A 57671-nucleotide genomic window follows, 5' to 3' on the forward strand; every position below is an offset into this window, starting at 1 on the left:
CGGAACTACTTCTTGTATTAAATGCTCTAATAGATTTTTACCAGTTGCATCTCCTCCCGCATGTAAAATACGCCGTTTTCGATGCGCTCCTTCTTTACCAAGGTGGAGCCCTTTTTCATCCCCATCAAATTTCATTCCATTTGTAATAAGCTTACTTATTTCTTTCGGCCCCTCTTCAACTAAATAACGAACTGCTTCTTCGTTGTTATAATGGCAACCTGCCACTAATGTATCTTCAAAATGCCCACTCGGATCGTCATATGTAGCAACAGCTGCTGCAATTCCTCCTTGAGCTAAATGTGTATTGTTATTACGTCCTGTTTTTTTTGTGATAATTATCACATTCTTTTCGTGACAAAGCTCTTTCGCAACACGAAGCGCTGCAACACCGCTTCCAATAATCAAGACATCTGCACTTGGCATAATTGTTGCCTCCTACTTTACACTTTTCAACTGTCTTGACACCTATATTTACATAGTTTTAAAATAATGACAAGAGTTTTTTTACAATTCTTATTTTCACTACCATTCTAAAAACGAAAACAAATGTCACTCTTACTGAAGAGAGGAAATTACATGATGATATATCTAGATTATGCAGCGACAACACCTATGAGCGAAGAAGCTTTAGAAACATATATAGCAGCGGCAAAAACATATTTCGGAAATGAACAAAGTTTACACGATATCGGCGGAAGTGCATCATCTTTATTACAAGTTTGTAGAGAAACATTTGCAGAAATGATTGGGGGTAAGGAACAAGGTGTATTCTTTACAAGCGGCGGTTCAGAATCTAACTACCTTGCGATTCAATCCCTTCTAAATGCTAGAAATGGAAAGCACATTATTACGACACCTATGGAACACGCATCGATTCGAAGTTATTTTCAATCCTTACAATCGCAAGGTTATACTATTACTGAGATTCCTGTTGATAAAAGTGGGATAATTCATTTAGTAGATTTAGAAGCAGCTATTACAGAAGATACTGCTCTAGCAAGTATACAGCACGGAAACTCTGAAATTGGGACCATTCAAAACATTGCAGAGATCGGAGCACTTTTAAAAAAATTTAATGTTTTATTTCATTCGGATTGTGTTCAAACGTTTGGTAAACTTCCAATAGACGTTACAGCGATGGAGATTGATAGTCTCTCTGTTTCAGCCCATAAAATATACGGACCAAAAGGAGTTGGAGCTTGCTATATAAATCCGCAAGTTCGCTGGGAACAAATATTCCCTGGAACTTCTCATGAAAAAGGCTTTCGCCCTGGTACAGTGAACGTTCCTGGAGTCGCTTCTTTTTTAACAGCCGCAGAGCATATATTAAAGAATCAAAAGGAAGAGAGCTTTCGTTTTAAACAATTACGATCTTATTTTTTAGAGCAATTGCAAACACTTTCTCTAGAAATTGAAGTGCAAGGACATTCTACAGCTTGTTTACCACATATTATTGGGGTTACAATAAAAGGAATAGAAGGTCAGTATACAATGTTAGAATGTAACCGGCATGGTATTGCCATTTCAACTGGAAGTGCTTGCCAAGTCGGTAAACAAGAACCTTCAAAAACAATGCTCGCAATTGGAAAAACGTATGAAGAGGCAAAACAATATGTCCGCTTTTCTTTCGGACATCACACAACGAAAGAACAAATTGATACAGCTATTCATGCACTACACACAATTGGAAATCAATTTTATAGAGGTGTTAAATCATTATGAAACAAAATGATCAAAAAAAGATTTTAGGCGAAGAAAGACGACAACTCATCCTCGAGTGGCTTCTTGCTGCAAATGAACCGTTATCGGGGAATGAGCTATCTAAAAAGACAAACGTAAGTAGGCAAGTTATCGTTCAAGACATTTCCTTACTAAAAGCACGAAATGAACCAATTATTGCAACTGCACAAGGGTATTTATATTTAAAACCACAAACAAGACAACAAGCTTTTGAACGCGTAATCGTATGCCAACATAAACCGGCAGAAGTACGTCAAGAACTTACCATGTTAGTTGACCACGGCGTTACGATTAAAGACGTAAAAGTTGAGCACCCTGTATACGGCGACTTAACAGCATCGATTATGGTAAGTAATCGCTTTGATGTAGAGCAATATTTACAAAAAATCGAAAACACAAACGCTTCCTATCTTTCGCAACTAACAGACGGTATTCACTTACATACAATTGAAGCAGATTCTAAGGAGAAATTAGATGCAGCTTGTGAGGCACTAGATAAAGCTGGATTTCTCGTTTATTAATGTAAAGCACAGAGGTTTTCATCATTCTCTGTGCTTTTATTTTGTAGATGATATAATATTGTAAACAATTGTAAAGGAGTATTAAATATGGGAATTGAACTCGTTCACTTTAGCACCGGTAAACCAAAACAAATGAAATATAACGAAGATAAAGAAATGATCACTGGTATATGTAAAGAGCCTACAGAAGAAGCTTTCCTCTCAAAAGATGGATTCCTTGGTGATGATGTAGCTGATTTAAAACATCACGGTGGACCTGACCGCGCTGTTTGTGTGTATTCATACGAACATTACGCACTATGGGAAGAAGAATTTCAAACAACACTTCCAGCTTCCACATTTGGAGAAAACATTACCGTAACAAATATGTTAGAACGTGATGTTTGCATCGGAGATACATATCAATTAGGTGAGGCAATTATTCAAGTTACACAAGCTCGCGTACCTTGTAGTACAATTTCAAAACGTCTTGGCATTCCTGGCATTTTACCACGCATTGTAGCAACCGGATATACTGGATACTTATGCCGAGTTCTACAAGAAGGTACTGTGCGTAAAGATTCTAAAATCATATTACTAGAGCGTCATCTAAGCAATGTATCTGTTCTCTTCTCTAACGAAATCTATTTTCATAATAGAAAAGATAAAGATGGCCTTGAAAAGATTCTTGCTGTTCCAGAACTAGCTGATATTTGGCGTGGTCAGTTAGAGGATCGTCTTGCGGAGTTGAAATAAAAAAACCCACCTTCTGCAGGTGGGTTTTTATTAATCTATCATTATACTAGTAAATGAAATTATATCGACCGCTTCTTTAATTATATCAGCGATTCGACATGAAATATCGACTTATCAACAAATACCGACACCCTCACTTCTTACAGCCAATAAGAAGAATAACTCCCCAGAACAGTAACAGAAAAGCCAAGTGCTTCAAGTTCCATCATTACGCCTGGCAATAATACGTCATCATATGCTTTATCTACGTCAATTAAGAAAAAGTAATTTCCAAGACCTGTTTTCATCGGGCGAGATTCGATTTTTGATAAGTTTAATTTTCTCCATGCGAAAGCTGATAACACTTGATACAGCGCTCCTGCATAATCCGCAGGTAACGTTATCATAAGCGTCGTTTTCTCACCGCGATTTTCTCCGTTGTTTGGGAGTACTGCTTTCTTTTTCTTATGCAAAACAAGGAAACGCGTATGGTTGTTTTTATGCGTATGAATGTCACGCCTTACAATTGTTAATCCGTATTTTTCTGCCGCTGCTTCATTTGCAATGGCGGCAACTTTTTCTTCAGAATGTTCTTTCACATATTGCGCAGCAGCGCTTGTTGATGTCATATCTCGAACGGTTACGCCTTTTAATTCCTCATTTAAAAATTTATGACACTGTGCAATGGCATGCGGATGAGAATGTACAGCGTATACTTCTTTCCACACTTCTTCGTACTGCGGGTGTACGAGTAAATGTTGCTGAATTGGCACTGTAATTTCTCCTACAATGGAAAGCGGCTGCTCATGTACGAGATAATCAACCGTTATATTAACTGAACCTTCTATGGCGTTCTCTAACGGTACGACCGCATAATCTACATTTTCATTTGCGGCTGCATCAATACAATCTGGAATCGTTCGATACGGTACATGCTCTGCTTCCGGAAAAAAACGACTCACCGCCATATTTGTAAATGTCGCTTCTGGTCCTAAATATCCTACTCGAATCATCGTCTTTTCCCTCTTTTTCGTTTTCTTACTGTTATACCATACTTTTTTATATTCTTCTATGAGAATTTCGAATATTTAAAAAAGACTAGCATTCGCTAGTCTAAATGTTTCTTGTATTCTCTTTGAGCGAAGAAGAAATAGATGATACATGCAGCAATGTAAAACAGAATAAACAAGCCCACTTTTCTTAATGATCCGTCCATAAAAAGAGTATTATGAAACGTATATAACGCAACTGCACTATGCATACTCCCTACTATAATTGGCGCAAAAAATAGCATACACAATTGCCAACGAGAAATCTTCCACACTTCTTCCTTCGTCATTCCAAGTTTAGAGAGCGCCCCGTACTGCTTTCGATCGGATGCAATATTATGAAACCATTTAAAATATACGATGCTACATGACGTAAGGAAGAATAATATGCTAATGAATGAGCCTATAAATAGAGTAATATCACCACCTTCTTTCATATTCACATATAATTCCATATTACTTCGAAACGCATCATTTGTATCATGTTTCATATGTTTCCGTAAATCTTCATTTAACCCCTTCGTACTTTCAATATTTGGTAATGTGTAGCCTCTATATATCATTTTTTCAGAATCCGGAATTGTATTTGCTATACTGTCAAAATCTTCATCATTCATGACGAAGAACAGACCATTAATGTGCGCGGGGTGATAATTAAATTCCACCCCTTCTTTCTGACCGTTATATACAAATTGATATGTTTGATTCATAACTTGCAATTGAATCTCTTTTTGATTATATAGATTTGGATAATTACGTTTATTATAATAAACAAGTGTAACTGTTCCTTTTTTAGGATGATACATTTTCTGTTTTTGTTTTCTTGCCTCTTGATTGTATTCACTTTCCCTTATAAGCGGTGCTATTGTTGTTTCTCCCTTATTGGACTGAAAGGATGCATACACTCCAACAAAACTCATAGATTGAAAATCATCATATCCATATTGATGTAATAAGTTTTCAACCTTGTCTTTCTCGAAAACTTCATGAGCAGAAGTGCCTTTTTCTATGTATGAAAATGAGTGTACTCCTCCGCCACGCCACATATCTTGCATGCTAGAAAAATATAAGAACACCGTACCTGTCGCCGTAACGACAAACGTTGTTGCCATAGACAACAGAAAGAAAAAGCGACTATTTTCCTTCATTCGATGTGACAATTGATTCACTATAAATAAATACGGATATGTATACATAATCCTTTTATTTCTTTTTATCACTTCTAATATTTGTGTAGCGCCATGTGTAAATGAGAAATACGTCCCAAAAGAAATGAGTATAACAACCGGAAAAAAGTATAATGCTATCGTTGTCATCGTCACTTGTAGTGCTAACGCATATCCGCCCACTAAACAAGCAAAACCGAATAAACAAAGCCACTTTGATGTTTTCCTCTCCCGTTTATCTGTTCGAAATTCTTTTAATAACCGAATGATTTTTATATTCCATATACGTACAGCACTTATAAAAGATAAGAAAATAAATACGACCATATATGTAACAAACGTTACACCAATCGCTCTCATGTCAAATATAACAGGAAGTTCTTTCGGAAGGCGAAGTAACATGCTAAACACCATAAAAAAGAGTTTTAAAAAGATCATGCCAAGCCCGATACCGAAAATATTAGCGAAAATCCCGATCAATATTTGCTCGGCCATAATCACTCCTATTAAGTTAGACTTCGTCGCCCCCATTAACATATATAGTCCTAATTCTTTCTTGCGTGCCTCTATGAAAATAGAAGTAGAATACAAAATAAATATAACGAAAAAAGAAATAATTATAACATTACATACGATAAGTCCCCAGCGTACATTTTGATACCACATTGTCTCTTGCATATACGGATGTACAATGACAGACATATATGCATAAGAAGCAAATATTGCAAAACAACTACTTAAGAAAAACACTTTATAATTACGCCAATTCCCCTTTATATTTTGCAGCGCTAGTTGCCTAATGTTCATCTACCGTCCTCCTGTAACTTACTACACACGTAAAAAGCTAGAGGTTTCCCTAGCTTTTTACGTGTTTTAAATATCCTCTTTGTGCGATCATAAAGTAAATAGCAGAAGCTAAAATATATGCTCCAATTACAATCGCACCTGATTTCCATAAATCGATATAAAGCATTTTCCCTAACGTATGAAGGGCAAATCCACTATGAATTGTACCGATTAAAATTGGGATAAAGAAGATAACACCCATTTGTCGAATTGCAATTTTACGAATTTCTTTATCTGTCATACCAATTCTTTTTAATGACTTAAATTGAATACGATCTTGTTCTTTATCATTAAACCATTTAAAGTATGTCATGCTACAAGCAAAGAAGAAGAACAGTACTGCTACGAAGAAGCCGATGAACATTGTAATTGCTCCTTGCTCCTTTATCGCTTTATACGTAAGGATAGAATTGTGGAAATTCTGTTGTTGTTCTTGTGCAATTTCTTTCTTTAAGTCTAGTACAAGATTTTCTGTTCCTTTCCAATCTTCAATATAATATCCATAATATTTTGTCTTTTCTTCATCTGCTACGAGCTGTGAATATTTTACAAAATCCTCCTCATTCACAATCAAATAGCCATCATCATTAAAAACAGACTTTGATACTGGATCATTTAGCTTAATAGACTGTTTTTGTCCGTTCAATTTAAATTCAAATGACTTCGTAAGATCCGGCTTGACAATATCATTCATCATATCAACTACAACCATCGTTGCACTTCCCGGCTTATTTTGCACTTCTGGCACGTTCTGTTTACGCGCTTCTTTATTATATTCCTTTTCAGAGATAATCCCTAACGGCATCTCATGTTCACCGTTAAACATCGTTACCTTTTGAGTTGCAGGAAGTTTTACATACGTTACTTTTCGCGCTTCTTCAAATCCGTGTTTTTTTATTAGTTCTTGTGCTTTCCCTTCACTGATGATGTTATGCGTATTTACCCCCTTTTCTTCATACGAAATAGCATGCGGAGCACTAGCTACTGTTTTATAACTCATATCCTCAAAGAACACGTACAGTGTACCAACTGCTGAAGAAACAACCGCCGTAATGATAGAAATGACAAATAGAAAACGAGCATTATCTTTCATTTTGTAAATAAGATTGCTAAGTACGAACATATTTGGATACGTATAAAAAGATTGTTTTCTTTTTTGCAGTGCTTTTAATACGACTGTACTACCTTGCGTAAACAGTAAATACGTTCCGCCTATTGTCAGCCCTACAATCGGTAAAAACAGCATTATAAAATTCATAAATGTCACTTGGAAGCTAAGCACATATGCGGCAATAATACATCCTATACCAGCTACACCTAACCATGTAAATGCAAAAGGCTCTACTTTTTGTTTTCTTGCCTCTCTTAATAAATCAATAATTTGCAAGCGTCCTACTGTCCAAACACTAAACAATGATAGTATTAAAAAGAGGATAAAGTATATGCCAGCTGTAATAAGAACTGCTTTTCCATTCCACACAAGCGGCAGTGTTTTATCAATTTTCAGTAAGACACTGAGTGCTTGGAAGAAAAGTTTTGAACAAAGCATTCCAATCCCAATACCTACTACAATTGCAATACTACCTAACATCAGTTGCTCTAATATAATCATTCGGCCGAGCTGAGACTTCGTTCCACCTATTAATGTTAATAAACCGAATTCTTTTTTTCTTGCTCGTAAAAACGTTGAATTCGCATATAAAATAAAGAGCGCTGAGAAGATGACTACAATATAATTCATCGATTCTAATCCTTTTGTAATCATCGTCTTCATACTAATATTACCGCTTACGACATCTGGATGATAAATGAAGGAAGCATACATGAAAAATACGACAATCGATAAACAACTACTAATAAGGAACGCTTTATAATTACGCCAATTTCCTTTTACATTGTTAAGCGCGAGCTGGCGAAAGTTCATGATATTCCCCCCCTAGCATCGCAAGTACGTCCAAAATTTCTTGGAAAAAGGCTTGTTTCGTTCTTCCTTTATGTATTTCTGAGAAGATCTCTCCATCACGTATGAAGAGGATACGTTCACAATAACTAGCCGCTACCGGATCATGCGTTACCATTGCAATGGTTACTTTCTTTTGCTCATGTAAATCTTGAAGTGCTCCCATTAATGATTTCGCTGACTTAGAATCTAAGTTTCCCGTTGGCTCATCCGCTAAAATTAATGTTGGTTCATGAATAATCGCCCTTGCAGCAGCTGCACGTTGTTGCTGTCCTCCTGATACTTCGTATACTTTTTTATTTAAAATTTCTTCGATGTTTAAAAACCTCGCAATTTCAAGTACTTTCGCATCAATTTCTTTTACAGATTTCTTCGCCATTACAAGCGGCAAAATAATATTTTCTTTAATGGATAACGTATCAAGTAAGTTGAAATCTTGGAAAATGAATCCTAGATGTGTACGGCGAAATTCCGCCAATTTTGCAGCACGCATTTGATTAATTTCTTCACCATTTACAAGCACATGACCTGAAGTTTGCTTATCAATTGTCGCTAATAAATTTAAAAGCGTTGTTTTTCCGCTTCCTGAAGGCCCCATAATTCCTACAAATTCGCCTTCTTCAATTTTAAAATTTATATCATTTAAAGCAGTCGTCGCTACTGAACCTTTTGATTGATACACCTTTGTTAACCCTTTTACTTCAAGAACACTCATTTCTAATCCCCCTACGTGTTTTCTTCTTACATTTACTATAAGAAAAATAAGAAAAAGAAACGAGTGATTTCCCTTACAAAACGTTTTGTTATCTTACAGTTTTGTCATTTTTCTCATTAATGTATGATATTCTTCATCTTTTGCAAATTGGAACGTAACTGTTGTTCCTTCCCCTTCAGTTGATTGTACATACACTCCATGATGTAAATTACCGCAAATTTCCTTCGCAATATATAAACCCATCCCTGTCGCTTCCCTTGTTTTACGGCCGTTTATTCCCGTAAAGAACGGATCAAATATACGCTTTACATCTTGCTCTGGAATACCAATTCCATTATCCCTAATATGCAGTAATACCTTTTGATCCTTCTCTTCAATTTGAAATTGAATTTCTTTTTTCTCTGCTTCTGAAATTTTTGTATACTTAATTGCATTCACAACAATTTGGCTCATAGCGATACTAAGCCACTTTCTATCAGACGCAATCATACAAGTCTCTTCTTCAAACATCATTTTCGGAAATACAGAAGATTGAATGAACGACTTTCGATTTTCATTAATAATATCTCGAATGACCTCTATAACATTTACTACTTCTACTTTATAATCTTTCGAAAACTGATCTAACCTTGCCATATGTAACGCTAAATCTAACCCATTTAAAATACGGTTATTTTCTTCACGAATACTTTCAATCGTTCCCCTTGCTTCACGGTGTTCCTTACCATATTTCTGTAACAATAATTCAATAACGGATACTGGTGTTTTCATTTGATGGATCCATTGATTCATGAAAATCATTTGCTGTTGCTCTTTTGCATGCTGTTTATGAACTTCATTCATATATTGCTGCCTTAATAGCGTAAACGCTTCAACAACCAGTTCTTGCTCTGACGTATAAGAAGTATCGATAAGTAAAGAGTCATGTAATGTATGTCCACCGACAATATACTGTTCTATTCTCTTTAAAAACACACTTCGTTTTCGGTAATCGTAAATAAGGTATACACTAAACACAACTGTCCCTAATAACAGTCCGTATAGCCATGTACTCCAGTCCAGCGAACGCTTTTCTAAAAGACTTTGCAACTGCAATACGAGCCCAAATAAACAAAGGCTTATAATGTAAGAAAGGATTAAGGAAAAACGGTCTATGAGGTAGCTTTTAACCTTCATGCCCTTCGCCCCACTCAGTAAGAAGAGCATAACCGTACCCACGCTTTGTGACAATTGCATTTTTAATGCCTAACTCCTCAAGTTTCTTCCTTACACGCTTTACATTCACAGTTAATGTATTATCATCAACAAAAGCTACTTCATCCCATAAAGCCTCTAACAGCTCTTCACGTGTTACATATTGGTTCGCTTGTTTCATTAAACATTCTAATAAATAAAATTCATTTTTTGTAAGTTCAGTTTGTTGCCCTTTCCACTCTACTGTGTGCTGTGATGGAAATAATAACAATCCATTAACACCTAAACAATCACTTTCCGCGGCCAAAGCATACTCACCATACCCGCGGCGAAGTGCACTCTTCACCTTTGCCATTACGATATCTAAATGGAACGGCTTTGTAATATAATCATCCCCGCCATTCTCAATCGCCATCACTTGATCCATTTCCCCTGTCCTTGCAGAAACGAAAATAATTGGTGCATTCGATACAATGCGGATTTGGCGGCACCAGTAGAAGCCATCAAAGTATGGTAAATTAATATCAAGTAACACAAGATGAGGACTTACTTTTACAAACTCATCTTTTATATTCCGTAAATCGCTCGCTCTGAAAGATTGATATCCATACCTTTCTAAATGCTCCTCTAATATCTCTGCAATTTTTTCATCATCTTCTACAATTAATATTTTATACATGTTCCTTTTCTCCCCATAAAATATTCTTCTAAAATCACTCCTTTTTCTATTATAAATTGAAACTTTAATCAATGGGGATTTTTTCCTATATCGACTTATGGTTCACCTATACGAATCAGATCTTTACTGGACTCAAATAGTAAAAAAAAAAGACCGCCATATTTCGGCAGTCTTAATCGATAAATTCAAATTGATATTCAAGAATTTTTACAATATCTCCGTCTGTTGCACCACGTGCACGAAGGGCTTCATCAATACCCATTCCACGCATTTGACGAGCAAATCGGCGTACAGATTCATCACGTGAGAAGTCTGTCATCTTGAATGTTTTCTCAATGTCATAACCAGAAATAACAAATGTACCATCACTTTCGCGTGTAATTTCAAAATTAGATTCAGATTCAAATTTGTACATTACACTTGCTTCAGATTCTTCTACATCATCGTACATTGGGAATTCTGGTGTTGTTTCTAATAAGTTCGCTACTTCAAATAGTAAGTCACGAACACCTTGTTTCGTTACAGCTGAGATTGGGAAAATTTTCACTTCGTCTCCCAATTTCTCTTTAAATGCTTGTAAGTTTTCTTCTGCATCTGGCATATCCATTTTGTTTGCAACAACAACTTGTGGACGCTCAGTTAAACGCATATTGTATTCTTTTAGTTCATTATTGATTGTGACATAATCTTCATATGGCTCACGTCCTTCTAAACCAGACATATCGATAACGTGCACAATTACACGTGTACGTTCGATATGACGTAAGAATTGGTGTCCAAGTCCAACGCCGGAGTGTGCGCCTTCAATTAGTCCAGGAAGGTCAGCCATAACGAAGCTGCGGTTATCACCAGTTTCAACAACACCAAGATTCGGAACGATTGTTGTAAAGTGATATTCTGCAATTTTCGGACGCGCTGATGATACAACAGATAATAATGTAGATTTACCTACACTTGGGAATCCAACAAGTCCAACATCTGCTAGCACTTTAAGTTCTAGCGTGACATCACGTTCTTGACCTGGTTCCCCGTTCTCAGCGATTTCTGGCGCTGGGTTCGTCGCTGTTGCGAAACGTGAGTTACCACGGCCACCACGGCCACCTCTTGCGATTACAGCTGTTTGTTCATGCGTTACTAAATCGGCAAGAATTTCACCTGTTTTTTCATCTTTCACTATTGTTCCTGGTGGAACCTTTACGATTAAATCTTCAGATTTACGACCGTGCTGACCTTTACTCATTCCGTGCTGACCGCGATCAGCTTTGAAATGACGTTGGTAGCGGAAGTCCATTAATGTACGTAAGCCTTCCTCAACAACAAAAACAACATCTGCACCTTTACCACCGTCGCCACCTGCTGGGCCACCTTTAGGTACATACTTCTCACGACGATACGCAACCATTCCGTTACCACCGTCGCCGCCTTTTACATATATCTTGACCTGATCTACAAACATTATTTCACCACACTTTTTTCGATTAGTTGTAATATAACTGAGACTTCTTCGTCTCGTACTGTATAAGAAATGGAATACCATTTATTGTTTTGGTTCGCAAGCCACGTTTGTAGTTCTTCTACATTCGTTAGCTTTCCACGAAAATCAAAAAAGAAACGAGCATTCTCCGCGTCACATTCAATTGTGATACAAACATAATTTTCAACATATACGTCTAAACTATGCTGAAGCATTAAGAAAAACTGATTCGTCCATGTACATACAGTCTCATCTAGATGAGATAAGTTATGTAATTTCCCTAATACTTCGTACTCCAATAAGCACGGTTGCTGTTTCCAATTATATGTTAAAATCCACTCTGAAAATAAAGGCATTGATAGCCCCATCAGATTGGATTCTTGTCTCGCTTCTTGGACAAAACGATCGATGAGCATATGAATCTCTTCCACTTTTCCAAGGGAAAGATTTCCTTTAACCATCTGCAAACGATTAAGCCAATCATGTCTTGAGTGGCTCAACGCATCTATAATTGTCCATTTTTCATTCATTTAGATACCCCTTAATATAGAAAAACTCTAACCTGCACTCAGGTTAGAGTTTTCCGTGAGTTCTTATGCTTCTTGAGCAACAGGATATACGCTCACTTGTTTGCGGTCACGACCAAGACGCTCAAAGCGTACTACGCCGTCAACTTTCGCGTATAAAGTGTCATCGCCACCACGACCAACGTTAACACCTGGATAAATTTTTGTACCGCGTTGACGGTAAAGAATTGAACCACCTGAAACCGTTTGACCATCTGCGCGTTTAGCACCAAGACGTTTTGACTGAGAGTCACGACCGTTCTTTGTACTACCTACACCTTTCTTAGATGCGAAAAACTGAAGATCTAATCTTAACATACGTTACACCTCCTGCACTTTTTCTATTAAACGGATATATTTTCCGTAATCAAGTTCAATCGTCTTAAGTGAAACAACCAATCCTTCTAAAAGTATTTGTGCTTTTTCTGCTGTATGAGCGTCTAAATCATTAGGCAATTCATACGTCAAGAATCCGCCATCACTTCCGAGTTCAATAGTTGCCTGCACATTACAAAGTTCTTCCACTGCATTTATAGAACCAAACACAACCGCTGTAGTTCCAGCACAGACAAGATCTTGTCCATGTGGCGCATAATTGGCATGTCCAGTCATTTTAAATGATTGGATACTTCCTAGTTTCGTGCGACTTATCGTAATCTTAATCATCTTAACCAGAATTAAGCGTTGATAGCTTCAACTACTAGCTTAGTGTAAGGTTGACGATGACCTTGTTTCTTACGATTGTTCTTTTTCGCTTTGTATTTGAAAACAATGATTTTCTTAGCGCGACCTTGTTTTTCAACTTTCGCAGTAACTGTTGCACCTTCTACAACTGGGCTACCAACTTTCACGTTTTCGCCACCAACGAAAAGAACTTTGTCAAAAGTAACAGTTTCACCAGCTTCAACATCTAATTTTTCAATGTAGATTGCTTGACCAGCTTCAACTTTAATTTGTTTTCCACCTGTTTCGATAATTGCGTACATACTTGCACCTCCTCTTAATTACTAAGACTCGCCAAAAACGAGGTAGACATAAAATGTCTTTAGGGAACCTGTCTTGTGCGGTTGTAGCATATAGCAGTTTAGGTGCTATAAACTATAACATAAAAATATTACCATGACTCATTGACTATTGTCAATGAATGTTCTACTAACTATTTTTTCCGTTCTACAATTTCTTTCTTACTTCCAAAACGGATAATAGCGTACTTTTCGATAATATCATCTTTGAAATAAATTTCAAATGGAATATTTTTTTGTAATTCTTTTTGTGAAAAATGTTTTTGCAAAATTTTTGGTGCAGCGATTAATACTGCTTCATCTTCTATATTGCCATATGTAATTAACTCTCTCTCTAGCTCATATGCAATTGTTTCATAAGACATAACATACCCCGTCGCTTTACAAGGTACACATTCTTCTAATAATACGTCACGTAACGAATGTTTCTTACGTTTTCGCGTCATCTCTAAAATACCTAACTCTGTAAACCCAAGCACTCTTGTATATGTGCGATCATCTTGCATAGCAGCTATGAGGCGTTCTCTTACCTTCTCTTTATCTTCCCGTCTTTTCATATTAATAAAATCAATTAATATCATCCCGCCAATATCACGAAGTCTTAATTGACGAGCAATCTCTTCAGCAGCCATTTCATTTGTGCGAAATACGGTATCTTGTAAATTTTGTTTTCCAGTAAATTTACCTGTATTCACATCAATTACAGTCATCGTCTCCATTTGTTCTACAATTAGATAAGCACCATTTGGTAGCCACACAATTTTTTGAAGTGCTTTCTCGATTTCACGATCTATTCCAAAATGGTTAAACATCGAAGATTTTTCATTATAAAAGGATACTCTTTCTTTCCCTACTTTTTCTTCTAATTCTTTTACTATACTTCTCGTATCTACAACTATTTTTTCAATTGTTTCAATTGGGTTCTCCTGAAATACACGATCTAAAAACGTCGCTGGTTGATGAAGTAGTAAGGGCGCCTTCCCTTGATCTTCTTTTCTTTTTAACTCTTCATATAACTGCTGCAATCCTTGCATTTCAGCTTGTATTTCATCGATTGTTCCTTTTTCAGAAGCAGAACGGAAAATGTATCCACCCGTTCCTTCTACTTCAATTCCCAGTAACTGTTGTCTTCTTTTATTATTTTTTATTTTCCGAGAAACAGCGCGCATGTCATCATACGGCATGTAAACGACATATTTTCCGGTAAATTCTATCTTCGCCGTTAATTTTGGCCCCTTCGTATCAATTGCCTCTTTCACAACTTGTACAAGTATCGCCTGCCCTTCATGTATGCGATATGAAGATGGTACATCATCAAACGAAAGATATGCATGTTTTTCTAATCCGATATTTACAAAGGCTGCGTTCATTCCAGCAATTGTTCTTACGATACGCCCAACATAAATATGTCCGACAATCTCCTGCTCTTCATTCCGTTTCCATAAAAGCTCTACAATTTTTTGTTTCTCTTCTATCGCAACACGCTTTTCCGAACCAGTGTAGTTAATATATAACGTCTTCAAAATTCTTTCCTCACTTTTCATTTCTTTTCCTTACAATATAAAAGGTTAGTGTCGTCGTCAACACTAACCAATTAATTCTTCAACAGATGAGGTTGTTCGTTTTTCAGCAAAATACGCATACAACAATTCATTTTCGTCCAATGTGTAATGCTCTTTATATTTTCCATGGACGATAATAGAGTGTTTATATCCTCTGCGAAATTTTGTGAAAATCGTATATAAATGATCTTCCGTTTTCACCTCAATAGGTGCTATTTTTTCAATATCTCTTTTATTCCCATAATAACGCTCTAATAAAAAACGCATAAATGCGTACCGTCTTTGTTTCCATTCTTGATATAAAGAAATCGCTAGAAAAACGAGTAATACCCACATCATAATGTTATTACTATTCCAAAGTAACTGCCATCCTAATATTACACTAAAAAAAACACATGACAATTTCATCATCTTTTCATGTGCTTGTAAATAGGGAAAACGATATGATAATACATTAAATAATACTTTTCCGCCATCAAGTGGCCAAATAGGCAATAGATTAAACCCTAAAATAATGACATTATTCCATACAAAGAAATGGTACAAATCATCAGTTACCCAGCCCGCTTGATACAAAATGTAAGCGGCTGCAATCATCCATATATGCTGAATTGGCCCCGCCATAACAACAATTAATTCTTCTTTTAACGATTTATTCCCATGCTCTTCCATCTCAACTACGCCACCAAACGGCAAAAGCTGAATTTGTTTAATACGCCAATTATAATACGCTGCGGCAAAAGCATGCCCAAGCTCATGAATGAGAACGATACAAAATAACAATAGCAACTCTTTAAAACGCGCCGTAAAAATACCAATGACAATAATAACCCAAAACAACGGATGCACGGAAATTTTCGTGAAAACATCCCTATATTTAATCAAATGAAATCACCTGAATTGGATCAATAAATTTTTCATTCTTTTTTATTGCAAAATAAAATTTTCCATTTTTATTATTTTCATCATTACTCACTATTCCAATTTTTTGTTTCTTTGAAACGTAATCATATAATTTTACTGACATATCATTTAAATTTGCATACCATGACTCCGTGCCATCAGCATGCTGAATTTGAACTGTATTTCCAAGTTCCTCTTTCTTGCCCGCAAAAACAACTAGCCCTTCATTCACTGACTCAACTATTGCATTTGTAGCTGTTTGGACAAATACACCTTGACCATTTTTTTGAAAACCTTGCATCACCTTTCCAGAGGCAGGAATTGCATAATCCTTTTGCTGAATCGTTCCTTCCTTTGTCTCATTAGGCGAATAGAATACGAGAGGTTTTCCAAACTGCTTTTCGTACCATTTCGCTACAGTGGCAAACTGAAACTCCTCTTTCATCACTTTTTCTGTAACAGCTTTAGCACCATCGAAAGAAGAAGGAGCATTCTTGTATAAAATAGCAACAGAAAGAACTAATATTGCTGATAGCAACACTTTGAAGAGAAAAACTTCTTTTCGAAATAGAGGATGAATTTCCTTCTCCCCCTCTTCAATAAAGACCGTTTCGCTATCAAAATCTCCTCCCGCAAAATACCGCTCTTCCTCCATCCTTTCTTGCTCTGCTTTCCTTTTCGCAATCCGCTTTTTAATTTCTTCCACACGTCTATTCTTCATACTGTCTCCTTTCTTTCGTTAGCCTTATTTAATATAGAAACAGTTATATACAGTTTGTACATATGTATGAGTTATAGAAGGAAGATATTCATGCGAAGAAAAAAGAAAGCACTCCGCATTTATGCGAAGTGCTTTTAACGGATTCCAAAGAAATTTTTCATCTTTGTAAATACCGATACTTTTTCTTGTTCAAATGCTTGTAATGGTACATTCTCACCTAATAAGCGTCTTGCAATATTACGATAAGCTATTGCTGCTTTCCCACTAGGTTGCAGTGCTACAGGTTCACCTGTATTCGTAGCACGAATAACTTCATCATCATCCTCGACAACTCCAAGAAGCTCGATTGACAGTGTACGTACGATTTCATCAACGTCTAACATATCCTGTTCATGAAGCATATGACTACGCACACGGTTAATGACAAGTTTCGGTGGTTCAATATCCTCTTTCTCTAAAAGCCCGATAATACGATCCGCATCACGCATTGAGGATACTTCTGGTGTTGTTACAACGATTGCTTTATCCGCACCTGCTACTGCATTTTTAAACCCCTGCTCAATCCCCGCAGGACAATCAATTAATATGTAATCATAATCTTGACGTAATACTTGTATTAATTCATCCATTTGTTCAGGTGTTACCGCCGATTTATCGCTCGTTTGTGCTGCAGGTAATAAATAAAGATCATCAAAACGCTTATCTTTAATAAGAGCCTGAGGTAAACGACAACGTCCTTCAACGACATCAACAAGATCAAATACAATACGATTTTCCAGCCCCATTACTACGTCTAAATTGCGTAAACCGATATCTGTATCAATTAAACATACTTTTTTTCCAGATAACGCAAGGGCTGTACCAATGTTCGCAGACGTTGTAGTTTTACCTACTCCGCCTTTTCCAGATGTAATTACTATTGCCTCTCCCACAGCTATACAATTCCCCTTTCTAACTTGGTTAAATTAGGTCTAAGATGAGTGAGAAGTTGCAGGCGATCGACAACAATGTGATTGTTCTCATTAATGTACGCACATTCTGCCGCCTCTGCTCCGTCTTCTTTCTCTTCCGGAGCCCGCATTGTCACATCACTAATTCGAAGTTGCATAGGGTTCATACTAGATGCAGCAATAACAGCTTCTGAATCTCCATCATACCCCGCGTGTGCAATTCCTCTTAATGATCCCAAGACAAAAATATTCCCCCCAGCGATAACCGTTCCGCCTGGATTAACATCTCCAATTAATAATAAATTGCCTTTTACATGTAACACTTGTCCAGAGCGAACAATTTTGGAAATAGGGACAATTTCTGTTTCTTCTTTCCAAGCTATTGCTTCTGCTTTTGTTATAACATCACTTTCGATTGATTCCACAACAAGGTTCTTCTTATTGCGAATTAACGTACGAATCTCTTCTTGTTGTACTTCTGTTAAATAGCGATTTCCTACTTTAACACGCACTTCAATTAAAGAACGTCCGTCACCCTCATAGTAATGTGTAGAAAGCTTTTCATCCAATTCTTTTAGTAGCTCAGAGAATGAACAGCAATCATCTAAATGAAGTGTTATTCCATCTTTTGTCCCTTTTATCGTTACATTTTGTTGCTTTTTTTCTTCCACTAAAGTTCACCCCACCGATTCAATTCGACATAAAATTAGAAAATCCTTTTTTCCTTTTCTTCTATCGCTTTTGAAAGACGCACTAAATATCGTCTCAGTGGGAAACAAACTATTAACAAGAAAATTCCATTTAGCAATAAAGTAGCAAGGAGACGATCTGTGAAAAAGACAGATGCTGACATGTGAGTACGTCCTAACAAAGTTAAAAACCCATACACATAATACTCTAATGCTGCAATGCCAGCCAGTACGATAGAAGCGACAATAAATAAATTCAATTGTAATACCTTCATCACACTATAAACTAAATAAGCTAAAATCGGATAAGCAAAAATATATATACCGACAAGTTCTGTGTATACGGTATCAAATAAGAAACCAAATAATAGTCCGTAGTAAATCCCTTGAATCGGACTATAGTACACTGTAATAAAACATAACACAATTATAAAGAAATGCGGTGCTGCTATACTGTTTTTCCAAAAGACGTCTGTTGGAACAACAGTAGAGAACATATTTTCAAATAAAAAAACAAAAAGGAGCAGAAGAGGAAGAGCTGCTCTTTTTAAAATCGTCATCATCTCTTCTCCCCCTCCTATTCTAACGACGCTGTAGGCATATCACGTTTTGCAACTATAATATGCTCTACATCATTCAAATCAGCGGATGGTTTTACATAAGCTGTTTTTGTTAAACCGTATGGATCTGGCTGAACATCAACAATTTTCCCAATCGCAAGACCTTTTGGGAAGATATCACCAAGTCCAGATGTTACAACTAGTTGATCTTTTTCTACTTTTGCATCAGAGCTAATCTTTGTGAAAAGAAGTAGTTGTTTTTCTTTATCGTAACCTTCAATCAATCCAAAGATATTTTCTTGTCCTTGTACAATAGCAGAAACACGGTTTGTTCGGCTCATAGAACTTAACAACTCTACTGACGATGTAAACTGAGATGCACTTTTTACGCGTCCAACTAAACCTTTCGGAGTTACAACAGCCATATCTTTTTTAATCCCTTGCTGTGCTCCTTTATCAATCGCAACTAAATCGTACCATTTATCGGGATTACGAGAAACCACACTAGCTTGTACTTCCGTATAATCACCACGGGACTTTTCTTTACCAGTTAATTCTCGTAGTTTTTTATTCTCATCCTCTAAATTTTTCACTACTACAGATAAATCTGCGGTAGTATCTAATTTTGCTTTCAGCTTTTTATTCTCTTCATACGTGCGCTTTACATCTTCTACGTTTTCGAAGAATCCGGCAACATAATTCGCTGGCTTTTGGAATACACGTTCTACAACACCGACAGTATCTTTTATAAACTGCTCTGGCCATGATAAACTGTTCCGTTCTTTCAATGAGATTCCAATCAATGCCACGAGAAGAATAATACTAACTAACAAAACAATTAATCTTTTGTTTAAGAAAAACTGTGGCACGTTCACACCCTCTTAATTTCATTGATTTTTATTTTGCAATATTATCGAGCAGCAGTTTTGAAAAGGTCGATATTGTCTAATGCTTTACCCGTTCCAATTGCTACGCAATCTAATGGATCCTCTGCAACAAGAACTGGCATATTTGTTTCTTCACTAATAACTTTATCTAAGTTACGTAGTAATGCCCCCCCACCTGTTAATACGATACCACGGTCCATAATATCCGCTGCTAATTCAGGTGGAGTTTTTTCTAACGTATTTTTAACTGATTCTACAATTGCATCTACTGTATCTTTTAATGCATCTGCAATTTCTTCTGGTTGAATTAGTACTGTTTTTGGTAAACCACTTACTAAATCACGACCGCGAATTTCCATAGGCTCGATACCCTCTGGCTCGCCTGCAGAACCGATTTCTAATTTTAGTGCTTCAGCTGTTCTTTCACCGATCATTAAGTTGTAGCTTTTCTTAATGTACTGAATGATTGAATCGTCCATATCATCACCAGCAACACGAACTGATTGACTTGTTACAATACCACCTAAAGAAATAATTGCAACTTCTGTTGTACCACCACCGATATCAACAACCATACTACCAGTCGGCTCCCAAACAGGTAAGTTTGCACCAATTGCTGCTGCAAATGGCTCTTCGATTGGATAAGCATCACGAGCACCAGCTTGACGAGTCGCATCGATTACCGCACGTCTTTCTACAGCTGTAATACCAGATGGTACACATACCATTACGTATGGTTTACGTGAGAAGAATCCATTTGATTTTTGAGCTTGTTGAATGTAGTATTTCATCATTATTGCTGTTGTTTCATAATCAGCAATTACACCATCTTTCATAGGGCGAAGTGCCACTACGTTTCCTGGTGTACGACCAATCATTTGTTTTGCATCGCTACCTACCGCAACGATTTGTTTCGTATCAGTTTGTAATGCTACTACTGAAGGTTCACGTAAAACTACACCTTTTCCTTTCACATATACAAGCGTGTTCGCTGTTCCTAAGTCAATTCCAAGATCGCGAGTAAATCCACCAAATCCAAACATATCATTTATCTTCCCTTCTTATTTTCACGGACTCATTTTTCTTACTTTATATTTATAAAAACAGTACGTTTTTTTATATCTGTATCCTTCTTGTAGATAATTTTCTACAAAAAACTCATAAATCACATTATAAAACAAAATAGGTAAAAAGAATAGTCTTAAATATGACCTTTTTCCTTTAAACTCACGAATTTATGGTCACCTATTATGATATGATCAAGCACTTCAATTCCAATAATTCGACCACATTCTACTAGTCGTTTTGTAACTTCAATATCTTCACGGCTCGGCGCCGGATCTCCTGAGGGATGGTTATGAAGACATATAATAGAGGCTGCTGCCCGACGGAACGCTTCTTTAAAAACTTCCCTTGGGTGCACAATCGACGTATTTAAACTTCCAATAAAAATAGTTTGCCTATGTATAACTTGATTTTTCGTATTCAAATATAAACAAACAAAATGCTCCTGTTGCAAAAAACGCATCTCTTCCATCATATAACTCGCACAATCTTCTGGACTTCGAATACTATATCTATTTTGATATTCTAAACGTACCATTCTTCTACCTAATTCAAAAGCAGCCATAAGCTGCGACGCCTTTGCAATCCCAACACCATGAATGCTCATCATCTCTTCTAACGTTGCATCCTTTAACATTCGTAGGCCGTCAAAATGATGTAGAATATTATCTGATAACGTTAACACCGTTTCTTCTTTAGAACCCGTTCTGAGTAAAACTGCAAGAAGTTCTCGATTCGATAAACTTCCTGCTCCTTCTAACAATAAACGCTCCCGTGGCTGTTCTTCTCTCACAACATCACGAATACCGTTCATCTCTCCACCCCTTTTTTTACGATTTCTCCTAAAGAAAACCCCATGCAATTTTACGCATGGGTTACATCGCTATCAAACTGTTTTAGTTCACGGACAAGACGCGCAATTGGCAAGCCAACTATACTGTAGTAGTCCCCTTGAATATGTTGAACAAAAATAGACCCTTTACCTTGAATTCCATAGCTTCCTGCTTTATCAAGCGGTTCCTTCGATGCAACGTATACGTCTATTTCCTCTTCTGTTAATTCCCAAAATGTTACTTCTGTACGTTCATAAAAAGTTACCGTTTTTTCTTTCAATATAATTGCAACACCTGTGTATACTTCGTGTGTTTTCCCCGATAATAATCGTAACATTTCTTTCGCCTCAGCCTCATTAGACGGCTTTCCAAGAATACGTGAATCATATGTAACAATTGTATCTGCACCTAATACAACATGATCACTATGATTTTCTGCCACAGCAGATGCTTTTTGCAAAGCAAGCGACATAACAATATCAGAAGGTGATAAATATGCACCAATCGTCTCTTCTACTTCACTAACAACGATTTCAAATGGCACATCAGCTAATTCAAGCAGTTCCTTCCTCCTAGGTGATCCTGAAGCTAAAATAATTTTCCTCATATTTTCTCCTTCCCTTCTCGCATGAAGCAGAATAATTCAAATCAATCGTATCAAAGGAATAGTTTCCCCACAAATTCTAGAAATATCATTTTCTCTAAACAAAATAATAGTTCTTTTTAAATACGATTATATTCTGTCCATACAGAAAGCACTTTGCTCTAAATTCAAAAGAAAAGAAAGAAGTATATGTACTTCTTTCTCCTTCATCTTATTATCTTATTATTTTACTTTTTGTGAAACCATTTTTTCGTACGAAAGTAATCCATCAATAATAACTTGATTTAATTTAGCTACAGATTCCTTATCGCCCTTCCCTTCCTTAATCGTTTGCACCGCTATTGACGTATACGTATAAAGCTTCTTCGCATCTTCACGCTTCATACTCTTCGCTTCCTTTTCAATAGCTTTCCACTCTTTTTCAATCGCCTCTACATCTTTTGAATTACTTTTTCCACTAGTTTGTACGCTGGACACATATTTTGTTAAATGAGTATATAATGGCTGCACTTTCGCTAAAAACATTCCTACTTCTTTATCATTTTTGAGCAATGCTTTATCTGTAATATCCCAATTTTTTTTCAAAACTGAAACACCATCTTGCTTATACTGATCTATTAATTGATTAACAGCCTGTTCATCGCTCGTAATACCAACAACTAACGCATACTTATCACTACTCGGTTTCAAAGCAGCCACGCCTTTCCACTCTTCAAGAGCGGCCTGTCCCTTTTCTTCGGAAGAATAAATCCCTCCTTGAACAAAAAATAATTTCATCGGGTCTAATGACGTTCCTACCTGCGCTTTTTGCTTTTCCTCTTTTGGTGCCGGTGTTTGTTCTGCCGTTCCACCCACCTTTGATTCTTCATTCCCCATCTGCTTCGAAGCTGTTACTTCGCTTCCCCCTGTCGTTCCTTGTCCTTTAAGTACATGCAGCATTCCCATTCCAAACGCCGTACCAATAACAATTGCAGTTGCAACGATTGCAATTATTGTATTACTCCACTTCTTTCGTTTTTTTTCCTTAGACACTAATTTCGCTTTTTGAAACGGAACAACGTTTTTTAGTCTTTCACTTTCTACTACCATCCAGTCAAACTCATCTTTCTTCTTTTCCTCATACTTCGCTTCTGTTCCATTTACTTTCACTGAGATCGTTCGTGATTGCTTGTCCATACACTCACACCTCACCTCTTATCGTTGTCCGCATCATATCATATTCACTTCGCAAAAAAACGAGATATTTGTCAGAGAAATTCGCCAAATAACCCTATATATTTATCTTATATGTATGCATTTGACTTCATTTGTAGAACAAAAAACTAGATAGCAAAGACTATCTAGTTTTTCTCGCGAATATATTTTCGAACTTCAGAAATGAAATACAGAGAACCTGTTATGATAAAAACATCATTTTCTCCAATCATACCAACTTTTGTATCAATTGCCTCTTTCCAATCTTCAAAAACTAATTTTGACTCTTGTTGTGAATACGATGCAAGCTTGTCAGCAGAAATGGCACGATCAAAGGCAAACGTCGTAAATATTATTTCATCAGCAACTTTTTCTAATTGCCCTACCATGTTATATAACTGTTTGTCACCAAGAGCAGTAAATAAAACTATTACATTCTTCTTTTTATAATGTGCCTCTACTGTTTTTACAAGACTTTCAATACCTTCTGGATTATGGGCACCATCTATTATAATATCTGGATTACTTTGTAACTTTTCAAATCGACCAATCCAGTATGCTTCTTGTAAGCCAGCTTTTATTTCCTCTTCATTAATTAAAAATGATAAATATGTTTTTAAATACATGACTGCCATAAGCGCTAGCGCTGCATTGCCTACTTGATGAATACCTTTCATTGAAATCCGAACATTTTCAAATGAGGCGAATGGACAAGCAAAATCAAAATGTTCCCCATCTTCATTAGAATGTTTATGTAATGTTGTAAACTGTTTTCCAAATTCATATAAGCTTGCATGATTTTCCTTAGCAACCTTTTGAATTACTTGTAATGCTTCTTCATTTTTCACACCAGTAATAACTGGAACACCAGACTTAATAATTCCTGCCTTTTCATATGCAATTTCTCCTAGTGTATTGCCTAAAATATGCATATGATCGTGACCGATATTCGTAATAATCGTGAGAACCGGATGAATAACATTTGTAGAATCAAATCTTCCCCCAAGCCCCGTTTCAAATAAAACAACATCACAGAAATTAACTTTACCGAAATAACAAATTGCCATTACTGTAATGATTTCAAATTCAGTCGCTTCTCCTAATTCCGTCTCATCTAATTTTTCAACAACTGGCTTTACCATATTTACAAGTTCCGCAATCTCTTCATCTGCAATCGGTATTCCGTTTATACTAATACGTTCATTGAATGTTTCTATGTAAGGCGATGTAAACGTTCCTACTTTATATTTCGCGCCTTCTAACATGTAGCGCATATATGTTAAAGTTGAACCTTTTCCATTTGTGCCGGCAAGATGAACACATTTTATATGACGCTCTGGATTTCCGAGTTCTTCTAACATCCATTGCATTCTTTCTAGTCCTGGTTTTATCCCAAATTTCAATCGGCTATGAATCCAGCTTATCGCTTCTTCGTATGCATGTATCACGTTTGCTATTCCCCTTTCAAAAGACAAACTTCATAATTCTATTATACGCAAAGAAAAGAGACTCACCAATATAGTGAGTCTCTGAAAAACATTTTATTTTTCAAGATCAGCTAGACGTTGACGAACCGCTTCGCGTTTTTCTAGATAATCTTGCTCTTTCGCACGCTCTCCGTCAATAACTTCTGCAGGAGCTTTCGCTACGAATCCTTGGTTTGAAAGTTTCTTCTGTACACGTTCTACTTCTTTACCGAACTTCTCAAGTTCTTTTTCAAGACGCGCTTTCTCTTCATCAAGATTGATAAGATCAGCTAACGGTAAGAATAACTCTGCACCTGATACGATTGCAGTCATCGCTTTTTCTGGCGCTTGTAAATCAATCTTAATTGTTAGTTCACTTGGGTTACAGAAACGCTCAATGTAAGAGCTGTTTTTCGTAAGCTGAGCTAGTACTGCCTCATCTTTTGCTTTAATTTGCATTTGAACTTTTTTGCTCATTGGCGTATTTACTTCCGCACGGATGTTACGAACAGAGCGAATGATATCAACTAGAAGGTGCATTTCTGCTGCCGCTTCTTTATCTTGTAAATCTTCGCGAACTGTTGGCCATGCTGCTACTGTAATAGACTCGCCTTCATGCGGTAAATGCTGCCAAATTTTCTCTGTTACAAATGGCATGAATGGATGTAATAGACGCATTGTTTGGTCTAATACGTAAGCTAAAATAGAACGAGTTGTTTTCTTAGCTGCTTCATCTTCACCGTATAGTGGAAGTTTCGCCATTTCAATGTACCAGTCACAGAAATCATCCCAAATGAAGTTGTATAATGAACGACCAGCTTCACCGAACTCATATTTATCCATGTTACGTGTTACACTTTCGATTGTTTCGTTTAAGCGAGTTAAAATCCACTTATCTGCAACTGATTTTTCACCAGTTAAATCGATTTCTTCATACTTCATGTCATCCATGTTCATTAATACGAAACGTGATGCGTTCCAAATTTTATTAATGAAGTTCCAAGTAGATTCTACTTTTTCCATGCTGAAACGTAAATCTTGACCTGGTGCACTTCCTGTTGATAAGAAATAGCGCATTGCATCTGCACCATACTTCTCGATAACATCCATTGGATCAATACCGTTACCAAGAGATTTACTCATTTTACGTCCTTGCTCATCACGAACTAAACCGTGAATTAATACATCTTTAAATGGACGCTCTCCTGTAAACTCTAAACCTTGGAAAATCATACGAGATACCCAGAAGAAGATAATGTCATAACCAGTTACTAAAGCATCTGTTGAATAGAACTTTTTAAAGTCTGCTGCATCTTCATTCGGCCAGCCGAGTGTTGAGAATGGCCATAGCGCTGAACTAAACCATGTATCAAGCACGTCATTATCTTGATTCCAGTTTTCAATATCCGCTGGCGCTTCTGTGCCTACGTATACTTCACCAGTTTCTCTATGATACCAAGCTGGAATACGGTGGCCCCACCATAATTGACGAGAAATACACCAGTCATGAATGTTTTCCATCCAGCGTAAGTATGTGTTTTCGAAACGCTCTGGTACGAACGTTACTTTTTCTTCTTCTTTTTGTTGAAGTTCTACCGCTTTTTCTGCAAGTGGAGCCATTTTTACGAACCATTGTGTTGATAAGTAAGGCTCAACAACTGCACCGCTACGCTCACTATGACCTACTGAGTGCATATGAGGCTCAATTTCTACTAATACGCCAGCTTCTTGTAAGTCTTTCACTAACTCTTTACGGCATTCGAAACGATCCATACTGTTGTACTTACCAGCTTTTTCGTTCATTGTTCCATCTTCGTTCATTACTAAAATACGTGGTAAGTCATGACGGTTACCTACTTCAAAGTCATTCGGGTCATGAGCTGGTGTAATTTTTACAACGCCTGTTCCGAAGTCTTTTTCTACGTATTCATCAGCAATAATCGGAATCTCACGGCCTACGATTGGAAGTGTTACTGTTTTTCCAATTAAATGTTTGTAACGATCATCTTCTGGATGAACTGCTACCGCTGTATCACCAAGCATTGTTTCTGGACGAGTAGTTGCAAGGCGAATGTGACCAGAACCGTCTGTTAACGGATAGTTCATATGGTAGAATGCACCTTGAACTTCTTTATGAATTACTTCAATATCAGAAAGAGCTGTGCGTGTTGCTGGATCCCAGTTGATGATATACTCACCGCGGTAAATTAAGCCTTTTTCATATAATTGAACGAATACTTTATTAACAGCGTTAGATAAACCTTCGTCTAATGTGAAGCGTTCACGAGAATAGTCTAGTCCTAAACCAACTTTCCCCCATTGTTGACGAATGTGAGAAGCGTATTCTTCTTTCCATTCCCAAGCTTTTTCAAGGAATTTCTCACGGCCAAGATCGTAACGTGAAATACCTTCTTCACGAAGTTTCCCTTCTACTTTCGCTTGCGTTGCGATACCAGCATGGTCCATTCCTGGAAGCCATAATACATCATAACCTTGCATACGCTTTGTACGAGTTAAAATATCTTGAAGTGTCGTATCCCAAGCATGACCTAAGTGTAACTTACCAGTTACGTTCGGAGGTGGAATTACAATTGTATATGGTTGTTTCTTCTCGTCTCCTGTTGCTTCGAAATATTTGCCTTCAAGCCACCACTTGTAAAGGCCTTCTTCAACGGACATATGATCATATTTAGTTGGTAAATTTTTTTCCGTGTTTGACATTATTTTCCCTCCTTAAAATAAAAAATGCCCCTCATCCAAAAAAGGACGAGGGACATCGCGGTACCACCTTTATTTACAAACAAATTCAGAATTTGCTTATACTCTTAATTTGATAACGGACAAATCCGTCTTTTCCTAATAAGAATCATTCCGTTCAGAAAAGATGCTCCAGGGCTACCTTCTAACATAACTATCTAGAGAACCTCCCAGCCAATGATTCTCCTCTCTGAAGACGTTTCATGTTATACTCTTCCCCTTCAATGCATTTATGTGATTGTTAATTATTATATACAATAGTGTAAAAAACGAAACCTTATTCGTCAAGATAAATTTGAAACTACGGCTTTTATCTCTTTATGGAACTAATAAAAAAAAGATAAGCAGGGTTCTCCCTACTTATCTTTTTTATCCGTTCCCTTGCTGGGCAGCTTGTAATTGCGAAAGGAAATATTCTGTATTACTAATGAGCCAATGCGATTGCTGCAGGCTTTTCACCCCGCGAAGCTCATTTTCTTCATTACGACTCTTTCTTCTTTTCGTATACGACTGAATTTGCCGAATAAAATGCGACGGGTACGTCATATACGCAAACATAAGAATCTGCTCCTCTTTCGTAAACGGAAAATTTTTTTGATACATTTGATACCATTCAAAGCGGTCACTCCGCGCAATTGGATATGTGTTTAAAGACCTTGAATAAAAGCTGACGATATCCTGTACCGGTGTAGCAAACTGAGACTTTTCTAAACTAATAAAATAACCGTTTCGTTCATAATCAAATAAAAAGTGATTAAGCGATACATTTCCATGAACGAAAGTAGTACGTGTCGTTTCCTTTTCTTTCATTGCATCATGCCATTCACTTAATTGTTTCGTTGCGAACTCACGTGCTCTCATAACATGGTGATAATACGTACAATATTGTAATTCAAATGGCGACATATACCACTTCGCTTCAGATTCTACAAGAAACTCTTCTAATATCTCACCATCATTTTCCCAACGTTCGGATATATTTGTATAATGTTTTTCTAAATCTTCTTCCGTATAAGTTTCCTCTTTCACCGTTTTTTGATGCAACGTCCCGAGCGTTTGAAACATCTTATGGTATTGATCATTATCTTCGCCATTTCCTTCCGCACGTTCTAACCAAGGCATTAAATAATAACTATACGTCCCATCACTTAAAACATAATTCCCGTCCGTCGCATGATAGATAGGTACATAATTCGAAAAACCTTTCTCCTTCAAATATTGAATATGGTGCAAAAAATTATTCCGCTCTAATTTTCTATCTTGTATTTTCTTTAACGCATACGGACCTTGATTCGTATAAATTTTCATTACACTTCCGTGCTCTTCCATATGTTGAGTGTCCAATCTATATTGCCTCACAATGGGTTCATAGCGATTTCGTAATTCAATATCCATACGAATAACCCTTTCTTATTCAAAACATAGCTTCTAGGAAAAGAAAAGAGGTGAGTGAAAAAACTCACTCACTTATTTCGCTGTTGCTTTTGAAACAGGAATATATATAATTTGCCCTGTAGTTAAATATATATCTTCTGATTGATTTACACGATATAAGCTTTGTACAGTCGTTTCATAACGTTCTGCAACCGATTCAATTGTGTCTCCTTCTTGTACGAAGTACATTCTTAACTTCGTAAATTCTTCTTCTGGTTCTTTCGTAAATAATTTCGTTAAATAAAGTGCATTTTCATCTCGCTGTGAATATGCTTCTTCCTCTGGCTCTTCCTGCTTTTTCGCTTTTTCTTTCTTGAAATTTTTCCGCCCAAACAATTCAAATTGTGGCGTCGTTTCTTGCTCCTCTTCACGCTCCACAAGTTCATGTTCTTCTAATTCCTCTTCTTCTATTTCTTGCTCTTTTCTTTCTTCTAACTGAAACGGTTCAAATGCATAATCTTCCCATCCATCTGATTCTTTATAGGCTGGTACCTCTTCGTGCGGCGCAGGTCTACTTTCATCATCTTCAGCTGAATCAGCTTCCAACTCGGCATACGCCGTCTCTTCCTCTTCATCCTCGGTTCTTTCTTCGTCACATAAACCTGTAATAGATATATCCGCTAATAGTTGTAAGCAACCATTTTCCTTTAATTCATAATCAAATTCCTCGATTGATACATATAATTCTTCAATTACTTTCACTCGATTTCTTGGAATTGATATTTCGAGCGGAAAGGAATGGACAAGCTCATTAACCCCATCTGCCCTTGTTTCTACATAATCAATTGCCTTTGCTGGTGATAGCTCTCTTAATGAATAAGCTGAATCATCTTGCCTTGCAACGTACTCTCCCGTTAAATCTAATTGCCCTCTCACGATAACTTCATGATCGAGCTCCTCTATCTCAACGTCTGGATCTAACGAAATTGACAAAAGTTCTTCGACTTCCTGTCCCTTCTGGAACCAAACAGATTCTTTTAATGAAAATCGTAATGAATGATCTGTTGCCACTTCTTTTCCCCCTCCCAAACTATAGGTCATTACAGATTTATGTTCCCTAAGGCTACTTTATGAATAAAAAAAATCGCTCCCCTAATGGAAAGCGATTTTCTCTAAGAAATTATGCTTTTAATTTTGACATTGCAATTTCGGCCGCCGCAATTGTCGCCTCAATATCTGCATCACTATGTGCTGTCGATAAGAATAAACCTTCAAATTGAGAAGGTGGTAAAAATACACCTTGTTCTACCATTTCACGATAGTAAGCTGCAAAGAATTCTAAGTTTGAAGATTTTGCTGTATCATAATTAATAACTTGCTCATCTGTAAAGAAAATACCAATCATAGAACCTGCACGATTAATGTGATGCGGGATATTATGCTTTTCAGCTGCCTTACGTAGTCCAGCCTCTAACATTTCTGCTTTACGCTCAAATTCCACATATGATTCTGGTGTTAACTGCACTAACGTTTCATAGCCTGCTGTCATTGCAAGTGGATTACCCGATAATGTTCCGGCTTGGTAAATCGGTCCGCTTGGTGCAACTTGACGCATAATCTCTGCCTTACCACCGTATGCTCCTACCGGCAAGCCACCACCGATTACTTTACCTAAACAAGTTAAGTCAGGAGTTACGCCGTAGTAACCTTGTCCACAATTATAAGCAACACGGAATCCAGTCATTACTTCATCAAAAATAAGTAGTGCACCGTTTTGCTCTGTCACTTCACGAAGTCCTTCTAAAAATCCTGGTTGCGGGGGAACAACACCCATATTCCCTGCTACTGGTTCTACAATTATACAAGCGATGTCATCACCGAATTGTTCGAAAGCATATTTTACACTTTCTAAATCGTTGTACGCTACTGTAATCGTATTTTTCGCTACACCTTCTGGTACACCAGGGCTATCTGGTAAACCTAGCGTTGCTACACCCGAACCTGCTTTAATCAATAAAGAATCACCATGACCGTGATAACAACCAATGAATTTCAAAATTTTGTTACGCCCTGTATAACCTCGAGCTAAACGTAGTGCACTCATTGTCGCTTCTGTTCCAGAGTTAACCATACGTACAATCTCAATTGATGGCACGCGCTCAATAACAAGCTGCGCTAATTTATTTTCAATTTCTGTTGGGGCACCAAAGCTTGTTCCTTTTTCAGCAACAGCTTTTAAAGCCTCAACAACACGGTCGTTCGCATGACCATGAATTAAAGGTCCCCACGATAATACGTAATCGATGTATTCATTCCCATCGATATCATATACTTTAGAGCCTTTTCCGCGCTCCATAAACAGCGGATTCATACCAACAGACTTAAAGGCACGAACAGGGCTATTTACGCCTCCAGGCATTAAATTTTGTGCCTCTTCAAACGCCGCAATCGACTTATCGAACTTTTTCATTATTTAGCGCCTCCTTCTTGTAACCATCTTGCTGCATCTTTTGCATGATACGTAATAATCAAGTCTGCTCCTGCGCGTTTCATGCTAATTAATTTCTCAAGTACAACTTCTTTTTCATTAATCCAACCATTTTGCGCTGCTGCTTTAATCATCGAATATTCACCACTTACGTTATAAGCAACGACTGGTAAGTTAAAGCTATTTTTCACATCACGAACGATATCTAAATAAGAAAGAGCTGGCTTTACAATTAAGAAGTCTGCCCCTTCCATTACATCTGATTCTGCTTCACGGAATGCTTCCATACGATTCGCTGGGTCCATTTGATATGTTTTACGGTCACCGAACTGCGGTGCACCATGTGCTGCATCACGAAACGGTCCGTAAAATGCTGATGAATATTTCACAGCGTACGACATAACTGGTACATGTGCGAAACCATTTTCATCTAATGCATGACGAATTGCTGTTACGAATCCGTCCATCATATTTGATGGTGCAATAATGTCTGCGCCTGCTTTCGCTTGACTTACAGCTGTTTTTGCAAGAACTGCAAGAGACTCATCATTTAAAATAACGCCATCTTCTATAACACCGCAATGACCATGGCTTGTGAATTGACATAAACATGTATCTGCAACTACTACTAGCTCTGGGAACTCATCTTTAATTTGCTTAATTGCACGCTGTACAATTCCATGCTCACAATATGCCGATGATCCAACTTCGTCCTTTTCAGCAGGTAAACCAAATACAATAACAGAACGAATACCTAAATCAACGACCTCTTGCATTTCAGCTTGCAATAAGTCTAAAGACATTTGATATACGCCTGGCATAGAAGGAACTTCATTACGAGTATTTTCTCCTTCTAATACAAAAATAGGGTAAATAAAATCTTCTGTATGTAAAAATGTTTCACGCACAAGTGCACGCATGCCCCCGCTTTGTCTTAGACGACGATGACGATTAAATTGTAAAGAATTCATAGATTTCTATCCCCATTCTTTTATTTTATCCCGCATTAACGGGCAGTAAGACCCCCACCTCAAAATTCGGCTGGAGCAAAGAAGTTAGGCGGGAGATCAACTGCCCGTAAACGCCCGATTGGTGAGGGCTAATAATCAGTGGGGATGAACAAAACCCCCACTGATTAAAGTTTCACTTTATAGATTCACAAATGCATTGTAGTAATGCTTCTACAGTGTACTCTTTCGGCACAATAACATGTGGAAAATAAAGGAGCGCCTCTTTTTCCGTAATAGGCCCTATACAAGCAATTGTACATTTTTTCGTCCATTCTCTCCAGTTTGTACCCTCAAGTAAACGAACAAAACTATCAACAGTTGAAGGGCTCGTAAATGTAATAACATTTACTTCCCCTAATTTCAATGCTGTTATAAGTTCTTGTTTTTTCTCTACATTCACCTTCGTACCATATACGATTAGCTCATCTAGAAAAACACCAAATTCCCTAAGTTTAACCGGGATTACATCTCTTGCTAAATTCCCTTTCGGAAATAAAATGCACTCGTTTCCACTTAATTCTTTTAGAAACTCTTCGGCAAATGTTTCTGCAACAAATGAGGTCGGAACAAAATGAACTTGATAGCCCCTTTTTTCTAACTCTAATTTTGTTTTCACGCCTACCGCAGCGATTTTAATAGTTAATGGTATTTTTGTTTCTAAACCATCTAGAAAAAAAGCTACACCATTTTTACTCGTAAAAATAACCCAGTCATACGAATGTAGTTGCCTTGTTATACGTTGAATTTGCCTATGAGATGTGCCTTCCATACGCAAAAGCGGAATTTCCAATGGAATTCCGCTCCTTTCTTTCACTGCTACACTCATTTGTTTCGCTTGATGCTGGGCACGTGTAACCAATACTATTTTGCCAGCGAGAGCATCCATATTTATTGTTGCTCCTTATTTGCAGCAAGAATGAGCTCTTTTGCTCCTTGTTTAATTAAACGGTCCGCAGCCTCTAATCCTACTTGCTTCGGATCAGTGCCTACTACTATTTCTTTCAATAAAACAGAACCGTCCATAGAACCGACAAGCGCCGTTAATTCGATTGCATCATTTTCTTTAAGAGTTGCATATCCAGCGATTGGAACTTGGCATCCACCTTCAAGTTTATGAAGAAATACTCGTTCAGCAGCCACTGTTCTTTCTGTTACTGCATCATTAATATGTGCTAACAACTGAAGTAAATCCTTATCATCCTCACGACATTCAATTGCTAACGCACCTTGTCCTACGGCTGGTACACATAACGTTTCATCTAAATGTTCTGTAATAACTTCTCCGTCCCAGCCCATTCTCTGTAATCCAGCTGTCGCTAAAATAATTGCATCGTAATCTTCATCTTTTAACTTACGTAAGCGTGTATCGATATTCCCACGAATCCATTTCACTTGTAAATCTGGTCTCGCAGCTAGTAATTGTGCACTACGTCTCAAACTACTCGTCCCTAAGATCGCGCCTTCTGCTAAGTCTTTAAACGATTCTCCGTTTTTAGAAATAAAAGCATCACGAGGGTCAACGCGCTTTGGCGTACAACCAATCGTTAATCCATCTGGAAGTACAGCTGGCATATCTTTCATACTATGTACAGCCATATCAATTTCTTTCGTAAGTAACGCATGTTCAATTTCCTTTACAAATAAACCTTTTCCGCCTACTTTTGAAAGAGTAACATCTAAAATAACATCACCTTTTGTGACGATTTCTTTCACTTCAAATTCATATGGTAAACCAAGCGCTTTTAATTGATTGATAAACCAATTTGTTTGTGTTAATGCTAGTTTACTCTTTCGTGAACCTACAATAATTTTGCGCATAATTCTCTCTCCTCATTATAAATACCAAAAGTGGAAATTAGATAAACTGCTTAATAGAAAAATGTTAACTAGCATTACGAGAAATGCCCCGATATTCCACAGCACAATTTTCTTACCCTGCAACACATCTGCCGCTCGTAAATATAAGCCCGCACAATATACAAATAGAACGACAAAAGACCCGATTACTTTCGTATCATACCAATGGAAATTATCCAATTTTGTATATCCCCATATGCATCCTAATATAATTGCTAATAAGAAAAACGGAACAGAAAATAAATTTAATCCGTAAGACATAGATTCAAGCTTCGGCAAATTCCCTAACCTTCTTAATCTCGCATTCCATTTTTTCTTTTTTAATAGTCGATATTGCAATAAATACATAATAGAAAAAATAAACGATACAGTAAACGTTGCATAAGAAATAATCGCCATACCGACATGCACGTATACAAGTTCTGAAACTAATTGCTCTGCAAGTACTGGCGACATCTTTCCGAGCGGTGTAAAAATAGAAAAAGCGCTTACGCCAAATGCTACAACATTTGTAAAAAAGACTAAAAAGTCAATGCGCATAAATCGATTAATGACTAATGACATCGTAATCAATAACCAAACATAAAAATAAATCCCTGACAATAAAGTTAAAATAGGATTCGTTTCTGAATCTGTAGCCCTAAGCAACATAAAGATAGACTGCAATACCCATACAATCGAAAGTAACCAAAAAGCAAATCGGTTCGCCTTTCGGTTACTTTGAAAATAATCTATAAAATATAAACTAATGCTACAAGCATATAAAATAATTGCAATATGATAAATAATACTGTTATTTAAAAAACTCATCCGATCATCCTTCCAAGTTATAAAGATGGAACGGATGGTGTCCACGCTCTTTTATGTTCTACTTCTTCCGTATTTCCCGCTTCTTCCACTTCTAAATCAAAAATCTTCGCAAATAAAGCTAATTTTTCGCCAGCTCCCTCTTCAGCAGCTAATTCTTTAGCTACTAAAATTGGGTCTTTTAACAATTGATTAATAATACTTTTCGTATGTTTACTAATTACTTTTTTCTCACGATCACTAAGGTTTGGTATTTTTCGCTCAAGACTTTCCATCGTGTCACTTTGAATTGCTAGCGCTTTATCACGAAGAGCCGATATTAACGGTACAACACCAAGCGTACTTAACCACGTTTTAAATAAAACCATTTCCTCTTCAATCATAAATTGAATTTTCTCTGCTTCTTTTAAACGTTCAGCACGGTTTGCTTCAACTACACCTTGCAGATCGTCGATATCATATAAGAAAGAGCCTTCTAATTCATCAATCGCAGGATCAATATCACGTGGTACTGCAATATCAACCATAAATAACGGACGACCAGAGCGCATTCTCTCTACTTTTGTCATCATCTCTTTCGTAATGACATATTCTGATGCACCCGTTGAACTAATTAAAATATCCGCTTCTAATAATGCACATTGCAATTCACTTAAAGGCTTTGCATGTCCCATATATTTCTCAGCCATCACTTCCGCTTTCGTAAGCGTCCTATTCATAACTGTTACTTTACGAGCACCGCTTCCGTATAAGTTTTGCAGTGCAAGTTCACCCATCTTACCAGCACCAAGAATAAGTACATGACAATCTGTTAAATCGCCAAATATTTTCTTTCCGAGCTCAACAGCAGCATAACTAACAGACATCGCACTTTCACCAATCGTTGTTTCTGAGTGCGCACGTTTTGCTAACGTAACCACTTGCTTAAACAACTCATTAAAAATTGTACCTGTCGCTTTTACTTGTTGCGCTTCTAAAAAGCTATCTTTTATTTGACCTAAAATTTGCGTCTCTCCAACAACCATAGAATCTAAACCGCACGTTACGCGGAATAAATGATCTATTGCGCCATCTTGTTCAAAAATAGACAAGTATGGTGCGACTTCTTCTATTTCAAGCTGAAACCAATCAGCTAAAAACTTCTTAATGTAATACCGTCCCGTGTGTAATTGATCGACAACAGCGTAAATCTCAGTGCGATTACAAGTTGATACAATGACATTTTCTAGTACGCTCTTTTGATTTTGTAATGTAGTCATTGCTTGCTCTAGCTCTGCTGCCTGAAATGTGAGTTTCTCACGAAATTCTACAGGGGCTGTTCGATAATTTACACTAACAACAAGAATATGCACGCAGCATGTCCCCCTTCACCCGTTTTATCACTTTATCTACTATCATAATACAACTTTCCTCTTATGAATCTGACAATCGTGTGAACAACTGATTATTTTTTCTCCATATGTAATAAAGGAGCTTCAGTAAGATTAATAAAGAACTCTCTACTTTATAATGATTATAAAATAATAACTCTATTTGTACGTTACCAAAAAAAGTCCTCATAATCAAGTGATGGAAACTATTCCATATTAATTATAACATCATCTTTTCTATCTTCTTTCATCATGAAGGAAAATATGTATGATTGTTCCAAAATATAGTACTCACTTTCTCAATGCAATGCATTTGACATTGTATTTATTTTTCGTTATATTGATTTTACAAAATTAAATTGTGCACAATTTAAAAATATAAGGAGTTGCTTATGAAAGAAAATCCTTTACATCTAGATAACCAACTTTGTTTTTCTATTTACGCTTGTTCTAAAGAGGTTACTCGTTTTTACCGACCCTATTTAGAAGAAATGGGCATTACGTATCCCCAGTACATTACTTTACTCGTACTCTGGGAACGAGACGGACTAACAGTAAAAGAAATTGGAGAACGTCTATTTTTAGATTCTGGTACTTTAACACCTATGTTAAAACGGATGGAATCATTAAAACTTGTACAACGTGTTCGTTCAAAAGAAGACGAGCGAAAAGTTTGTATTGAATTAACAGAACAAGGTAAAGATTTAAAAGAAATAGCTTGTTCATTACCGACAACGATGGCTACAAATTTAGGAATTACAGAGCAAGAATATCATTCTTTATTAATCCAATTAAACACATTAATTGAAACAATGAAAAAAATTAATGATAGAAAAGGGGAATAAACATGGATAAATTATATACTGCTTCAGTAACAGCTACAGGTGGAAGAAACGGTAAGGTAGTTTCAGATGATGGCATATTAAATCTTGATGTAAAAATGCCAAAAGCACTAGGTGGCGCAGGCGGAGAGGCAACAAATCCAGAACAATTATTTGCAGCTGGTTATGCAGCTTGCTTTGATAGCGCATTGCAACTTGTAATTCGTACAAAACGTGTGAAAGTGGAAAGTACAGAAGTGACTGCACACGTTTCTATCGGTAAAGATACAGATGGTGGTTTCGGACTGTCTGCTGTACTTGACGTACATGTTGCTGGTGTTTCTCATGCCGAAGCACAAGAACTTGTAGAAGCCGCTCACGGTGTATGTCCTTACTCTAAAGCAACAAGAGGAAATATTGAAGTTACATTAAACGTACGCTAAAAGTTTAGTAAATAAAAAAAACGCGCGACATTCGTCACGCGTTTTTCGTTTTTGTCATTTTATGAATTGCTTTCCATGCTTCTTCTTTTCCAAGACCTGTTTCAGAAGAGAATAGAACGATTTCATCGCCAATTTCAACAGCAAGCGTTTCTTTTACAACTTTTAAATGCTTTTGCCATTTCCCTTTCGGAATTTTATCGGCTTTCGTTGCAATAATAATTGTTGGGATTTCATAGTGCTTTAAGAAATCATACATCATAATGTCATCTTTTGTTGGTTGGTGACGTAAATCAACTACTAATACAGCTGCGTCTAATTGCGTACGTGTTGTAAAGTAAGTCTCGATCATTCTGCCCCATGCCGCGCGCTCTGTTTTAGATACTTTCGCATATCCATAACCTGGAACGTCAACAAAATGCATCATTTCATTGATTAAGAAAAAGTTCAGCGTTTGCGTTTTTCCTGGTTTAGAAGAAATACGTACTAACTTTTTACGATTTAAAATTTTATTAATAAAGGAAGACTTCCCGACATTAGAACGACCTGCTAAGGCAATTTCTGGTAAATCACTGTCTGGATATTGTTCCGGTTTAACGGCACTAATTACAATATCTGCTTTTGTTACTTTCATTGTTTCACTCCTACTAATGCGTGCTCCAATACTTCGTCTAAATGAGATGCAAGCACAAACGTAAGGTTTTCTTTTACGCTCTCTGGAATATCATCTAAATCTTTCTCATTTTCCGCCGGTAAAATAATTTTTGTTAATCCCGCGCGGTGAGCACTTAATGTTTTTTCTTTCAAACCACCAATTGGTAATACACGACCACGAAGTGTAATTTCACCTGTCATACCAACTTCTTTACTTACAGGAATACCTGTTAGTGCAGAAATAAGTGCCGTTGCCATCGTAATACCTGCTGACGGTCCATCTTTTGGAACTGCTCCTTCTGGAACATGAATATGAATATCGTTTTTCTCATGGAAATCCGGATCAATATGAAGTTCTTCTGCACGAGAACGAATATAGCTAAACGCGGCTTGTGCGGATTCTTTCATAACATCCCCAAGTTTCCCTGTTAAAATTAATTTCCCTTTTCCTGGCGCTACAGACACTTCAATTGCAAGTGTATCGCCGCCCGCTGCTGTGTAAGCTAGACCTGTTGCCATACCAACTTGGTCTGTTTTTTCAGCTTGACCATAACGGAATATATGCTTACCAAGTAAATCAACAATATTTTTCTCTGTTACAACAATGCGCTTGCGTTCTGCTGTAACGATAATTTTTGCTGCTTTACGGCAAACTTTTGCAATTTGACGCTCTAACGTACGAACACCAGCCTCGCGTGTATAATAACGAATAATTTCAAGAAGCGCTTCATCACGCACTTGCAAATTACCTTTTCGTAGGCCATGCTCTTTTAATTGTTTCGGCAATAAATGCTCACGAGCAATGTGCACCTTTTCAAGTTCTGTATAACCAGCAATCGAAATGATTTCCATACGGTCAAGCAATGGGCCAGGAACACTTGCAAGTGTATTAGCAGTTGCAACGAACATAACTTTCGATAAATCATATGGCTCTTCAATGTAATGATCACTGAAGTTATGGTTTTGTTCTGGATCTAACACTTCAAGTAACGCCGCTGATGGGTCTCCCCTGAAATCGTTAGACATTTTATCAATCTCATCTAATAAGAAGACTGGATTAACTGTTTTCGCCTTTTTCATACCTTGAATAATACGTCCTGGCATCGCTCCTACATATGTACGACGGTGACCACGAATTTCAGATTCATCACGCACACCACCAAGAGAAACACGTACAAAATTACGATTTAACGATGTTGCAATAGAACGCGCTAACGAAGTTTTCCCAACCCCAGGAGGGCCTACTAGACAAAGAATTGGTCCTTTTAATGAATTCGTTAACTTCTGTACAGCTAAATATTCAAGTACTCGCTCTTTCACTTTTTCAAGACCGTAATGATCTTTATTTAAAATTTCTTCCGAATGAGTGAGGTCAATCATATCCTCTGTTGCTTCTGTCCACGGAAGCGCTAATAACCAATCAATATAATTACGAATTACACCGCTCTCAGCAGAACTTACAGGTAACTTTTCATAACGATCTAATTCTTTCAGTGCAGCCTGCATTGTTTCTTCAGGCATTCCCGACTGTTCAATTTTCTCACGAAGTTCTTCAACTTCCCCGCCCTTGCCTTCTTTATCGCCAAGTTCAGTTTGAATCGCCTTCATTTGCTCACGTAAGAAATATTCTTTTTGCGTGCGCTCCATTGAACGTTTCACTTTTTGTCCAATTTTCTTTTCTAGGCTAAGTAACTCTCGTTCATCTTGAATAATCGAAATAAGTGTATGTAGTCGTTCTTTCACAGATACAATCTCTAAAATCTCTTGTTTCTGCTTCGTTTTAATCGGTAAGTGAGAAGCAATTAAATCAGCTAGTCTTCCGGGTTCTTCTACATCAGCTACCGTTGCAAATGTTTCATTTGAAACTTTTTTCGAAACTTTAATATATTGTTCGAAATGCTCCAGTAACGTACGCATAAGAGCCTTCTCTTCTAAATCATCTTCTACTTCTTCAGTTACTGTTCTAATAGAAACTTGTACCAGATTTTCTTCTCCGATAAACTCTACTACTTCTGCTCTATGTAAACCTTCTACAAGGACACGAAGCGTACCGTTCGGCAATTTTAACATTTGCTTCACTTTCGCCACTGTACCTACACTATATATGTCATCTTCTTTCGGATCGTCGATATTCATTTCTTTTTGCATTGCTAAAAAGATGATATTTTCATCCATTGCCGCCTGCTCTAGTGCTTGTATCGATTTATCACGTCCTACATCAAGATGCAGAACCATCGTTGGATATACGAGAATGCCTCTTAATGGTAGGAGGGGCACAATTCTTTCATTCGTATTCATACTAGACATAGCACCTCCATAATAAATTAAACTCCTGTTCAACTATTTTATATTACAATACATCTAGATGCAATTGCAGAGATTCTTCGCAATTGTAAATCCCCTGTTTTTTTGTGCCTCACGAAAAGAAAAAAGACTTCGCTTAAGCATACAAACTTAAACGAAGTCTGGCAAATTTTTATTATTGTATATTCTCACATTGATTGCGCATCTGTTTCGTCCAAAGCAGTATGTGCATCAAGCTCACGATGCATATTTTCCTGCATAAATGTTAATTCAAATACTTCTTTTAATTTGCGAACAGGAATGATCTCAATTCCCTTTATTGTATACAAAAATGGTTGCATGTTTTCAGCCGGAATGATGACTTTCTTAGCTCCCGCTTTTTTCGCAGCTTTTATTTTTGCGTACACACCACCAATAGGCTTCACTTCTCCGTGGATACTTATCTCACCTGTCATCGCTACTTCATTATCCACATACGTACGATGCACTGCTGAATAGACACCTGTTGCCATAGCAATACCTGCTGAAGGACCATCAATCGGGATACCACCAGGAAAATTAATATGTATATCATACCCTTCTGGCAACACATCTAGAGAACGAAGGACTGTTAACACATTATCAACAGAACCTTTCGCCATACTTTTACGGCGAATTGATTTCGTTTGGCTACCAATACTTTCCTCTTCTACAATTCCAGTGACATTTACTGACCCTTTATCTTTCGCAGGAATAGCTGTTACCTCAATTTCTAATAACGTACCTGTATTCGGCCCATATACAGCAAGCCCGTTCACAAGACCGATTCTCGGAATTGGATAAATACGTTTTTCGTACTTTGGTGTAAGCTGACTAGAATGAACAACCCACTCAATATCTTCATCTTTAATGAAAGGTCGTTCTTCATTTATCGCCATACCAGCAGAAATTTGCACGAGATTAATTGCTTCTCGTCCATTTCTTGCATACATTCCAATCATTTCGATACCGTTCTCACCTACTTGCATTTCCACTTTGTCAGCTGCATTTTTCGCTACTTTTTGAATTTCTTCTGTATCTAACTCACGGAAGAACACTTCTAAACAACGCGACCTAATTGCAGGAGGAATTTCCTCTGGTGAACGCGTCGTTGCACCAACTAAGCGAAAATCTGCAGGTAAACCTTTTTGAAAAATATCATGTATATACGTTGGAATCATCGAATTTTCTTCACTATAGTACGCGCTTTCCAAAAATACTTTCCGATCTTCTAACACCTTTAGCATTTTATTCATTTGAATTGAATGTAATTCACCAATCTCATCAATGAACAAAATACCACCATGCGCATCTGTTACAGCCCCTTTTTTCGGTTGCGGAATACCCGCTTGCCCCATTGCACCTGCTCCTTGATAAATCGGGTCATGCACTGAACCAATTAATGGATCCGCAATACCACGCTCATCAAACCTAGCTGTCGTTGCATCAAGTTCGATAAATGTTGCATTTGTACGAAATGGAGATTTCGGATTTCGTTTCGCTTCTTCTAATACAAGGCGTGCTGCCGCTGTCTTTCCGACACCTGGCGGACCGTATATGATCACATGTTGCGGATTAGGACCACAAAGAGCCGCTTTTAACGACTTAATCCCGTCTTCTTGCCCTACAATATCTATAAAGGATGTAGGACGTACCTTTTCCGCAAGTGGCTCTGTTAAAGAAACCTCACGCATTTTACGAAGCTGCTCTAATTCTTTTTTCGATTCTCGATCAATTGAAACTTTTTGTGTTCGCTGATTTCGAAGTAAGTGCCAAAAATACAATCCGACAATTACGCCAAAAACAAGTTGAACAAGTAAAAATATATTTGTCCAGCTCATAATTCATTTCCTCCCGCTATGTTTTACCTTTTAGTATTTCCTGGGAGGAATAGTGCTAAACATAAAGAAAAACAGCAATTATAAAAATTGCTGTTTCTTCTTCGCATTATGCAGATGTTTTTGTATCAAGTACAGTACCGTCTTGTAACACCAATTTCGGCGGTTCATTATCAGCTACTGTTTCTTTCGTAAGAATACACTTCTCGATATCTTTGCGAGATGGCAGTTCGAACATTACATCAAGCATCAAGCCTTCAATAATAGAACGAAGTCCACGAGCACCTGTTTTACGTTCAATTGCTTTTTTCGCAATCTCAACTAGTGCACCTTCTTCAAACTCTAACTCAACATCGTCAAGCTCCAATAGTTTTTGGAATTGCTTAACAAGTGCATTTTTCGGTTTAGTTAAAATATCTACAAGAGCATCTTCATCAAGTGGCTCTAGGTTCGCAATAACTGGAAGACGACCGATAAACTCCGGAATTAAACCGAATCTTAAAAGATCCTCTGGTAAAACGTGAGATAAAACATGCTTCTCATTTACATCAGCATTTTTCTTCTCAGCACCAAATCCAATTACTTTCTCACCAAGGCGACGTTTAATAATAGGCTCGATGCCATCAAACGCTCCACCACAAATGAATAGGATGTTCGTTGTATCAATTTGAATAAACTCTTGATGCGGGTGCTTACGACCACCTTGAGGTGGAACGCTTGCTACAGTACCTTCTAAAATTTTCAGAAGTGCCTGCTGTACGCCTTCACCAGATACATCACGTGTAATTGATGGATTTTCGGACTTACGTGCCACTTTATCAATCTCATCAATATAAATGATTCCTTTTTCCGCTTTCTCTACATCATAATCAGCTGCTTGGATTAATTTTAGTAAGATGTTTTCTACATCTTCCCCTACATATCCAGCTTCTGTTAAAGATGTTGCGTCCGCGATCGCAAATGGAACATTTAAAATACGCGCTAATGTTTGTGCCAATAATGTTTTACCACTACCAGTTGGCCCAATAAGTGAAATATTACTCTTCGCCAATTCTACATCATCAATTTTGCTGTTAGAATTAATGCGTTTGTAATGGTTATATACCGCTACCGCTAGTGCTTTTTTCGCGTTATCTTGTCCGATGACATACTCATCTAAGATTTCACGAATTTCTACCGGTTTCGGTACATCTTTGAATTCTACTTCTTCGTCCTTCGCAAGCTCCTCTTGTACAATTTCAGTACAAAGCTCGATACACTCGTCACAAATGTAAACACCTGGACCTGCAACTAGCTTTCGAACTTGCGTTTGTGTTTTACCACAGAAAGAACATTTTAATTGACCTTTTTCATCATTAAATTTAAACATATTTTCACACCCCTTACAAAGTGCTAACCTCTTGCCTTCGTATGTACACGATAAATGTATCGTATGTAAATACATATTATGTCACTACGTGGCGAGAAATACAAATAATATGACTAGTTATGTACAAACAAAAAAATTTTAAAACTTTTGAAATATGTATATTCGACTTACAAAGGAACTTTTCCTTCTTCATCGAAAAGTTTTATAAATATATTTCTATATTTATAAAACAAGGCACGATTAAAATCGCGCCTTGTTATTTTATTATGCAGCGTTGTCTACTAAGAAGTCTACAGCTTTACGCACTTTAAGATCTTCAGATAAAGCGTCTACGCTTCCAAGAGCTTGCTTGATAGCGTCTACTGGCATACCGTACATTTCAGCCATTTTTTCAACTTCTGCAGTTACTTCTTCTTCAGTAACTTCGATGTTTTCAGCTTCAATGATAGCTTCAAGAACAAGATTGATTCTTACACGTTTTTGTGCATCCTCTTTCATTTGCTCTTTTAATTTGTCAGCGTCAGTACCTGTGAATTGGTAGTAAAGCTCAAGGTTCATACCTTGTTGGCTTAAACGTTGCTCGAATTCACGAACCATACGATCTAACTCAGTGTCGATCATAGCTTCTGGAATGTCGATTTCAGCGTTAGCAGCAGCTAATTCTACTACTTCGTCACGTACTTTGTGCTCAGCTTCGTGCTTTTTGCCTTCTTCTAAGTTTGTACGAAGTTTTGTTTTTAATTCATCAAGAGTTGCAACTTCTTCGTCAGCATCTTTAGCGAACTCGTCGTTTAACTCAGGAAGTTCTTTTGTTTTGATTTCGTGAATTGTTACTTTGAATGTTGCTGGTTTACCAGCTAATTCAGCAGCATGGTACTCTTCTGGGAATGATACTTCAACTTCTTTAGAATCACCAGATTTAAGACCAATTACTTGCTCTTCGAAACCTGGGATGAAAGTACCAGAACCGATTGCAAGAGAATAGTTTTCGCCTTTTCCGCCTTCAAATGCTTCGCCATCAACGAAACCTTCGAAGTCGATTACAGCTGTATCACCATCTGCAACAGTTCCTTCTTCTTTAACAACTAGTTCAGCTTGACGCTCTTGTAAAGCTTTTACTTCGTTCTCTACATCCTCGTCAGTTACAGTTGTTTCAACTTTTTCTACTGCTAAACCTTTGTAATCACCTAATTTAACTTCAGGTTTTACAGTAACTTTTGCAGTGAAAATTAAGTTTTGGCCTTTTTCGAATTTCTCGATGTCAATCTCAGGATGAGCAACTGGGAAGATACCAGCTTCATCGATTGCTTCACCGTATGCTTTTGGTAAGATGATATCTAAAGCATCTTGGTATAAAGATTCAATACCAAAGCGTTGTTCGAATAATGGACGAGGCATTTTTCCTTTACGGAAACCTGGTACATTAATTGTTTTTACTACTTTTTTGAATGCAGCGTCGATAGAGTTATTTACTTCTTTAGCATCAACTTCGATTGTTAAAACGCCAACGTTACCTTCTGATTTTTCCCATTTTGTAGACATTTATTCTTTCCCTCCAACTATAATAATGTATGCACATACCTCTATAGATTAAGATTTTTATTATCTCTTTTTTGAAATAACAAATGTACAAATAATCCTCTAGCAAAAGCTTTCAGATACAATGTTCCAATCTACTAATTGCCTAAAAGACAACTACGGTATATTTTGTTCGAGACTAATATGAAACATATTAAGTAAGAGAATTATACTCCTCTTCTCTTACAAACAGGCAGATTTCTGCCTTTTGCAACCCTTACATTATAACATAGAATGTGCTCGTTTCAATAACTGAACGATTCTTTTTCATAATTATACGGGCAAATACCCTTCTCTTTCAATGCGCAGTAACCATTGATAGGCAATATGGAATTCCTCAAACTCAATATTGTATGCTGTCATAAGTTCTTCTTCATCAATAGCCAATCCGAAACGCTTTCTTCCAATTCTCTCTAAGACGGCAGCCCAAATTTCTACTTTGTCCATTAATAGAGGGAATGGGAAAATGCTAATTTGTAATTCTTTCCAGTATGTAACCATCGCATCAAATATATCTGGATAATTTTGCTCTAATCGGTTTGAGAATTTATGTATAATTTTATCGGATTGCTCCTCATTATGACCCGTAAATGCTGGAATCACCTTTATCGTATTTCCAAACTTCTCTACTTCTATCTCTTCTTCTATTTGATTTTCTACCATTTTATACAAAATAGAAGTTTTTAAATAAGGGTGCTGATCTTCGTCTATTAAAAATTTCTTTAAAGTAGGAAGTGCGAGATCCAGGTCTTTTAACGAAAGTTTCTGGATCACTCTTAGCTTTTGACCAAAGTTTTCTCCAAAAAGCCCCTCGGTAAATTCTTCTAATTCAAAATTCGAATCCACTAGCGGTATATCTTCTTCATTCAGCATCCCTTGCGCAAACAAAGCAAGCTGCGCCAATTTTTCCTTTTGCTCAGGAATTATATCTTTCGTTTGCAAAACTTCCTCAACAGTTTCGATGACACCTTCATAATCATTTGTTTGAACTAAAATAGTTACATACGTTTCAAGAATATCACCAAATAATACAGCTCCTGTTTCAAGCAACTGCTCACATTTTTCTTTCGCTTCTTCCATACGTTTTAATTCTAGCAAACAAATAACTGAAGCTAATTCTGTTTGTTCCGTTTCTGCATTATACTGACGTAATATTTCAAAGCAGCGCAATGCATCTTCGAATTCCCGCTCTTTCAACGCCAAAAAACCTTTATCAATATAGCGTTCTGATAGTTGCGGAAACAATACGACCGTATTTTCTTTTTTATCCATACGTCCGCCTCTTTTTCTAGATTTTAATGATCTTCAAAGTAAATATATCAAATGCGTAATAAGAACACAACATCCCAAAAGTATTTATTTGAAATATAGGAATATTCGATTTTTATAACAAAAAAGCAATAAATTTTTAAATAAAATTCATTTTTCACAAACAAAAACCCTCAGCAACAGAAGCAGAGGATTCATCATTAATGGAAAGCTTTTATAATTGTGGGGTATATAACAAGGGTAATAATTTGGAGAAAAATAATTGCCATAACAATCATGCTAAAATAGAAGATCGGTTTACTTCGCTTCATCAAAAACATAATAATAAGCATCGTACAAGCAAACAAACTTAAAAAGAACAAACTTGTTGTCGAACTAAGTATACCACTCGGGACAAAGAACAATAAAACTACACTACAAGTACCTATAATTCCAAATAACCATTCCATTCATTCACTCATTCCCTTTCCCTCTCATGGCAGTTTTTTCTACGCTACTAAATGTTTTACAACATCAATTACATATGTTAACTTTTCATACGCCACAAACCCAAAAGCTACTGTTAAACCCGTTACGATTAATCCTTTCATCATCTCTTCCTCCTCATGTATCGTTGTTATCTTCATTATATAGGATTAGTAATTTGTTACCATCGAACTTCCTTACACTTACCTTACAGAGTTGTAAGATTTCAAAAATAAGTTTAAAATCATGTTAATATATTTTTGTACAATTAAGAATTTAATTTATAAGGGGGATTATATATGTTCAAAAAAATGGCTGCTGATGTTTTAGGATTAAGCGATGTAGGTTCTGTCATTACACCAAAAGATTATGATAAGGTTGATGCTGATGATTACGTGATGCATGAAGATGGGGAGAAAATTTACTTTCTTATTAAATCAAAATCCGATGAATATTGTTTCACAAACAAAGGATTAATTCATCTAGATGGTACAAGTGCCACAAGCAAAAAACGTACACTACGCCGATATAGCTATAGTAAATATCAAATTAAAAACGTCGCACTCGAAACTGCAGGCACAATTGATTTAGATGTAGAAATTAAATTTCATATGGGAGATGAGCATTACTCAATTGATGTTCATAAAAAACATATTGAAGAATTAAAAGATTTGTATAAGGCTCTTCTTAAAATCGAAGAAATTTCATACGACAACGATATTACATTGCAGTATGCGCATAAAAGTTTAGATATGGCCTCTAACACTTTTAGCCGTATTACAAATGCACAAGTAAATTTAGCAGAACAATTTAAAGAGATGAACGAGATCGCCTTTAACTGGCTTGTTGATACGAAGAAACAATATAACGTGAAAGATTATGGTTTTGTCTTTGAGAAGTTTATTAATAACTAATTTAAAACAAACAAAAAACCTTGTTATCAAAAGATAACAAGGTTTCCTTAGCGTCCCAGGAGAGATTCGAACTCCCGACCGTACGCTTAGAAGGCGTATGCTCTATCCGGCTGAGCTACTGGGACATGGAGCGGGTGAAGAGAATCGAACTCTCGACCAGAGCTTGGAAGGCTCTTGTTTTACCACTAAACTACACCCGCATATGTTATTTTATTTTTCTTCGTTAGCGCCGTTGCCCTATCGACAATATTTATTATATTCATAACCACTTATAAAGTCAACACTTTTTTAAAAGAGGATAATTTTTCTTATCCTCTTTTAAAAATTGCTTGTTCCACCAACTGTCCGTCTAATGTTTCAAAACGAACTTCTATATGATTTTCATCCATTTCTAATAAAGCGAAAGTTTTTTCCACACGAGAGCGCGGGAGCAAAATACTTCCTGGATTAATAAATAAAATCCCATCAATTAATTCTGCCCCTAATACATGAGAATGTCCAAAGCATGCTACTTGCGCTCCTACTTCTTCTGCATGATACGCTAACGTTTGTAACGTCATTTTCACATTATGACGATGACCGTGTACAACTAAGAAACGAATTCCATCTACATCAGTTACAATTTCATCTTGAAAGTTAGCATAATCACAATTCCCTTTTACAACATGGAAACCTTGCAGCTCTTCGTGAGCAGGCGTTAGCTCTGAATCACCGCAATGAATCATGACATCTACTTTCCCTTCGTAATTCTCTTTTAACTGCTGTAATTCCTTCACAGAGCTATGACTATCGCTTACGATTAAAGCTTTCATCAATCTCTCTCCCTTATTCTTCTAAAAACCATTCTGGGATTTTTTCTTCTAATTTACGAAGAGCACGCCCGCGGTGACTAATCGCATTTTTCTCATCTGAGCTTAGCTCCGCCATCGCTTTTTTATATCCTTCTACATAAAAAATCGGATCGTACCCAAAACCATTTTCCCCGCGGCGCTGTTCTAAGATTTTCCCTTCGCATGTTCCGTTTACAATAACCGGCTCTGTATCAGCTTCAGGGAAAGCAACTGCTAGCGCACAGTAAAAACGAGCTGTACGTTTTTCTAAATCGACGTCAGTTAACCCTTGTAACACTTTATCTATATTCGCCTGATCATCTTTCGGCTCTCCAGCAAAACGAGCTGAATATACACCTGGTTTCCCGTTTAAGGCATCTACAATAAGACCAGAGTCATCCGCAATTACGATGGAATTCAACTGTCTACTAAGACTGTCCGCTTTTAAAATTGCGTTTTCTTCAAATGTTTCACCAGTTTCTTCGACTTCTTCAATATGAGGAAAATCGTGTAAAGATTTCACTTCTAAGTCAAATCTCTCAAATAACTCAGCAAACTCACGTACTTTCCCAAGATTTTTCGTCGCTACAACAACTTGCTTCATATTTTCCACCTCTACTCTATATGAGATACGATGTCACCTAATGCTTCTTTTTGCTTTTCAACAAGTTGGAAAATCCCTTGTTCAGCAGCATCAAGTAATTCATTTAATTCAGCTCTGCTAAACGTCGCTTCTTCTCCAGTTCCTTGTACTTCAACAAACTGACCTTTTCCAGTCATAATAACGTTCATATCAACGTCTGCTTTAGAATCTTCAGCATAATTTAAATCTAAAACGACACCTTGTTCTTCAACAACACCTACTGACGTTGCCGCTAAATAATCTTTCACCGGAATTTTAGATACTTTGTCTGCTTGCAATAATTTTTCAAAAGCTAATACCATCGCTACATAAGCACCTGTAATAGAAGCTGTTCTCGTTCCGCCATCCGCTTGAATTACATCACAGTCAATCCAAACCGTTCTTTCGCCAAGCGCTTCTAAATCAACAACCGCACGCAATGCTCGTCCAATTAAACGCTGGATCTCCATTGTGCGCCCTGTTACTTTCCCTTTACTTGACTCCCTGATTGTACGTTGCTCTGTCGCACGTGGAATCATTGAGTACTCTGCTGTTACCCAGCCTTTTCCTTCACCACGCATAAACGGCGGTACACGCTCTTCAATTGTCGCTGAACAAATTACCTTTGTATCCCCAACTTCAATTAGTACCGATCCCTCTGGATGTTTTAAATAATTTGTATGAATATGTATATGGCGTAGCTCTGCTTGTCCTCTACCATCTACTCGCATAAAAATAACCCCCTCATAAATACTCTTATTAGTATAGCCAAATTTAAATGTACGATATGTATAACAATAAAAGAAGGGGAACTCAAAAAGCAATTCCCCTTTCTTACATAAGTATATCAAATTATTCACGATTAAAAACTACCTGTATTTACGTTTTGTGGACGATTGACAGGTTTTATTAACTTTTCACCTTTCTCGTCCGTAAGGTTCGCTTTCCCATTCACTTCAATAGAAACATTTTTCACACCTTGTTTTTCCGTTAAAGATAAGACCAACGATTTCAATACGTAATTTGAAATCATACTTTTGTCTTGGTTCACAAATATATTTTCATTAAAGTTTAATGTAATATTTCCGTTCTCCACTTTCGGATTCGTAATAAGCTTAACTCCCGGATTAAAATCATTTAGTAACGAACCGTGAATCGGACCTTTTACAAGCTCATTCACAATTGCCGAGTAATCATTTTCTTTTCCTTCTGCAACGCGTCTTGTTACCGGTACGTAATATTGCTGCTTATTATTATTTTGCGCCATAAAGTAAAGTGTAACCGGTTTTGTATTCGTTACATCTGCTACTTGTTCATCATCAAAGTTAATTCCATTCGCACGACTTACACCTTCACCAAGCGGTGTACCCGCAACAGGCATCTTCGCTAACTTTTCACCATTTATTTGGAACTGCACTTGTTTTATTTCTGTAAATTGAGTCAAAGTCCACGCTACTGATTCAATAATTTGACGCTCTTCTTCTTTTGAATAATTTTTCATTTCTTTAGAGAAATCAATTACTGCTGTCCCGCCCTTTTTCAAATTTAAGGTCATCGTCGTATTTGCTGGAAGGACTGCTCGAAATCCATTCGGCAATAAATTTGTGACTGGTCCATCTTTCACAAGATACTCTAACGTTTGCTGTACAACTTCATTCGCTTTCGGAGTAGGCATTGCAATAGTTTGCGGTACGACATATCCATTTTTATCAACGAGGTATAACTCTCTATTTACTGTTTGCCCTTGTTTATCTTTTTTAGCTGTTTCTTTCTTTTCACCTTCTGTATACGTAACTTTTTTTGGCGGATCAATTTGTTCTGTCGCTTTCTCTTGATTTAACAAGCCACACCCTGATAATAAAATCGCACTCACAGTAGCACCAACAACCCATTTAAAAGTGGATTTAGGCATGCCATTCCCCCCTAAAATCTAAGTTTGTACTATTATGTATACGAGCTGTTTCATATTTTAGAACAAGCTATAGCCACTTACACAGAAAAAACCCCTGATTTCTCAGGAGTTCTCTTATATGAGTCTACTATTATTCTGTTTCTAAATTAATATGCTTCACATTTTCAATCGGCTGACCGAACCACTTTGATGCAATTTCTTTGAACAGGCCTATTTTACCAGTCGTTAAGAAGAGATGATCACTTTGTTCTTCTCCCTCATTTAACATCTTACTATGGTATAAAATCGTGCTTACCTCACGCGCTGTTTCATCACCCGAACTAATTAATTGTACTTGATCCCCCATTACCTTTTTAATAACAGGACCTAAAATCGGATAATGTGTACATCCTAAAATAAGTGTATCAATGTCAGTACTTTTCAACGGTTGCAACGTTTCTCTTACAACTTCATACGCCATTTCACTTTCGAAATTCCCACTCTCTACAAGCTCAACGAAAGGTGGACACGCTAAACTTTCTACCATAACACGGTTATTAATAGACTTTAGCGCCTCTTCATAGGCACCACTTTTTACTGTTCCAATCGTTCCAATAATCCCAACATGATACGTATTTGTCACTTTTAAAGCTGTACGTGATCCTGGATGAATAACTCCAACTACTGGAATTGGTAATTGTTTCTGCATTTCTTCTAATACAACCGCAGTTGCTGTATTACACGCAATAACTAACATTTTGATATTTAAATCTAATAAATGCTCCGTCATTTCCCACGTAAATTGACGCACTTCTTCACGAGAACGCGGACCATAAGGGCAACGTGCTGTATCTCCTAAATATATAATACGCTCTTTCGGCAACTGACGAATTAATTCCTTCGCTACTGTTAAACCGCCCACTCCTGAATCAATAACACCGATCGCTCTATTCAACTTAATCACCCGTTTTCTCATTCATCATCTTATTTTATCCCGCGTTAACGGGCAGTAAAACTCCCACCTCAAAATTCGGCTGCAGCAAAGAAGTTCGGCGGGAGATCCACTGCCCGTAAACGTCCGATTGGTGAAGGCTAATAATCAGCGGGGGATGAACAAAACCCCCACTGATTAAAGTTTCACTTTATGTTTATCAGTATATTTTACACACTTTAAGTTCGCTAACTTAAAATGCCCCTGTATAAAATTTTTCATTTGTACCTGTATAGACCAGGACCTTTTTTTATTTTGCTCCTTTTTTTCATAATTTGCAAGACAGAAAAATAACCGACCTTCTATATGAAAGTCGGTTTCTTCTATATAAAATACTCATTCAAAACAAAACTCCCGCCACCTTTATTAATAGCGGGAGTTTTATTTCTATAATTTATTCATAGCTCTTTTTATAGCCTTACCTATTTCCGCACTAGACTGCGGATTCTGTCCTGTAATCAAACGTCCATCTACAATTTCCCCAGCTTAAAATCACTTAGTAATTAACGCTTTCAATTCTTCAGGTGTTAAAAAGGAACCATTCATGCTTTTTCTATGGAGCATCGCATGGCAATTAGGACAAACTGGAATCAAATCATTCACATAATCCACCTCATACTCATTTCCTATTTCACTAAGTGGTATTTTATGATGAACATGAATGAACCCTTTCCCTAAAGTACCATATTGCTTTTCAAAATCCATATTACAAACATGACAATAACAACCATGGTGTTCAATACATTTCCTTCTTGCTACAGCACTACGTTCGTACTGATTAACGATTACTGTTTTTCGATGTCCTTCCACAATAGATAATTGTTCTGGCACTTCATCCGGATAAACTGATTTTGAACAATCTTCATTAAAGCACTGTTCAATATAGCTTAGTAAATCAACTTTTGACTCTAATTTCATTGGACCTTGAATATTACCTAACAATCCGTTTTCCCTTAACTTTTCAAAAGCTAAATCATCAGACTCAATCTGTTGCTGTAAACACAAGCGCATAAATCTTTTTGTTTTTGCCTTTTGATAATCTTCTTTATCCACCCAAAATCCATCATCATCGTTAACGTTTTCCCATGATATATTTACATCTTCCACAATACATTTAAACTTTATTTTCCCTATAAATGCCGAACAATAAATGTAAATAACATCCCCGATTTCGTGATTTGCACTTTGGCTCCAATCAATATAATCATATTGATTAAAAGCACTTACTACATCATATTTGTTCGGGTTTGCTGAAATTATCCACTTCATATCCTTGACCTCTTTTTATATTAACTATAACAAATAATAGTCAAGTTTGACTGATTTTTGATATAAACCACATCAAGACATTCAACCATCACTTCGGTTCTTCGAATATGTATGTTATATCAATCGTTCCTTTTATATATGAGACATTATTATCATTCATATAGAGCATGAAACAAACAGAAAAACAGCCGACCTTTTGTATAAAAGTCGGCTGCTTTCTTATAGTTCGAGCTCTCCCATGCGAAGAAGCTCAACAACTGCTTGTGAACGTCCTTTAACCCCTAGCTTTTGCATTGCGTTTGAGATGTGGTTGCGTACTGTTTTTTCACTTATAAAAAGTTCACCTGCAATTTCCTTCGTCGTTTTATCTTGAACGAGTAATTCAAATACTTCTCTTTCTCTCTTTGTGAGTAACGGTTTAGATTGATACGCTTTTTCCTTCAACTGGTATAACCCTCCTTGCTTAAGCCAGAGCTGTATATGTGTAAGTTGGGTGTTTATTTAGTCAAGATATTGTATGAACGAAATGTGCAGGTGGTGAATGAAAATGGGCTTTATTTCTTATGTTATTTTAGACTTTTATACAGTGCGCACACTCTTTTTATCCACTTATTTTCCAGTACGCCATATTTGTTCCAGCAATATACTTACAACAGTACCTACAAACAAACCATTACCAAATATATATTGCATAACAGAAGGCAATGATTGAAGTGCTCCAGACGGTAAAAACATAATGCCGCAGCCAAACAATACCGCAACTCCTAAGATCGTTACATTCCGTTCGCTAAGTGGCACTTGTTTTATATTATGAAATCCAATCCCAATAAGCTGCACGAACGAGGCCATTAATACCGCAGATGCGACCGCGGATGGCAGAGAGGCTAAGTAGCGGATAATACTTGGAAATAGCGACATAACGACTAATAGTACACATGCAAATAAGAATGAACGCATGTACTTTTGATTTGTTAAACGTATGAAACCTGCCGTTGCTGGTAATGGAACGACACCTACAGTTGAAAATACGGAGGAAATTATATGCGAAATCCCTCCGATCCACGTACCATCCTTCAACTGTTTTTGTTCAATAGCCGCTTTATGAATGGTAGCTTGATTAATCGCTATAATAGCTGCCACTGTATTTGAAACTAAAATACATACCATAACGAAACTTGATACAGCCATACCTGTATTCCATTTTGGAAGTCCCCAAGCAAATATATGTGGAAGTTGCACAAAATGAGTTACTTGAGATGGAATCGTCACTTTTCCTGCAATCAAAAAAATAATCCACCCACTAATTAGTCCTATTAAAACCGCATAACTTTTAACAAAACCTTTTCCAAAATTGGAGAGTATGACCACGAACAAAAAGATGCCAAAAGCGATCAACGCTGTAAATCCATCGATTTGAGAAACAGTAGCTGTAATTCCTAACATCCCTTTTAAAAACACACCACTTAATTGCAAACATAATAGAAGCAAGAAAGTCCCTGTAACGAGCGGCGTAAATAAAAATAAAATACGTTCTATAAAACCAGTTAGCCCTAATCCTATTAAAATAACTCCGGCAACCATCATCCCTAATTCTAAAATTTGCAACGTACTATGTAATTGATCTTGCCCTACAGTTGCATAAGCTAGTACGGTAAATACACCAACCCAAGATCCAGCTGGTCCATCAGCAATCGGAAGTTTATGTCCAATCCATCCTTGTAAAAAAGAAGATATACCAACTACGAAAAACGTACGCTGCATTAAATAAAATACTTCTTCCGTCGTAAGATGAAATAATCCACCAACGACAATTGGTAGCGCGATTGAATTTGCTAATAAAAAAATAAACCATTGCAAAGTTCCCATAATATGATTTTGATTATGTTGATTGTCCAAACTTTTCATCCCTTCTAGCTTCCTTATAAGGAAATATAGTGCTTCCCTGCTTCTACTGAATAAAAAAGAAGAGTTCTATTTTTACAATTAGAACCCTTCTCAAAACCTCTAAACGATTCTTCTATACGAGATTATCTAATTTCACTTGATTTAAATCCCCTGCAACAACATTTCCTTTATACATAACTACACTCTTCTCTGTTTGACGCGCTACCGCTTCAGCGGCGCATGTTGCATTCGTTAAAACAAAACTTGCCTCATCCCCTACATTCGGCCATACTCGTTTCCCTTCATTATTTAACGTTTCTTTCCCTCCAGTAATAAAACGAAGAGCTTTCCCTAAAGACCTTTCATCACTCCAACCAAATCGTTCTGCCAATCGATTTGCCTTTTGAAGCATATCACCTGTGCCGAACGGAGACCAATGATCTGTAATACTATCATTTCCTAATGAAACTTTAACACCTTTTTTATCTAGTAACGGAATTGGGATTACTTGTTTACCGATTGGAACGGTTGAAGTGATATCAATCTTTAATGCTGCTAGTCTTTCTGCCACTTCTTCAGCTTCTTTATCAGTAACACCACCAAGTCCAAGCGCATGACTAATTGTTACACGACCTTGCCATCCTGCTTCTTCCGTTAGACTTGCCAATCTCTTCATTGTAAACGTTCCAAGATTATTCGCATCGTGCAAATGAATATCAACATCCGCATTAAACTCTACCGCAATGTCCATAATCGTATGTAATGATTTTTCAATATCATTATCTACTGTAGCTGGGTCCACTCCGCCAACTAATTGTGCGCCCATACGCATCGCATCCTTCACAAGTTGCATAGAATTACTGCGCAATAATCCATGTTGCGGAAAAGCAACTATTCTACCAGACAACCGATCTTTATATGTTTCTAAAGCCGCTAACGTCGCCTCTAAATTACGAAGTCCAATAACCGGATCCACATTACAATGCGTTCTAATATTTGTTGCGCCATTTCGAAGCAATAACTCTAGCATATTTTCCGCCCTGTCTTGAGCAGTTGCTAATTGCTTTGGTAAAATCGTTTTTTCTTCGTTAAAACGTGTAAAAATATTTTCTGCTGGCATACAAGCTTTCCAAGGCCCACTATAATATGTTTTATCAATATGAATATGCATCTCTTCAAAAGCTGGTAAAACTAATAAACGATTAGCATCAAAAGTTAACGTTCCTTCCTCTTGGGCGATTCCCGATATAATTCTTTTAATTCTTCCATCTTCAATAAGAAGACTGCATATCTCAGTTTCCGTTTGTGAAATTTTCGCTTCTTCATATGTATAACCTGTTTCAAGCTTTACATTAGTCAACCAATACAATGTCATTACTATTTCCCCACCTTATAATAGAAAATACGTCACACCCTCATTTTCATTTTAATACCGACTGAAAATTAAGACAATTAATACGCTATATTGTTCCTTCACAAAAAAATGTAATATAACCTAATGGTCTTCTCATAAATTTCCATATAGAATAAAAGTACACTGTATCACTCATACATAACAGCGGTGATATGAAAAGGAGAGGATCATAATATGTCGAAGAGGTTATATAAATCCGAAACTGACAAAATGTTATTTGGTATATGCGGTGGTTTAGGAGAATATTTTGATATTAGTTCTACTCTCATTCGTATTATTTGGGTCATTGCTATTTTATGTTTTGGAACGGGTTTTTTAGTTTATCTCATTTGTTTATTACTCATGCCACGTTCTTAC

Annotated in this window: 56 protein-coding genes, 2 tRNA genes, 1 pseudogene and 2 other annotated features (2 of these 61 only partly in view); of the genes and pseudogenes, 7 read left to right on the forward strand and 52 right to left on the reverse strand. The window is 36.9% G+C overall.

Annotated elements, in window-relative coordinates; all coding sequences use genetic code 11:
* Positions 1-423 carry the 5' end (the start) of an L-aspartate oxidase gene (gene nadB, locus NSQ47_RS15650; RefSeq protein ID WP_078172766.1) on the reverse strand. The gene continues 1107 nt to the left of window position 1, outside the view, so 423 of the gene's 1530 nt are visible here — the first part of the coding sequence; the start codon lies at positions 421-423; its stop codon lies beyond the left edge, outside the window.
* A gap of 153 nt (positions 424-576) precedes the next feature.
* On the opposite strand from nadB, the gene NSQ47_RS15655 reads away from it, so the two are divergent.
* The 3 genes from NSQ47_RS15655 (at position 577) to NSQ47_RS15665 (ending at position 2996) form a co-directional block, all read left to right on the forward strand.
* The gene (locus tag NSQ47_RS15655; RefSeq protein ID WP_341037303.1) at positions 577-1722 is read left to right on the forward strand and encodes an IscS subfamily cysteine desulfurase; all 1146 of its coding nucleotides are present in this window, start codon (positions 577-579) and stop codon (positions 1720-1722) included.
* Entirely contained in the window at positions 1719-2261 is a 543-nt protein-coding gene (locus NSQ47_RS15660) for a transcription repressor NadR (protein ID WP_002160371.1), read from the forward strand. Before NSQ47_RS15655 ends, NSQ47_RS15660 begins: the two co-directional genes overlap by 4 nt.
* 87 nt (positions 2262-2348) lie before the next feature.
* On the forward strand, positions 2349-2996 hold the full coding sequence (locus tag NSQ47_RS15665; protein WP_341037305.1) for an MOSC domain-containing protein: 648 nt from the start codon (positions 2349-2351) through the stop codon (positions 2994-2996).
* A gap of 140 nt (positions 2997-3136) precedes the next feature.
* On the opposite strand, the gene pheA is transcribed toward NSQ47_RS15665, so the two are convergent.
* The 32 genes from pheA to hemA form a co-directional block, all read right to left on the reverse strand.
* Complete coding sequence (gene pheA / locus NSQ47_RS15670) at positions 3137-3988, reverse strand: prephenate dehydratase (RefSeq protein ID WP_002160369.1); 852 nt, start codon at positions 3986-3988, stop codon at positions 3137-3139.
* A gap of 95 nt (positions 3989-4083) precedes the next feature.
* Positions 4084-5997, reverse strand: a complete 1914-nt coding sequence (locus NSQ47_RS15675; RefSeq protein ID WP_341037308.1) for an ABC transporter permease — start codon at positions 5995-5997, stop codon at positions 4084-4086.
* A gap of 49 nt (positions 5998-6046) precedes the next feature.
* Positions 6047-7960 (reverse strand): ABC transporter permease, encoded by a 1914-nt coding sequence (locus NSQ47_RS15680; protein WP_088079425.1) that lies wholly within the window; start codon positions 7958-7960, stop codon positions 6047-6049.
* Positions 7935-8711, reverse strand: coding sequence for an ABC transporter ATP-binding protein (locus tag NSQ47_RS15685; RefSeq protein ID WP_002015381.1), 777 nt, complete (start codon positions 8709-8711; stop codon positions 7935-7937). The genes NSQ47_RS15680 and NSQ47_RS15685 overlap by 26 nt, the downstream gene beginning before the upstream one ends.
* A gap of 93 nt (positions 8712-8804) precedes the next feature.
* Positions 8805-9887: a HAMP domain-containing histidine kinase gene (locus NSQ47_RS15690; RefSeq protein ID WP_341037310.1), complete on the reverse strand. Its 1083-nt coding sequence runs from the start codon at positions 9885-9887 to the stop codon at positions 8805-8807.
* Positions 9877-10584, reverse strand: a complete 708-nt coding sequence (locus NSQ47_RS15695; protein ID WP_341037312.1) for a response regulator transcription factor — start codon at positions 10582-10584, stop codon at positions 9877-9879. The genes NSQ47_RS15690 and NSQ47_RS15695 overlap by 11 nt, the downstream gene beginning before the upstream one ends.
* A gap of 172 nt (positions 10585-10756) precedes the next feature.
* Positions 10757-12040, reverse strand: coding sequence for a GTPase ObgE (obgE, locus tag NSQ47_RS15700; protein ID WP_002015378.1), 1284 nt, complete (start codon positions 12038-12040; stop codon positions 10757-10759).
* Positions 12040-12588, reverse strand: coding sequence for a Spo0B C-terminal domain-containing protein (locus NSQ47_RS15705; RefSeq protein ID WP_002112037.1), 549 nt, complete (start codon positions 12586-12588; stop codon positions 12040-12042). Before NSQ47_RS15705 ends, obgE begins: the two co-directional genes overlap by 1 nt.
* 63 nt (positions 12589-12651) lie before the next feature.
* Positions 12652-12942, reverse strand: a complete 291-nt coding sequence (gene rpmA / locus NSQ47_RS15710; RefSeq protein WP_000944957.1) for a 50S ribosomal protein L27 — start codon at positions 12940-12942, stop codon at positions 12652-12654.
* A 3-nt stretch (positions 12943-12945) separates the two neighbouring features.
* Positions 12946-13290: a ribosomal-processing cysteine protease Prp gene (locus tag NSQ47_RS15715; RefSeq protein WP_002160364.1), complete on the reverse strand. Its 345-nt coding sequence runs from the start codon at positions 13288-13290 to the stop codon at positions 12946-12948.
* Positions 13291-13301: 11 nt separating this feature from the next.
* The gene (gene rplU, locus NSQ47_RS15720) at positions 13302-13610 is read right to left on the reverse strand and encodes a 50S ribosomal protein L21 (protein WP_000270907.1); all 309 of its coding nucleotides are present in this window, start codon (positions 13608-13610) and stop codon (positions 13302-13304) included.
* 14 nt (positions 13611-13624) lie between these two features.
* Positions 13625-13703, reverse strand: a sequence feature (ribosomal protein L21 leader region).
* Positions 13704-13780: 77 nt separating this feature from the next.
* Entirely contained in the window at positions 13781-15190 is a 1410-nt protein-coding gene (locus NSQ47_RS15725; protein ID WP_341037314.1) for an Rne/Rng family ribonuclease, read from the reverse strand.
* A 42-nt stretch (positions 15191-15232) separates the two neighbouring features.
* The gene (locus tag NSQ47_RS15730) at positions 15233-16093 is read right to left on the reverse strand and encodes a M50 family metallopeptidase (RefSeq protein WP_002145592.1); all 861 of its coding nucleotides are present in this window, start codon (positions 16091-16093) and stop codon (positions 15233-15235) included.
* Positions 16086-16832: a stage IV sporulation protein SpoIVFA gene (gene spoIVFA, locus NSQ47_RS15735; protein WP_341037317.1), complete on the reverse strand. Its 747-nt coding sequence runs from the start codon at positions 16830-16832 to the stop codon at positions 16086-16088. Before spoIVFA ends, NSQ47_RS15730 begins: the two co-directional genes overlap by 8 nt.
* A gap of 134 nt (positions 16833-16966) precedes the next feature.
* On the reverse strand, positions 16967-17764 hold the full coding sequence (gene minD, locus NSQ47_RS15740; RefSeq protein ID WP_000503308.1) for a septum site-determining protein MinD: 798 nt from the start codon (positions 17762-17764) through the stop codon (positions 16967-16969).
* Positions 17765-17766: 2 nt separating this feature from the next.
* Entirely contained in the window at positions 17767-18453 is a 687-nt protein-coding gene (minC, locus tag NSQ47_RS15745) for a septum site-determining protein MinC (RefSeq protein WP_002160361.1), read from the reverse strand.
* A gap of 35 nt (positions 18454-18488) precedes the next feature.
* On the reverse strand, positions 18489-19034 hold the full coding sequence (gene mreD / locus NSQ47_RS15750; protein WP_002160360.1) for a rod shape-determining protein MreD: 546 nt from the start codon (positions 19032-19034) through the stop codon (positions 18489-18491).
* A gap of 14 nt (positions 19035-19048) precedes the next feature.
* The gene (mreC, locus tag NSQ47_RS15755) at positions 19049-19900 is read right to left on the reverse strand and encodes a rod shape-determining protein MreC (RefSeq protein ID WP_002160359.1); all 852 of its coding nucleotides are present in this window, start codon (positions 19898-19900) and stop codon (positions 19049-19051) included.
* Between the two features lie 41 nt (positions 19901-19941).
* Positions 19942-20961, reverse strand: coding sequence for a cell shape-determining protein MreB (gene mreB / locus NSQ47_RS15760; protein ID WP_002015369.1), 1020 nt, complete (start codon positions 20959-20961; stop codon positions 19942-19944).
* A 158-nt stretch (positions 20962-21119) separates the two neighbouring features.
* Entirely contained in the window at positions 21120-21797 is a 678-nt protein-coding gene (gene radC / locus NSQ47_RS15765; protein WP_002015368.1) for a DNA repair protein RadC, read from the reverse strand.
* Between the two features lie 50 nt (positions 21798-21847).
* A complete protein-coding gene (locus tag NSQ47_RS15770) occupies positions 21848-22423 on the reverse strand; it encodes a Maf family protein (RefSeq protein WP_341037320.1) in 576 nt (191 codons plus the stop codon).
* Between the two features lie 219 nt (positions 22424-22642).
* Positions 22643-23596 carry a stage II sporulation protein B gene (locus tag NSQ47_RS15775; RefSeq protein ID WP_341037321.1) on the reverse strand — a complete coding sequence of 318 codons (954 nt, stop codon included), beginning with the start codon at positions 23594-23596 and terminating at the stop codon, positions 22643-22645.
* A gap of 164 nt (positions 23597-23760) precedes the next feature.
* Positions 23761-25062, reverse strand: coding sequence for a bifunctional folylpolyglutamate synthase/dihydrofolate synthase (locus NSQ47_RS15780; protein ID WP_341037323.1), 1302 nt, complete (start codon positions 25060-25062; stop codon positions 23761-23763).
* A 93-nt stretch (positions 25063-25155) separates the two neighbouring features.
* The gene (locus NSQ47_RS15785) at positions 25156-27801 is read right to left on the reverse strand and encodes a valine--tRNA ligase (protein ID WP_341037325.1); all 2646 of its coding nucleotides are present in this window, start codon (positions 27799-27801) and stop codon (positions 25156-25158) included.
* A gap of 38 nt (positions 27802-27839) precedes the next feature.
* Positions 27840-28071, reverse strand: a binding site (T-box leader).
* A gap of 135 nt (positions 28072-28206) precedes the next feature.
* The gene (ysxE, locus tag NSQ47_RS15790; protein ID WP_002112053.1) at positions 28207-29232 is read right to left on the reverse strand and encodes a spore coat protein YsxE; all 1026 of its coding nucleotides are present in this window, start codon (positions 29230-29232) and stop codon (positions 28207-28209) included.
* A 72-nt stretch (positions 29233-29304) separates the two neighbouring features.
* Positions 29305-30312: a stage VI sporulation protein D gene (gene spoVID, locus NSQ47_RS15795; protein WP_179117545.1), complete on the reverse strand. Its 1008-nt coding sequence runs from the start codon at positions 30310-30312 to the stop codon at positions 29305-29307.
* A 79-nt stretch (positions 30313-30391) separates the two neighbouring features.
* Positions 30392-31681: a glutamate-1-semialdehyde 2,1-aminomutase gene (hemL, locus tag NSQ47_RS15800; protein WP_002112056.1), complete on the reverse strand. Its 1290-nt coding sequence runs from the start codon at positions 31679-31681 to the stop codon at positions 30392-30394.
* A complete protein-coding gene (gene hemB, locus NSQ47_RS15805; RefSeq protein ID WP_002112058.1) occupies positions 31681-32670 on the reverse strand; it encodes a porphobilinogen synthase in 990 nt (329 codons plus the stop codon). The genes hemL and hemB overlap by 1 nt, the downstream gene beginning before the upstream one ends.
* A 172-nt stretch (positions 32671-32842) precedes the next feature.
* Positions 32843-33595 (reverse strand): uroporphyrinogen-III synthase, encoded by a 753-nt coding sequence (hemD, locus tag NSQ47_RS15810; RefSeq protein ID WP_341037326.1) that lies wholly within the window; start codon positions 33593-33595, stop codon positions 32843-32845.
* A gap of 2 nt (positions 33596-33597) precedes the next feature.
* Positions 33598-34527, reverse strand: a complete 930-nt coding sequence (gene hemC, locus NSQ47_RS15815) for a hydroxymethylbilane synthase (protein WP_341037327.1) — start codon at positions 34525-34527, stop codon at positions 33598-33600.
* Between the two features lie 15 nt (positions 34528-34542).
* Positions 34543-35376 carry a cytochrome c biogenesis protein gene (locus NSQ47_RS15820; protein ID WP_002112062.1) on the reverse strand — a complete coding sequence of 278 codons (834 nt, stop codon included), beginning with the start codon at positions 35374-35376 and terminating at the stop codon, positions 34543-34545.
* Positions 35377-35393: 17 nt separating this feature from the next.
* Positions 35394-36725: a glutamyl-tRNA reductase gene (hemA, locus tag NSQ47_RS15825; protein ID WP_002112063.1), complete on the reverse strand. Its 1332-nt coding sequence runs from the start codon at positions 36723-36725 to the stop codon at positions 35394-35396.
* 410 nt (positions 36726-37135) lie between these two features.
* On the opposite strand from hemA, the gene NSQ47_RS15830 reads away from it, so the two are divergent.
* Together NSQ47_RS15830 and NSQ47_RS15835 are read left to right on the forward strand one after the other, a co-directional pair.
* Complete coding sequence (locus NSQ47_RS15830) at positions 37136-37588, forward strand: MarR family winged helix-turn-helix transcriptional regulator (protein ID WP_002112064.1); 453 nt, start codon at positions 37136-37138, stop codon at positions 37586-37588.
* 2 nt (positions 37589-37590) lie between these two features.
* Positions 37591-38007 (forward strand): organic hydroperoxide resistance protein, encoded by a 417-nt coding sequence (locus NSQ47_RS15835; RefSeq protein ID WP_000359777.1) that lies wholly within the window; start codon positions 37591-37593, stop codon positions 38005-38007.
* Between the two features lie 34 nt (positions 38008-38041).
* Here NSQ47_RS15835 and yihA read toward each other — a convergent pair whose 3' ends face one another.
* The 7 genes from yihA to NSQ47_RS15870 form a co-directional block, all read right to left on the reverse strand.
* Positions 38042-38638, reverse strand: a complete 597-nt coding sequence (yihA, locus tag NSQ47_RS15840; protein ID WP_002088829.1) for a ribosome biogenesis GTP-binding protein YihA/YsxC — start codon at positions 38636-38638, stop codon at positions 38042-38044.
* Complete coding sequence (lon, locus tag NSQ47_RS15845; RefSeq protein WP_341037332.1) at positions 38635-40965, reverse strand: endopeptidase La; 2331 nt, start codon at positions 40963-40965, stop codon at positions 38635-38637. The genes yihA and lon overlap by 4 nt, the downstream gene beginning before the upstream one ends.
* A 185-nt stretch (positions 40966-41150) precedes the next feature.
* A complete protein-coding gene (gene lonB / locus NSQ47_RS15850) occupies positions 41151-42821 on the reverse strand; it encodes an ATP-dependent protease LonB (protein WP_341037334.1) in 1671 nt (556 codons plus the stop codon).
* Positions 42822-42927: 106 nt separating this feature from the next.
* On the reverse strand, positions 42928-44187 hold the full coding sequence (gene clpX / locus NSQ47_RS15855) for an ATP-dependent protease ATP-binding subunit ClpX (protein ID WP_000472285.1): 1260 nt from the start codon (positions 44185-44187) through the stop codon (positions 42928-42930).
* Between the two features lie 264 nt (positions 44188-44451).
* Entirely contained in the window at positions 44452-45729 is a 1278-nt protein-coding gene (gene tig, locus NSQ47_RS15860; RefSeq protein ID WP_215569231.1) for a trigger factor, read from the reverse strand.
* 309 nt (positions 45730-46038) lie between these two features.
* Positions 46039-47037: a hypothetical protein gene (locus tag NSQ47_RS15865; protein ID WP_002199251.1), complete on the reverse strand. Its 999-nt coding sequence runs from the start codon at positions 47035-47037 to the stop codon at positions 46039-46041.
* A gap of 197 nt (positions 47038-47234) precedes the next feature.
* Positions 47235-47483 carry a hypothetical protein gene (locus NSQ47_RS15870; protein ID WP_002112074.1) on the reverse strand — a complete coding sequence of 83 codons (249 nt, stop codon included), beginning with the start codon at positions 47481-47483 and terminating at the stop codon, positions 47235-47237.
* Between the two features lie 315 nt (positions 47484-47798).
* Between NSQ47_RS15870 and NSQ47_RS15875 the strand changes: the two genes are divergently transcribed.
* Positions 47799-48413, forward strand: coding sequence for a PH domain-containing protein (locus NSQ47_RS15875; protein ID WP_002160347.1), 615 nt, complete (start codon positions 47799-47801; stop codon positions 48411-48413).
* 51 nt (positions 48414-48464) lie between these two features.
* Here NSQ47_RS15875 and NSQ47_RS15880 read toward each other — a convergent pair.
* From NSQ47_RS15880 to NSQ47_RS15935, 12 genes and pseudogenes are all read right to left on the reverse strand, one after another.
* Positions 48465-48538, reverse strand: a tRNA-Arg gene (locus tag NSQ47_RS15880).
* 1 nt (position 48539) lies between these two features.
* Positions 48540-48613: transfer RNA gene (locus tag NSQ47_RS15885), tRNA-Gly, on the reverse strand.
* 108 nt (positions 48614-48721) lie between these two features.
* Positions 48722-49225 (reverse strand): metallophosphoesterase, encoded by a 504-nt coding sequence (locus NSQ47_RS15890; RefSeq protein ID WP_070145014.1) that lies wholly within the window; start codon positions 49223-49225, stop codon positions 48722-48724.
* A 13-nt stretch (positions 49226-49238) separates the two neighbouring features.
* On the reverse strand, positions 49239-49847 hold the full coding sequence (locus NSQ47_RS15895) for an XTP/dITP diphosphatase (protein WP_341037340.1): 609 nt from the start codon (positions 49845-49847) through the stop codon (positions 49239-49241).
* A gap of 11 nt (positions 49848-49858) precedes the next feature.
* Positions 49859-50596: a ribonuclease PH gene (rph, locus tag NSQ47_RS15900; protein ID WP_001261778.1), complete on the reverse strand. Its 738-nt coding sequence runs from the start codon at positions 50594-50596 to the stop codon at positions 49859-49861.
* Positions 50597-50727: 131 nt separating this feature from the next.
* Complete coding sequence (locus NSQ47_RS15905) at positions 50728-51777, reverse strand: GerMN domain-containing protein (protein ID WP_070129031.1); 1050 nt, start codon at positions 51775-51777, stop codon at positions 50728-50730.
* A 130-nt stretch (positions 51778-51907) separates the two neighbouring features.
* Positions 51908-52720, reverse strand: a complete 813-nt coding sequence (gene racE, locus NSQ47_RS15910) for a glutamate racemase (RefSeq protein ID WP_002015338.1) — start codon at positions 52718-52720, stop codon at positions 51908-51910.
* Between the two features lie 414 nt (positions 52721-53134).
* Positions 53135-53224 (reverse strand): annotated as a pseudogene (locus tag NSQ47_RS15915) (type 1 glutamine amidotransferase domain-containing protein); the annotation flags it as partial.
* Between the two features lie 15 nt (positions 53225-53239).
* On the reverse strand, positions 53240-54016 hold the full coding sequence (locus tag NSQ47_RS15920) for an HNH endonuclease (RefSeq protein WP_341037344.1): 777 nt from the start codon (positions 54014-54016) through the stop codon (positions 53240-53242).
* 219 nt (positions 54017-54235) lie between these two features.
* Positions 54236-54460 (reverse strand): spore germination transcription factor GerE, encoded by a 225-nt coding sequence (gene gerE, locus NSQ47_RS15925; RefSeq protein ID WP_000659484.1) that lies wholly within the window; start codon positions 54458-54460, stop codon positions 54236-54238.
* A 165-nt stretch (positions 54461-54625) separates the two neighbouring features.
* Entirely contained in the window at positions 54626-55921 is a 1296-nt protein-coding gene (locus NSQ47_RS15930) for a purine/pyrimidine permease (RefSeq protein ID WP_002199246.1), read from the reverse strand.
* A gap of 112 nt (positions 55922-56033) precedes the next feature.
* The gene (locus tag NSQ47_RS15935; RefSeq protein WP_002160324.1) at positions 56034-57275 is read right to left on the reverse strand and encodes an amidohydrolase family protein; all 1242 of its coding nucleotides are present in this window, start codon (positions 57273-57275) and stop codon (positions 56034-56036) included.
* 213 nt (positions 57276-57488) lie between these two features.
* Here NSQ47_RS15935 and NSQ47_RS15940 point away from each other — a divergent pair, with 213 nt between their 5' ends.
* Positions 57489-57671, forward strand: the 5' portion of a protein-coding gene (locus NSQ47_RS15940) for a PspC domain-containing protein (RefSeq protein WP_002112091.1). It continues 3 nt past the right edge of the window; only the first 183 of its 186 coding nucleotides appear in the window; its start codon is at positions 57489-57491; the stop codon falls past the right edge of the window.

Origin of the sequence: Bacillus sp. FSL R10-2780, from assembly GCF_038006125.1 — a bacterium.
Classification (GTDB): Bacteria; Bacillota; Bacilli; order Bacillales; family Bacillaceae_G; genus Bacillus_A; species Bacillus_A cereus_U.

What these genes read in the sequence shown, in the direction of transcription:
- NSQ47_RS15655 (WP_341037303.1), top strand. Translation starts at nt 577, where the DNA reads ATGATGATATATCTAGATTATGCAGCGACAACACCTATGAGCGAAGAA.
- NSQ47_RS15660 (WP_002160371.1), top strand. Translation starts at nt 1,719, where the DNA reads ATGAAACAAAATGATCAAAAAAAGATTTTAGGCGAAGAAAGACGACAA.
- NSQ47_RS15665 (WP_341037305.1), top strand. Translation starts at nt 2,349, where the DNA reads ATGGGAATTGAACTCGTTCACTTTAGCACCGGTAAACCAAAACAAATG.
- pheA (WP_002160369.1), bottom strand. Translation starts at nt 3,988, where the DNA reads ATGATTCGAGTAGGATATTTAGGACCAGAAGCGACATTTACAAATATG.
- NSQ47_RS15675 (WP_341037308.1), bottom strand. Translation starts at nt 5,997, where the DNA reads ATGAACATTAGGCAACTAGCGCTGCAAAATATAAAGGGGAATTGGCGT.
- NSQ47_RS15680 (WP_088079425.1), bottom strand. Translation starts at nt 7,960, where the DNA reads ATGAACTTTCGCCAGCTCGCGCTTAACAATGTAAAAGGAAATTGGCGT.
- NSQ47_RS15685 (WP_002015381.1), bottom strand. Translation starts at nt 8,711, where the DNA reads ATGAGTGTTCTTGAAGTAAAAGGGTTAACAAAGGTGTATCAATCAAAA.
- NSQ47_RS15690 (WP_341037310.1), bottom strand. Translation starts at nt 9,887, where the DNA reads ATGAAGGTTAAAAGCTACCTCATAGACCGTTTTTCCTTAATCCTTTCT.
- NSQ47_RS15695 (WP_341037312.1), bottom strand. Translation starts at nt 10,584, where the DNA reads ATGTATAAAATATTAATTGTAGAAGATGATGAAAAAATTGCAGAGATA.
- obgE (WP_002015378.1), bottom strand. Translation starts at nt 12,040, where the DNA reads ATGTTTGTAGATCAGGTCAAGATATATGTAAAAGGCGGCGACGGTGGT.
- NSQ47_RS15705 (WP_002112037.1), bottom strand. Translation starts at nt 12,588, where the DNA reads ATGAATGAAAAATGGACAATTATAGATGCGTTGAGCCACTCAAGACAT.
- rpmA (WP_000944957.1), bottom strand. Translation starts at nt 12,942, where the DNA reads ATGTTAAGATTAGATCTTCAGTTTTTCGCATCTAAGAAAGGTGTAGGT.
- NSQ47_RS15715 (WP_002160364.1), bottom strand. Translation starts at nt 13,290, where the DNA reads ATGATTAAGATTACGATAAGTCGCACGAAACTAGGAAGTATCCAATCA.
- rplU (WP_000270907.1), bottom strand. Translation starts at nt 13,610, where the DNA reads ATGTACGCAATTATCGAAACAGGTGGAAAACAAATTAAAGTTGAAGCT.
- NSQ47_RS15725 (WP_341037314.1), bottom strand. Translation starts at nt 15,190, where the DNA reads ATGAAAAGTGAGGAAAGAATTTTGAAGACGTTATATATTAACTACACT.
- spoIVFA (WP_341037317.1), bottom strand. Translation starts at nt 16,832, where the DNA reads ATGAAGAATAGACGTGTGGAAGAAATTAAAAAGCGGATTGCGAAAAGG.
- mreD (WP_002160360.1), bottom strand. Translation starts at nt 19,034, where the DNA reads ATGATGACGATTTTAAAAAGAGCAGCTCTTCCTCTTCTGCTCCTTTTT.
- mreB (WP_002015369.1), bottom strand. Translation starts at nt 20,961, where the DNA reads ATGTTTGGATTTGGTGGATTTACTCGCGATCTTGGAATTGACTTAGGA.
- radC (WP_002015368.1), bottom strand. Translation starts at nt 21,797, where the DNA reads ATGAACGGTATTCGTGATGTTGTGAGAGAAGAACAGCCACGGGAGCGT.
- NSQ47_RS15770 (WP_341037320.1), bottom strand. Translation starts at nt 22,423, where the DNA reads ATGAGGAAAATTATTTTAGCTTCAGGATCACCTAGGAGGAAGGAACTG.
- NSQ47_RS15775 (WP_341037321.1), bottom strand. Translation starts at nt 23,596, where the DNA reads ATGGACAAGCAATCACGAACGATCTCAGTGAAAGTAAATGGAACAGAA.
- NSQ47_RS15785 (WP_341037325.1), bottom strand. Translation starts at nt 27,801, where the DNA reads ATGTCAAACACGGAAAAAAATTTACCAACTAAATATGATCATATGTCC.
- ysxE (WP_002112053.1), bottom strand. Translation starts at nt 29,232, where the DNA reads ATGGATATTGAATTACGAAATCGCTATGAACCCATTGTGAGGCAATAT.
- spoVID (WP_179117545.1), bottom strand. Translation starts at nt 30,312, where the DNA reads ATGACCTATAGTTTGGGAGGGGGAAAAGAAGTGGCAACAGATCATTCA.
- hemL (WP_002112056.1), bottom strand. Translation starts at nt 31,681, where the DNA reads ATGAAAAAGTTCGATAAGTCGATTGCGGCGTTTGAAGAGGCACAAAAT.
- hemB (WP_002112058.1), bottom strand. Translation starts at nt 32,670, where the DNA reads ATGAATTCTTTACAATTTAATCGTCATCGTCGTCTAAGACAAAGCGGG.
- hemD (WP_341037326.1), bottom strand. Translation starts at nt 33,595, where the DNA reads ATGGATGCTCTCGCTGGCAAAATAGTATTGGTTACACGTGCCCAGCAT.
- hemC (WP_341037327.1), bottom strand. Translation starts at nt 34,527, where the DNA reads ATGCGCAAAATTATTGTAGGTTCACGAAAGAGTAAACTAGCATTAACA.
- NSQ47_RS15820 (WP_002112062.1), bottom strand. Translation starts at nt 35,376, where the DNA reads ATGAGTTTTTTAAATAACAGTATTATTTATCATATTGCAATTATTTTA.
- NSQ47_RS15830 (WP_002112064.1), top strand. Translation starts at nt 37,136, where the DNA reads ATGAAAGAAAATCCTTTACATCTAGATAACCAACTTTGTTTTTCTATT.
- NSQ47_RS15835 (WP_000359777.1), top strand. Translation starts at nt 37,591, where the DNA reads ATGGATAAATTATATACTGCTTCAGTAACAGCTACAGGTGGAAGAAAC.
- yihA (WP_002088829.1), bottom strand. Translation starts at nt 38,638, where the DNA reads ATGAAAGTAACAAAAGCAGATATTGTAATTAGTGCCGTTAAACCGGAA.
- lon (WP_341037332.1), bottom strand. Translation starts at nt 40,965, where the DNA reads ATGTCTAGTATGAATACGAATGAAAGAATTGTGCCCCTCCTACCATTA.
- lonB (WP_341037334.1), bottom strand. Translation starts at nt 42,821, where the DNA reads ATGAGCTGGACAAATATATTTTTACTTGTTCAACTTGTTTTTGGCGTA.
- clpX (WP_000472285.1), bottom strand. Translation starts at nt 44,187, where the DNA reads ATGTTTAAATTTAATGATGAAAAAGGTCAATTAAAATGTTCTTTCTGT.
- tig (WP_215569231.1), bottom strand. Translation starts at nt 45,729, where the DNA reads ATGTCTACAAAATGGGAAAAATCAGAAGGTAACGTTGGCGTTTTAACA.
- NSQ47_RS15865 (WP_002199251.1), bottom strand. Translation starts at nt 47,037, where the DNA reads ATGGATAAAAAAGAAAATACGGTCGTATTGTTTCCGCAACTATCAGAA.
- NSQ47_RS15870 (WP_002112074.1), bottom strand. Translation starts at nt 47,483, where the DNA reads ATGGAATGGTTATTTGGAATTATAGGTACTTGTAGTGTAGTTTTATTG.
- NSQ47_RS15875 (WP_002160347.1), top strand. Translation starts at nt 47,799, where the DNA reads ATGTTCAAAAAAATGGCTGCTGATGTTTTAGGATTAAGCGATGTAGGT.
- NSQ47_RS15890 (WP_070145014.1), bottom strand. Translation starts at nt 49,225, where the DNA reads ATGAAAGCTTTAATCGTAAGCGATAGTCATAGCTCTGTGAAGGAATTA.
- NSQ47_RS15895 (WP_341037340.1), bottom strand. Translation starts at nt 49,847, where the DNA reads ATGAAGCAAGTTGTTGTAGCGACGAAAAATCTTGGGAAAGTACGTGAG.
- rph (WP_001261778.1), bottom strand. Translation starts at nt 50,596, where the DNA reads ATGCGAGTAGATGGTAGAGGACAAGCAGAGCTACGCCATATACATATT.
- NSQ47_RS15905 (WP_070129031.1), bottom strand. Translation starts at nt 51,777, where the DNA reads ATGCCTAAATCCACTTTTAAATGGGTTGTTGGTGCTACTGTGAGTGCG.
- NSQ47_RS15920 (WP_341037344.1), bottom strand. Translation starts at nt 54,016, where the DNA reads ATGAAGTGGATAATTTCAGCAAACCCGAACAAATATGATGTAGTAAGT.
- NSQ47_RS15930 (WP_002199246.1), bottom strand. Translation starts at nt 55,921, where the DNA reads ATGAAAAGTTTGGACAATCAACATAATCAAAATCATATTATGGGAACT.
- NSQ47_RS15935 (WP_002160324.1), bottom strand. Translation starts at nt 57,275, where the DNA reads ATGACATTGTATTGGTTGACTAATGTAAAGCTTGAAACAGGTTATACA.